This is a genomic window from Phytopseudomonas argentinensis, assembly GCF_900113905.1.
Lineage (GTDB): Bacteria > Pseudomonadota > Gammaproteobacteria > Pseudomonadales > Pseudomonadaceae > Aquipseudomonas > Aquipseudomonas argentinensis.
This window is the reverse complement of the sequence record NZ_FORC01000001.1, coordinates 1,751,791-1,809,461: the sequence shown is the minus strand read 5'-3', so window position 1 is coordinate 1,809,461 and position 57,671 is coordinate 1,751,791. Positions and strand designations below refer to the sequence as shown.

The window sequence follows — 57,671 nt, the reverse complement described above, 5'->3', positions numbered from 1 at the left end:
CGCCCCAACCACCTGGCCCAGGAAGTCATCGACAACAGTGTCGACGAGGCCCTGGCTGGCCACGCCAAGTCCATCCAGGTGATCCTCCACGAGGATAACTCCCTGGAGGTGACCGACGACGGCCGTGGTATGCCGGTGGATATTCACCCCGAAGAAGGTGTGCCCGGCGTCGAGCTGATCCTCACCAAACTTCACGCCGGCGGCAAGTTCAGCAACAAGAACTACCAGTTCTCCGGTGGTCTGCACGGTGTCGGCATCAGCGTGGTCAACGCCCTGTCGACCCGCGTGGAAGTGCGCGTCAAGCGCGACGGCAACGAGTACTCGATGGCGTTCGCCGATGGCTTCAAGGCCAGCGACCTGGAAGTGATCGGCACCGTTGGCAAGCGCAACACCGGTACCAGCGTGCATTTCTGGCCGGACGCCAAGTACTTCGACTCCCACAAGTTCTCGGTCAGCCGTCTCAAGCATGTGCTCAAGGCCAAGGCCGTGCTGTGCCCTGGGCTGGCGGTCAGCTTCCATGACAAGGCCAGCAACGAGAAGGTCGAGTGGCTGTACGAAGACGGCCTGCGCTCCTACCTGGTCGATGCGGTCAGCGAATTCGAACGCCTGCCAAACGAACCGTTCTGCGGCAGCCTGGCCGGCAACAAGGAAGCCGTGGACTGGGCGCTGCTGTGGTTGCCCGAAGGCGGCGACGCGGTACAGGAAAGCTATGTCAACCTGATTCCCACCGCCCAGGGCGGCACCCATGTCAACGGCCTGCGCCAGGGCCTGCTCGACGCGATGCGCGAGTTCTGCGAATTCCGCAACCTGCTGCCGCGTGGCGTCAAGCTGGCGCCCGAAGACGTCTGGGAGCGTATCGCCTTCGTGCTGTCGATGAAGATGCAGGATGCCCAGTTCTCCGGGCAGACCAAGGAACGTCTGTCCTCCCGTGAAGCGGCGGCGTTCGTCTCCGGCGTGGTCAAGGATGCCTTCAGCCTGTGGCTCAACGCTCACCCCGAGTTCGGCCAGCAGCTGGCTGAACTGGCGATCAGCAACGCCAGTCGCCGCCTCAAGGCCGGCAAGAAGGTCGAGCGCAAGAAGATTACCCAGGGCCCGGCGTTGCCTGGCAAGCTGGCTGACTGCGCGGGGCAGAACCCGCTGCGCTGCGAGCTGTTTCTGGTCGAGGGTGACTCCGCTGGCGGCTCGGCCAAGCAGGCGCGGGACAAGGAGTTTCAGGCGATCCTGCCGCTGCGCGGAAAGATTCTGAATACCTGGGAAGTGGACGGCGGCGAAGTGCTGGCCAGCCAGGAAGTGCACAACATTGCCGTAGCGGTCGGCCTCGACCCCGGCTCCAGCGATCTGGGCCAGCTGCGTTACGGCAAGATCTGCATCCTCGCCGACGCCGACTCCGACGGCCTGCACATCGCCACGCTGCTCTGCGCGCTGTTCGTACAGCACTTCCGCCCGCTGGTCGACGCCGGGCACGTGTACGTGGCGATGCCGCCGCTGTACCGCATCGACCTGGGCAAGGAAATCTACTACGCCCTGGACGAGGCCGAGCGCGACGGCATTCTCGACCGTCTGGTGGCCGAGAAGAAACGCGGCAAGCCCCAGGTCACCCGCTTCAAGGGCCTGGGCGAAATGAACCCGCCGCAGTTGCGCGAAACCACCATGGATCCCAATACCCGGCGCCTGGTGCAGCTGACCCTCGAAGACTTCGAGGGCACCCGTGAGGTGATGGACATGCTGCTGGCCAAGAAGCGCGCTGGCGACCGCAAATCCTGGCTGGAGTCCAAGGGCAACCTGGCCGAGGTGCTGCTCTGATGCGCCACCTGTTCGGCGCCGTGCTGTTTGCAGCCATGACGCCGGCACTGGCCGAGGTACCGCCGCCCGAGGAGCTCAAGCTGGTCAGCGAGCATCCGGTGGACGGCATGCCCGCGGGTAACCTGTCGGGCCTGGCCTGGTGCGGCGATGCGCTGTGGGCGGTGTCCGACCGCGAGGATGATCGCCTGTATCGTCTCGACTCCTCGGCGACCGTCTGGCAGGCCGAGGCCGAGCGGTTCGTGGCGCCGCCCGCGCCAGCAATGCCGCTGCCCTGGGGCCTGCGTATGCGTGGCTGGGTCTCGGGTCTGGTGCGCGGCGGTCATCTGGATTTCGAGGGCATCTCCTGTGACGCCAAGGGCAACCGCTATCTGGTCAGCGAGAGCCGCGCCGCGGTGCTGCAGGTGCCGCCGGCGGCCGATGCGCAGTGGCTGAACCTGCCCGAAGGCATGGTGCGCCAGGCACGGGCCAGCGGCATGCTGCTGCACTTCAATTCGTTGTTCGAAGGTATTGCCGTCGATCCGGCCGGCGAGCGCCTGTGGCTGGCCGCGGAGAAAGAGCGGCGCGGCCTGGTGGTGCTGCACAACCGGCGCGCCACCTGGCGCTGCGAGGGCGGCTGCGTGCTGCTCAACGAGGGTGGAGAAGAAGCCTCCCCCGAGGCGCTGGGTGGGCGTTCCGCCCCAGTGGACTTCTCCGGCCTGGCATTCTTCGAAGAGAAACTCTATACCCTGGAGCGTCAGGCCCATCGCATCTGCCGGCGCACGCCTGCCACCGGCGAGGCCGAGCGCTGCTGGTCGTTCGCTGCCGAAGCGCTGACCGACGAGCGCCGTTATCCACTGCATTACGGGGTTGCCGAAGCCCTGTCGATGGACGCCGAAGGCGCCTGGGTAGGCCTCGACAATGGTGGCCACGCCCGTGGCGATGGCGAGAAACGCCCGCTGGTCTGGCGCTTCGCCGCGCCGGCTGGCGGTTGGGGCGCAAACCCGTGAGCGAGCAGACCGCAGGCCGCCGGGCCGGCCGGGTGATGCTGGTGCTCGCCTGGGGCGCCGGGCTGCTGCTGGCCACGCACTTTTTCGGTAATTGGGAGGATGCCAAACAGCATCCCAATCGCCAGCCGGAGTCGGTACATGGCAGCGGCTATGTCGAAGTGCGCCTGGCCAGCAGCCCCGGTGGACATTACCTGGTCGATGGGCAGATCAACGGCGAGGCGGTGAGCTTTCTGCTCGACACCGGTGCCACCCAGGTCGCCATTCCCAGCCAGGTCGCCAGCAGCCTGGGCCTGCAGGCTGGCGCGCCGGTACAGATCAGAACCGCCAACGGCATCGCCACGGCGCATCGCACCCGCCTGGAACGCCTGCAGCTCGGCGATATCGTTTTGCATGACGTGTCCGCACTGATCGCCCCGGGCATGGATGGCGACGAGATCCTGCTGGGCATGAGCGCCTTGAAACACCTTGAATTCAGTCAGCGCGACGGCACCTTGATGCTGCGCCAATCAACCTTGCAATGAGACACGCATGAGCGAAACCCTCGATCTGAGCCTGGACGGCGTCGAACGCCGTTCCCTTGCCGACTTCACCGAGCAGGCTTATCTCAACTACTCCATGTACGTGATCATGGATCGTGCGCTGCCCCATATCGGCGACGGTCTGAAGCCCGTGCAGCGGCGTATCGTCTATGCCATGAGCGAACTGGGCCTGGACGCCGACGCCAAGCACAAGAAGTCGGCGCGTACCGTCGGTGACGTGCTCGGCAAGTTCCATCCCCATGGCGACAGTGCCTGCTACGAAGCCATGGTGCTGATGGCGCAGCCGTTCAGCTACCGCTACACGCTGGTCGACGGCCAGGGCAACTGGGGTGCGCCGGACGATCCCAAGTCGTTCGCCGCCATGCGTTACACCGAGGCGCGGCTGTCGCGCTATTCCGAGGTGCTGCTCAGCGAGCTTGGTCAGGGCACCGTGGACTGGGTGCCGAACTTCGATGGCACCTTGAACGAGCCGGCGACGTTGCCGGCACGTTTGCCCAACATCCTGCTCAACGGCACCACGGGTATCGCCGTGGGCATGGCCACCGACGTGCCGCCGCACAACCTGCGCGAAGTCGCCACCGCCTGTGTGCGTCTGCTCGATGAGCCAAAGGCCACGGTCGAGCAGCTCTGTGAGCATATCCAAGGGCCGGATTACCCAACCGAAGCGGAAATCATCACCCCGCGTGCCGACCTGCTGAAAATCTACCAGACCGGCCGTGGCTCGATACGCATGCGCGCCGTATACAGCGTCGAGGACGGTGACATCGTGGTCACCGCGTTGCCCCATCAGGTGTCTGGTGCCAAGGTGCTGGAGCAGATCGCCGCGATGATGCAGGCCAAGCCATCGAAGGCGCCGCAGATCGCTGACCTGCGTGACGAGTCCGATCACGAGAACCCCTGCCGCATCGTGATCATCCCGACCAGCAGCCGGGTCGATCACGATGCGTTGATGCAGCATCTGTTCGCCAGCACCGATCTCGAGTCCAGCTACCGGGTCAATACCAACGTCATCGGCCTCGACGGCAAGCCCCAGGTCAAGGACCTGCGCACCCTGCTGGTCGAGTGGCTGCAGTTCCGGGTCGGCACCGTGCGCCGCCGCCTGCAGTTCCGTCTGGATAAGGTCGAGCACCGCATGCATCTGTTGGAAGGCCGCTTGATCGCCTTTCTCAACCTCGATGAAGTGATCCACATCATCCGCACCGAGGACCAGCCCAAGCCGGTGCTCATGGAGCGCTTCGGCCTTACCGAGATCCAGGCCGAGTACATCCTGGAGACCCGCCTGCGGCAACTCGCCCGCCTGGAAGAGATGCAGATTCGCGGCGAGCAGGACGAGCTCAGCAAAGAGCGCGACAAGCTGCTGGCGCTGCTCGGCAGCGAAGCCAAGCTGAAGAAGCTGGTGCGCAAGGAAATCCTCGAAGACGCCGAGAAGTACGGCGATGACCGTCGTTCGCCAATCGTCGAGCGTGCCGAAGCCAAGGCGCTGTCCGAGCACGATCTGCTGCCGAACGAGAAGATCACCGTGGTGCTCTCGGAAAAAGGCTGGGTGCGCTCGGCCAAGGGCCACGAAATCGATGCCACCGGCCTGTCCTACAAGGCTGGCGATGGCTTCAAGACCGCTGCGCCGGGCCGCTCCAACCAATACGCGGTATTCATCGACTCCACCGGGCGCAGCTATTCGCTGGCCGCACACACCCTGCCGTCGGCCCGTGGTCAGGGCGAACCGCTGACCGGTCGCCTGACCCCGCCACCGGGTGCCTCCTTCGAGTGCGTGCTGCTGCCCGATGACGAGGCGCTGTACGTGATCGCCTCCGATGCCGGCTACGGTTTCGTGGTCAAGGGCGAAGACCTGCAGGCCAAGAACAAGGCCGGCAAGGCGCTGCTCAGCCTGCCCAATGGCGCGCGGGTGGTGGCGCCACGGCCGCTCAACAACCGTGAGGAAGACTGGCTGGCCGCGGTGACCACCGAAGGCCGCCTGCTGCTGTTCAAGGTTGCCGACCTGCCGCAACTGGGCAAGGGCAAGGGCAACAAGATCATCGGCATTCCTGGCGAACGCGTGGCCAGCCGCGAGGAGTACCTCACCGACCTGGCCGTGCTGCCGGCGGGCGCGACCCTTGTGTTGCAAGCTGGCAAGCGTACTCTGTCCCTGAAAGCCGAGGATCTCGAGCATTACAAGGGCGAGCGCGGCCGGCGCGGCAATAAATTGCCGCGGGGCTTCCAGCGCGTGGATGCTCTGCTCGTCGAGTAAAGCTGCCTGCCAGTGCCCCGGGGCTGGAGTTGAACGGCAGTTTGGCGGATGATAACGCCCCTCATGTGCCCGCCGAATGGTGGGCCATTTGCCATCGTTATGGTCGTGCGCCGGGTGGCAGGCGCATTGCATATGAACAAGGGTTTATCGGCACCCGTCGGCTGTCGCCGGTGCGGTGATTTATCTTTTTTGTTATTGGTTTTTTCACCTGTAGCCATGATCGCTGGCCTTGCTGCCAGCCGGAAGACATTGATGATTGTTAAACGGCTTCCTCTCACCTTGCTGCTCACCGGGCTGCTGTTGCTGACCGGTTGTTCGCATCTGATGCCTGTTTCCTACTACCAGCTCGATGGCGGCCCGGTCGCCAGCAAAACGGCTGACAAGGAGGGCATGAGTGTATTGCTGGGCCCGATCACCGTGGCCGATTACCTGCAGCGCGAGGCATTGCTGCAGCGCCAGGACGATGGCAGCCTGAGTACCGCCTTCACTGCTCGCTGGGCGGGCAGCCTGGCCACCGACCTGGATCGTCAGGTGCTGCGCCAGCTGGCCAGTCGGATCAACAGCCAACGCCTGGTACTGGCCTCTGATAATCCGAACTACAAGGCCCAGGTCCAGGTTCTATTGTCCATCACCCGCCTGGATTCGGGGCCGCGTCAGCCGGCGGTGCTCGAGGGCCAGTGGCGTCTGGTCGGGCGTGACGGACAGTTGCTCGACACCCGCCTGGTGCACCTCGAAGAGAAGCACAAGGGCTCCATCGCCGATCAGGTTCGTGCGCAGAGCGAAGTGGTTCAGCAACTGGTCGCGCAACTGGCCAGTGCCGTGAAGAACCACGGCAATACTCCGCTCGCCGCCGAAGAACCGAGGCGCAAGACGCCGGCGCCGGCCGCTCGGCAGGAGCCGCCGAAAATGCCGGTGGCCGAACCGATCCGCATCGACGCCGAAGTATTCCGCTTCTGATGCCAGGCCCGACCTGACCCGCTACCGCTCGCCGCGCTGATAGCCTTCGAGTACGCCGGCCGTGCGTATCGCCTCATCGAGGAAAACCGTGACGGCCGGATGTTTGCGCTCGCCCTTGCGGTAGGCGAGCAGGATCTTGCGCTCGATGGCTGGGGCCAGGCGCACCGCGGTGACGTTCTCAAGTGGCCTGAGCAGGCGCAGCCCCGATACCACCGAAATCGAATTTCCCGACGCGACCATGGCGGCGACCATTTCGAAGCCGGCGCAATGGGCGTTGATGCGTGGCGCGAAGCCCGAACGGCGGCACAGGTTGCCGATGAATTCTCCGAACGAGCTGTTGGTCGAGTCCAGCGCCCAGGCCTCTTCCTGCAGATCGGCTATGGTCAGTGCGCTGTGTGAGGCCAACGGGTGCCTGGTAGGCAGCAGAACGTGCAGGCGATCCTCGGTCAGCGGAACCAGTTCGTAGTGCTCCTGGCGTGCCTTGCTGGCGCCGGCCAGGTCGTCGACCACCGCCACATCGATCTGCCAGGCGCTTAGCGCGCTGAGACTTTCCTGGGGCTCCAGATCGGCGACCACCACCTCCAGGCGTGGGTAGGCCAGGCGTAGGTTGTGCACGATTGGCGCGACCAGTGCCACGGCAATCGACGGGAACGCCGCGACGCGCAGTTCACCGGCGATTTCGCTGCGCATCTGCGCCAGTTCCGAACGCGCCTCGTCGAGAATCACCAGGATACGCTCGACATGTGCCACCAGCCGGGTACCCGCTGGGGTGAGCACCACGCCGCGGCCACGTCGCTCGATCAAGGCCACATCGGCCTCGCGCTCCAGTTGTGCGACTTGCTGGGAAACGGCTGACGGCGTCAGGTGCAGGAACTCGGCGGTGGCTGCCATGGTGCCGCAGCGCGCCAGTTCGCGAAGGGTGCGCAGGCGAATCAGATCCATGATAGACGCTCTATAGGTAAGATTTGCTAATCAATATAGTAAGAATAAATCAGTATACATAATGGAATTGGGGTTTTAGATTTTTCCCATCGACGGTGCGTAACCGGGCATCCGTCCTCACCCCACAGAAGAAAAATAGCCATGGCCGTCAGCGTATTCGACCTGTTCAAAGTGGGCATCGGCCCATCGAGTTCACACACCGTTGGCCCGATGCGAGCAGCCGCCCTGTTCACCCACGCTCTGGAGAACCAGGGACACATGCCCAATGTGGTGCGCGTGGTCGCCGAGCTGTATGGCTCGCTGGGTGCCACCGGCAAGGGCCACGGCAGTGATAAGGCGGTGTTGCTGGGACTCAGCGGCCACGAGCCGGATACCGTGGATGTCGAGCAGGTGGCTGGCTATATCGAGGCCATTCGCACCGACAAGCGTATCGCGCTGCCGGGTGGTCATTCGGTCGCCTTCAACGAAAAGACCGACCTGAAGATGATCCGCAAGGCCCTGCCGCTGCACGCTAACGGCCTGCGTTTCGCGGCTTTTGACCAGGCCGGGCTGCAGGTGCACGAGGCCACCTACTATTCGGTGGGCGGCGGATTTGTGGTCAGTGAGGCGGTGCTCGCCGACGGCTCCAAGCACAAGGTCATCGCTCCGGATGCCACCACGCTGCCGCTGCCGTTTCGCAGTGGCATCGACCTGCTGCGCCTGACCCGCGAGTACGGTATCGGCATTGCCGAGGTGATGCGCCGTAACGAGCGTCACTGGCGCACCGATGAAGAAATCGACAATGGCCTGCTGGCCATCTGGAAGGTGATGCAGGGCTGTGTCGAGCGCGGCTGCCGTACCGAGGGCATCCTGCCGGGTGGTTTCAAGGTGCGTCGCCGGGCGGCCATCCTGGCGCGCAAGCTGGGCGGCTTCCAGCGCAGCTACACCGAAGATCCGCTGCGCATGCTCGACTGGGTCAACCTCTGGGCTCTGGCGGTGAACGAAGAGAATGCCGCCGGCGGCCGCGTGGTCACCGCGCCGACCAACGGGGCTGCGGGGATCATTCCGGCGGTGCTGCATTACTACGCCAATGCCATTTCCGGCGCCAATGAACGCGGCATCGTCGACTTCCTGCTCACTGCCGGGGCGATTGGCATTCTGTACAAGGAAAATGCCTCGATCAGCGGCGCCGAGGTGGGCTGCCAGGGCGAGGTTGGTGTGGCCTGCTCGATGGCCGCCGGCGCCTTGTGCGCGGTGCTCGGTGGTACGCCGGAGCAGGTCGAGAACGCCGCCGAGATCGGCATGGAACACCACCTGGGCCTGACCTGCGACCCGGTCGGCGGCCTTGTGCAGATCCCCTGCATCGAGCGCAATGCCATCGCCTCGGTCAAGGCCATCAACGCCGCGCGCATGGCGCTGTACGGCGACGGCGCGCACTACGTGAGCCTGGACAAGGTAATCAAGACAATGCGCGAAACCGGTGCCGACATGCTGACCAAATACAAGGAAACCGCCCGCGGCGGCTTGGCCGTGAACATCATCGAGTGCTGATTGCAGCGGCTCGCTAGTACCTGGCTGCGAGCCGTTGCGGGTTTGCAGCCGGCGTTGTTCACCGCACGGCGATAAGCCCTGGGCGGCCGTCCAGGCAATCGGGGTGGCGCCGATCCCGGCTGCGTCCTTTATAATCGCCGGATGTCTTGGGGTGACCTGCCCGGTTGGCGTGGTTCGTCCCTCTGCTGACCTGTCCCCCAAAGCCATCAAGCCTAGAATTCTGGACAGCGTCTACAACATGAATACTCTTAAACGCATTGCTTCCGCCTACTCGAACAGCAGCCTGGTGCTACGCATCTTCATCGGTCTGGTGCTCGGCATTCTGCTCGCCTATTTCGCCCCGGACGCCGCCATCAAGGTCGGCCTGCTCGGCGAACTGTTCGTCCTGGCCCTCAAGGCTGTCGCGCCGGTGCTGGTACTGGTGCTGGTGATTTCCTCCCTGGCCGCCCACCAGAGTGGTCAGCCCACCCATATTCGCCCGGTGCTGTTGATGTACCTGATCAGCACCTTCAGCGCCGCGGCCCTGGCGGTGTGCGCCAGCTTCCTGTTCCCCACCATGCTGTCGCTGGATATCAGCTCGGCAGAGGGCAATCCGCCGGGCAGCATCATCGACGTGTTGCACAACCTGCTGACCAGCATCTTCGTCGGGCCGGTTCAGGCGCTCAACACCTCCAACTACATCGCCATTCTGGCCTGGGCCGTGGCGCTGGGCATCTTCCTGCGCCATGCGGCTCCCAGCACGCGTACCATGCTGCATGACGTGTCCGGCGCGTTCACCCAGGTGGTACGCTTCGTGATCGCCCAGGCGCCGATTGGCATCTTCGGCCTGGTCGCCAGCACCCTGGCCGCGTCCGGTTTCGACGCCCTGTACGGATATGCACGCCTGCTGATGGTGATGGTTGGCTGCATGTTGGTCGTGACCCTGGTGGTGAATCCGTTGCTGGCCTATATCAAGATGCGCCGCAACCCCTATCCGCTGCTGTTCACCGTGCTGCGCGAAAGCGCCGTGACGGCGTTCTTCACCCGCAGCTCGGCGGCCAACATCCCGGTCAACCTGCGCCTGTGCGAAAAGCTCAAGCTGGACAAGGACACCTACTCGATCACCATTCCGCTGGGCGCGACCATCAACATGGCCGGCGCGGCGATCACCATTTCCGTGATGGCGCTGGCCACCACCCATACCCTGGGCATCCATGTCGACCTGCCGACCGCGCTGCTGCTCTGCGTGGTGTCGTCCTTGGCGGCAGCGGGGGTGTCCGGCGTGGCCGGTGGTTCGCTGCTGCTGATCCCGATGGCCACCAGCCTGTTCGGCATCGACACCGAGATTGCCATGCAGGTGGTGGCCATCGGCTTCGTCATCGGTGTGGTGCAGGACTCCTTCGAAACGGCGCTGAACTCCCACACCGATGTGGTGTTCACGGCAGCGGTCTCCTACGCGGGTGAAGCGCGCGCGGCCCAGGCCGAGCGGGTCGATGCCTGACCGCTCCGGCACACAAAAAACGCGCCTCAGGGCGCGTTTTTTATGGGCAGGCTCCTCTACACGTATTGCGCCGCGGCGTAGCCCGAAGCCCAGGCCCATTGGAAGTTGAAGCCGCCCAGATGGCCGGTCACGTCCAGCACTTCGCCGACGAAGTACAGCCCCGGTGATTTCAGCGACTCCATGGTCTTGGACGACACCTCGCGGGTATCGACGCCACCGAGGGTCACCTCTGCCGTGCGGTAACCCTCGGTACCGGCCGGCACCAGCTGCCAGTCCGACAGGCGCTCGGCAATCGCCTTGAGCTCGGCCGGGGTGTATTGCTTCATCGGTTTGGAGGCGAACCAGTGCTCGGCCAGCAGGCCGGCCATCTTCTTGGTGAAAATCTCGCCCATCAAGGTCTTCAGCTCGCTGTTGGGGCGCTCGCGCTGCTGCTCCAGCAGCCACTCGGGCAGGTCGACATGCGGCAGCAGGTCGATGCTGACCGTATCGCCAGGTTGCCAGTATGAAGAAATCTGCAGGATCGCCGGGCCGCTGAGGCCGCGGTGGGTAAAGAGGATGTTCTCCAAGAAACTCTGGCCGTTGCAGCTGACCCGGCAATCCTCCACCGAGGTGCCGGATAACTCCGTACACAGAGTTTTCAGCTGCGGGTCGGTCAGCGTGAAGGGCACCAGCCCGGCGCGGGTCGGCAGCAGCTCGTGGCCGAACTGGCGGGCGACCTGGTAACCGAAACCGCTGGCGCCCAGGGTCGGGATCGACAGCCCACCGGTGGCGATCACCAGGGATTCGCAGGCGATCGCGCCAAGGCTGGTGGTCAGGCGGTAGCCGCTGCCGGCGCGTTCGATGGCGCTCACCGAGGTGTCCAGGCGCAGGTCGACGCCGGCCTGCTGGCACTCGTCAAGCAGCATGCCGAGGATGTCGCTGGACTTGTTGTCGCAGAACAGCTGGCCGAGTTTCTTCTCGTGATAGGGCACGCCGTGCTTGGCGACCAGGGCGATGAAATCCCATTGGGTGAAGCGCGCCAGCGCCGACTTGCAGAAGTGCGGGTTGTGCGACAGAAAGTTGCCGGGCTCGCAGTACATATTGGTGAAGTTGCAGCGCCCGCCACCGGACATGAGGATTTTCTTGCCGGCCTTGTTGGCGTGGTCGAGCAGCAGCACGCGGCGCCCGCGGGCGGCGGCGGTCATCGCGCACATCAACCCGGCAGCGCCGGCGCCGATGATGACAACCTGGGGTGAAAGCACGGCCTGTTCCTCATACGCAGTGCGCCGGCATGACAGGCCGGCGCGAAACGGCGCAGTTTACCTGAAGGCGTGGCCAGGCTGTGGACGGCCGCGGCCCATGCGTCTGCCGGTGCCGCCAGGCCCTGGATCGGTCAGGGCTCCTCGAACCGCTGGCTGGCCAATTTCGTCTGGCAGATAGAGATCAATGGATGAACTGCACTGGCTATTTGCCGTTATCTTGTCTATCAGCTATTAGGGGCGCGCGTCGCCGCGACCGCTTTCTCGTCCATCTGCAGGGCTTACCACTATTGAAAACCTGGCGCCTCTGGTTGCTGTCGCTGATGCTGTTGCCGTGGCTCGCGTGCGCTGAACACCTGCGTCTGGTCGCCGATAGCTGGCCACCGTTCACCGATCAACGCCTGCCGGGCAATGGTGTGGCGACTGAACTGGTGAGCACCGCACTGAGCCGTGCCGGCTATACCAGCGACTACCGCGAAGTGCCCTGGCAGCGGGCGGTGCTGGGGGTGCAGCGTGGCGACTACGATGTACTGATCACTGCCTGGTATAGCCAGGAGCGCGAGGCCTTCGGGTATTTCTCGGCGCCCTATCTGGTCAATCGGATTCGGCTAGTGCAGCGCAAGGGCGCCGCCATCAGCTTCAGCAAGCTGTCCGACCTCTATGCCCATGAAATCGCCGTGCGTCGCGGCTATGCCTATTTCCCGGCATTCACGGCTGACCGCCAGCTGCAGACCGTCGAGGTCAGCAGTTTCGAGAACGCCGCGCGCATGGTCCACCGCGGGCGGGTGCGCCTGGCGCTGGAGGACGAGTACGTCGCCCGCTTCCTGTTCAACCATGCGCTCAAGGATATTGCCGACGATCTGGAGTTTTTGCCCGCGCCGCTGAGCGAAAACAATCTGCACATTCTTATCCGACTCAGCCATGCCGGCCACGCCGAGATCGCCCGCCGCTTCAATGCCGCCATCGCCGCCATGCAGGCAGACGGCAGCTATGCCGAGATCATGGCGCGCTATGGCCTCCAGGGGCCGCGCTGAGCGGTCATTGCCAGTTGGTTCGGCCGCGACCCTGACGCTTGGCCTGGTAGAGCTGTTGATCCGCCAGGTGCAGCAGGCTTTCCAGATCCTCGGGTACCCCCTGGTGGATGCCGGCGCTGAACGACAGCGGCGGCGCGCCCACCGCGTACTTGAGTTGCCGGCAGTGATTGCGCAGCTGGTCGAGTTCGCGGCTCAGTCGCTCGGCAGGCTGCGCGCTGATCATGGCGAACTCCTCGCCGCCCAGGCGCCCGAGCAGGGCATCCGGGAAGGCTGCAGCGAATGCCCGGCTGAAGGCGATCAGTGCGGCATCGCCGGCAGCGTGGCCGTACTCGTCGTTGATCTGCTTGAACAGGTCCATGTCGAGCATCGCCACGCTCAGTTGCTGACCATTGCGCTGTGCCTGCTGGAATTGCTGAATGCCCTGTTCGGAAAAGGCCCGGCGGTTGTTCAGGCCGGTGAGGGCGTCGAACTGTGCGGCTTTCTTCAGGGCGCGCAGCATGTCGCGGCGCTCCAGGGTGGAAATCACCCGGCAGTTGAGCTCCTCGGGGCAGAACGGCTTGCGCAGGAAGTCATCGGCGCCGTGCTTGATGAACATGGCGCTCAGCGAACCCTTGGTGTCGGCGGACAGGCCGAGAATCACCAGGTCGTTGCGTTTCATTTTCTGGCGCAGCAGCTTGACCAGTTCGAAACCGCTGATGCCCGGCATGCTGTGGTCGACCACCAGCATGTCGATATCCGGCTGCGCCTGGAGGATGCGCAGGGCTTCCTCGCCGTCCCTGGCGTCGACGATCTGGTAGCGATGCGGGGCCAGCACGTGGCGAATGAAGTTGCGGGTGGCGTCCGAGTCCTCGGCGACCAGGATCTTCACCTGGCTGTTGCTCTCCAGGCGGTGCAGCAGGCGGAAGGCGTATTCGTAGGAATGCTGGCTTTCCTTGAGCACGTAGTCGACCACGCCCTTGAGCAGCAGCTCGTCACGGCGCTTCTCGTTGTACGAGCCGCTGAGCACGATGCAGGGCAGGGCGTAGCGCATCACCAGGTCGACGCTTTCGCCATCCGGTGCATCGGGCAGGTGCAGGTCGACGACGGCGGCGAAGAACAGGTCCGCCGAGGTCTCCAGCATGACCTCGGCCTCGCCGAGCGACGCGCAGAATACCGGTTGCAGATCCGGCTCCTGGCGGAACAGGTGCTCGAGGATCTTGAGCACCAGCGGGCTGTCTTCGATGACCAGGATATTGCGCACGGAACCCCCTTCCCCTATGCCCGCACGGCCGTTGGCTTGAGTCTAGAGCGTACGCACGCGCAGCGAGCGACCTTTTATCTTGCCTTCGCTGAGGCGCTTGAGCGCTTGCACGGCCAGGCTGCGTTCAACGGCGACATAGGCCTGGAAATCGAAAATCGCGATCTTGCCGACCTGGGCGCCAGGGATGCCACCCTCGCCGGTCAGTGCACCGAGAATATCACCGGGGCGCAGTTTGTCTTTGCGCCCGGCGCCGATGCATAGCGTCATCATCAGCGGCTGCAGCGGCGCGCCGCCTTGATGCTTCAGGCTGCTCAGCGGGTGCCAGTTCAGCGGCGACTTCTGCAGGTTCTCGATGGCCTGGGCGCGATGACCTTCGGCTGGGGCGACCAGGCTCATGGCCAGGCCTTTTTCGCCGGCTCGTCCGGTGCGGCCCACGCGGTGGATGTGGATTTCCGAATCACGGGCCAGTTCGACGTTGATCACCATGTCCAGTGCATCGATATCCAGGCCGCGCGCTGCCACGTCGGTGGCGACCAGTACCGACAGGCTGCGGTTGGCGAACATCGCCAGCACCTGGTCACGGTCGCGCTGCTCCAGGTCGCCGTGCAGGGCGGCGGCGGAGATGCCTTTGGCGGTGAGGTGGTCGACCACTTCCTGGCACTGCTGCTTGGTGAAGCAGAAGGCCACGCAGGAGGTCGGGCGGTAGCAGTTGAGCAGCTTGACCACGGCGTCCATGCGCTCTTCGGGGGCGATCTCGTAGAAACGCTGTTCGATCTGGCTGTCGTCGTGCAGGGCTTCGACCTTGACCTGCTGCGGGTTGCGCATGAAGGTCGCCGACAGCTGCTTGATGCCGGCCGGGTAGGTGGCCGAGAACAGCAGGGTCTGGCGGCGCTCCGGGGTCTGGCCGATGATCTCGGCGATGCTGTCGTAGAAGCCCATGTCGAGCATGCGGTCGGCTTCGTCGAGCACCAGGGTGTTGAGGCCGTCGAGCTTCAGGGTGCCCTTGGCCAGGTGCTGCTGTACGCGCCCCGGGGTGCCGACGATGATCTGCGCACCGTGCTCCAGCGAGCCGATCTGCGGGCCCATGGGCACACCGCCGCACAGGGTGAGGATCTTGATGTTGTCCTCGCTGCGGGCCAGGCGACGCAGCTCCTTGGCAACCTGGTCGGCCAGCTCGCGGGCCGGGCACAGCACCAGGGCCTGGCAGCCGAAGTAGCGCGGGTTGAGCGGTGCCAGCAGGCCGATACCGAAGGCGGCGGTCTTGCCGCTGCCGGTCTTGGCCTGGGCAATCAGGTCCATGCCCTTGAGCATCACCGGCAGGCTCTGCGCCTGGATCGGCGTCATCTGCGCGTAACCGAGTGACTCGAGGTTCGCCAGCATGGCGGGCGACAGGGCAAGCGAGGAAAAGGCGGTGGCAGTCACGGTACGGGCCTGAAGAGCGTTCGAAAAGAGCGCTAGTGTAACAGGCGCCAGGCCATCGCCTGCCGACTGCTCGTCATTCGTCGACGTCGACCTTCACCCGCCTGGCGCTGCGCCCGTCCTCGGTCGACAGCTGCAGGAAGATGCCGGCCGCCAGGATGGTCAGCAGGCCGATGCACAGGTAGGTTGACTGGAAGGCGCTCAGCACGCCATCGGCGGCTTGCCGATTGTCCAGGCTGAAGCCGCTGAGCAGTGCGGCGCCGGTGGCGATGCCCATGCTGATCGACAGTTGCACCACCACCGACAGCAGGCCATTGCCACTGCTCGCTTCGCTGTCGGGCAGGTCGATCAGGGTCACGGTGTTCATGGCGGTGAACTGCAGCGAGTTGAAGGCGCCGATCAGGCTCAGTTGAATGGCCAGCTGCAGGTGCGAGGTCTGGCCGTCGACCAGCGCCATGCTGGTGATCAGCAGGCCCAGCAGGACGGTGTTGAAGGTCAGGATGCGGCGGTAGCCGAGGCGATCGATCAACGGCTTGGCCAGGGGTTTCATGGCCATGGCGGCGAGTGCCAGGGGAATCATGCTCATGCCGGCCTGGGCCGGCGAGTAACCCATGCCCAGTTGCAGCAGCAGCGGCGTGAGAAAGGGCAGGGCGCCAGTGCCCAGGCGGGCGAAGATATTGCCGAAAATACCAACCGCGAAGCTGCGGGTGTTGAACAGCCGTGGTGGAAACAGCGCGTTTGCCGTGCGCCCCGCGCGCAGCCAGTACGCCGCCAGGCAGGCCAGGCCGCCGAGTAGCAGGAGCACCACGCGCATGTGCGGCAGGTGCAACTCGCCCAGGCCTTCCAGCGCCATGGTGATCAGCAGCATGCTGGCGCCGAACAGCAGGAAACCGAGCAGATCGAAGCGGGTGCGCTCGCTGCCGCGCAGCTCCGGCATGAAACGGTAGGCGGCCCAGCAGCCGAGGGCGCCGACCGGCAGATTGAGCAGGAAGATCCAGTGCCAGCTGGCGTACTCCACCAGCCAACCGCCCAGGGTCGGGCCGATCAGCGGGCCGAGCAGGCCGGGCAGGGTGATGAAGCTCATGATCCTCACCAGCTCGCTGCGCGGGTAGGCGCGCAGCACCACCAGGCGCCCCACCGGCATCATCAGCGCGCCACCCAGGCCCTGGATGATGCGCGCGATCACCAGCATGTTCAGCGACTGCGAGACGGCGCACAGCAGTGAGCCGAAACTGAACAGGGCGATGGCGCCAAAGAAGATGTGCCGCGTGCCGAAGCGGTCCGCCAGCCAGCCGGATGCGGGTATCAGCAACGCCACGGTGAGCATGTAGGCGATCACCACCGACTGCATGCGCAGCGGGTCTTCGGACAGATCCGCCGCCATGCTGGGCAGGGCGGTGTTGAGGATGGTGCCATCGAGCGTCTGCATGAAGAACGCGATGGCGACGATCCAGGGCAGCAGGCGGGCAGTGCGGGCGTCGAGCAGGGTCATGGCGAGCGGCGTTCAGCAGGTGGTTGGAACAGTGTGACCCAGCTGGGCGGCGAATGTCCCAACAAAGCGACGCGCCCGGGCCTTGTGCGGACGCCGGTGCGCCCGCCTGGTCAGGATGCCGAGCGCATGTCTTCGATTACCCGCTGCGGCGTGGCGCGCACCGGCGCGCCGTTGGCCACGTGGTAGGGCGCGGTGCTGCGCGGCAACGCCTCGCGACCGCGGATACGGTCGGCGATCTTCTCGGCAATCATGATGGTGGTGGCGTTGAGGTTGCCGGTGATGATCTGCGGCATGATCGACGCATCCACCACGCGCAGCCCGTCAAGGCCATGCACGCGGCCCTGGCCGTCGACCACTGCCATGTCGTCGGTGCCCATCTTGCAGGAGCAGGAGGGGTGGAACGCGGTTTCCGCGTGCTCGCGGACAAAGGCGTCCAGCTCCTCGTCGGTCTGCACATGGGCGCCCGGGCTGATCTCGCGGCCGCGGTACGAGTCGAGGGCGGGCTGGTTCATGATCTCGCGGGTCAGGCGGATGGCGTCGCGGAACTCCTGCCAGTCCTGCTCGCTGCTCATGTAGTTGAACAGGATGCTCGGGTGCTGGCGCGGATCCCTAGACTTCAAGTGCACACGGCCGCGGCTCGGCGAGCGCATGGAGCCGACATGGGCCTGGAAGCCATGCTCCTTGACCGCGTTGCTACCGTTGTAATTGATCGCTACCGGCAGGAAGTGATACTGCAGGTTCGGCCACTCGAACTCCGGCCGCGAACGAATGAAACCGCCGGCCTCGAACTGGTTGCTGGCGCCAATGCCTTCGCCGGCCAGCAGCCACTTGGCACCGATACCGGGCTGGTTGAGCATTTTCAGCGCCGGGTACAGCGACACCGGCTGCGTGCAGGCGTACTGCACGTAAACCTCGAGGTGATCCTGCAGGTTGGCGCCGACGCCTGGCAGTTCGTGCACCATATCGATATCCAGGCCGCGCAGCAGGTCACCCGGGCCAACGCCAGAACGCTGCAGGATCTGCGGCGAGGCGATGGCGCCGGCGCACAGCAGCACTTCGCGGCGCGCATGGGCGATGGTCGCCTCGTTCGCGTTGCCGATCAGGTAGGCGACGCCATTTGCGCGCTTGCCGGTGAACAGGATGCGGTCGGTAGTGGCGTGGGTGACGATGGTCAGGTTCGGCCGTTCGCGGGCCTGGTCCAGATAGCCGCGGGCGGTGCTGGCGCGACGGCCCTCGGGCGTCACGGTGCGGTCCATCGGGCCGAAGCCTTCCTGCTGGTAACCGTTGAGGTCATCGGTGCGCGGGTAGCCGGCCTGCACGCCAGCCTCGACCATGGCGTGGAACAGCGGGTTGTTGCCGGTCTTGGGCGTGGTCACGCTGACCGGGCCGCTGTCGCCGTGGTAGTCGTTGGCGCCGATGTCACGGCTTTCCGCCTTGCGGAAATACGGCAGGCAATCGAGGTAGCTCCAGTCTTCCAGGCCGGGCTGCTTGGCCCAGTTGTCGAAGTCCATGGCGTTGCCGCGGATGTAGCACATGCCGTTGATCAGCGACGAGCCGCCCAGGCCCTTGCCGCGCCCGCACTCCATACGGCGATTGCCCATGTGCGGCTCCGGGTCGGTTTCATATGCCCAGTTGTAGCGGCGGCCTTGCAGGGGAAAGGCCAGGGCAGCCGGCATCTGGGTGCGGAAGTCGAGGCGGTAGTCGGGGCCACCGGCCTCCAGCAGCAGTACGCTGACATCCGCATCTTCGCTCAGGCGGGTCGCCAGCACGTTACCGGCCGAGCCGGCGCCAATGATGATGTAATCGAATTCCTGGGTCATGGAGGCCTCCTGGTAGGTGGCTGAGCCTTGGGCCAAGCGGATCGCAGGCCCGTGTCCGGCTCACGCAGAACGGGTTGTGCAGCGTTGCCGGGCGCGGGTGAAAGCGCCCGGCCTGCGGGTCAGAACACCGAGGCGTAATCGCCCATCTCGACCTGCACGGATTTGATGCGGGTGTAATGGGCCAGGGTGGTCAGGCCGTTCTCACGGCCGACACCGGATTGCTTGTAGCCACCGACCGGCATCTCGGCCGCCGACTCGCCCCAGGTGTTGATCCAGCAGATACCGGCTTCCAGCTTGTGGATAACCCGGTGCGCGCGGTTCAGGTCGCGGGTGACGATGCCGGCGGCCAGGCCGTAGGTGGTGTCGTTGGCGCGGCGGATCACTTCCTCTTCGCTGTCGTAGACGAGGATGCTCATCACCGGGCCGAAGATTTCTTCACGGGTGATGGTCATGTCGTCCCGGCAGTCGGTGAACACGGTTGGCGCCACGTACGCGCCATTGGCGTAGGCGCCATCAATGACGCGCTCACCACCGATCAACAGGCGCGCGCCTTGCTGGCGGCCCTGCTCGATATAACCGAGCACACGCTCCATATGGGCGAAGCTGACCAGCGGGCCGAAGTTGGTGGTGTCGTCCTGGGGGCTACCCAGGCGGATGCGTTTGACCCGCTCGACGATCTTGCTCTCGAAGCGCGCCTGCAGGGCTCGGGGCACGAACACCCGGGTGCCATTGGTGCACACCTGCCCGGAGCTGTAGAAGTTGGCCATCATGGCGATGTCCGCGGCACGATCCAGGTCGGCGTCTTCACAGACGATCAGCGGCGACTTGCCGCCCAGCTCCATGGTCACTTCCTTGAGCGACGAGCTGGAGGCGCTGGCCATGACCTTCTTGCCGGTCACGGTGCCACCGGTGAAGGAAACTTTCTCGATGCGTGGGTGCTCGGTCAGCCACTGGCCGACCTCGGCGCCCAGGCCGGTCAGTACGTTGAACACGCCGTCCGGCAGGCCGGCCTCGCTGTAGATCTCAGCCAGCTTCAGGGCAGTCAGCGAGGTGACTTCGCTGGGCTTGAAGATCATCGCGTTGCCGGCGGCCAGGGCCGGCGCGGATTTCCACAGGGCGATCTGGATCGGGTAGTTCCAGGCGCCGATACCGGCAACCACACCCAGCGGCTCGCGGCGGGTGTAGACGAAGCTGGTGTCGCGCAGCGGGATCTGCTCGCCTTCGATGGCCGGAATCAGGCCAGCGTAGTACTCCAGCACGTCGGCGCCGGTGACGATATCGACATAGCGGGTTTCCGACAGCGGCTTGCCGGTATCGAGGGTTTCCAGCTCGGCGAGCTCGTCGTTGCGTTCGCGCAGGATGTCCACCGCCTTACGCAAGATGCGCGAGCGCTGCATGGCGGTCATCGCCGTCCACACCTTCTGGCCTCGTTCGGCACTGGCCACGGCGCGTTCGACATCATCCTGGCTGGCGCGCTGCACGTTGGCGAGCACCTCGCCGGTGGCCGGGTTGATGCTTTGAAAGGTGGCGCCGCTGCTGGCGTCCACGTACTGGCCGCCAATGTAGAGCTGCTGATCTGCGAATCGGGCCATAGGGCGTCCTCCTGAGCGGGGCAAGACGCGCTTTGGGCGCCTTGGCGAATGGGTCGACTGAACGAGATGAAAAGGGATGTCAGCCGATTTGGTTAAAAAACAGCCTAGTTTATTTTTATTGATCGATCAATCAATAAAAATCCCAGGGACGACCAGAAGCGTGCCAGATGCGCCATGGGCGCTGGGCTCAAGGTGTTGTGCGGGGGCTCTCGGACGAATGATGACTGTGGGAGCCAGCGAAGACAGCAGGCTTACTCGGCTTTGGCCAACTGCAAATCGAGGTGGAGTCGTAGGATGGGTCGGGCCGCGTAGGTGAAACCCATCGGGGGCTGATGGGTTGCACCCATCCTACGGGCTGCGGCCGGGCTCAGCCCGCCTTCGCCAACTGCAGATCGAGGTAGTCGTAGGCGATCTGCGCGGCCTGCCGGGTGTCGAAGTTTTCCCCGGTCAGGGCGCCGCGCAACCACAGGCCGTCGATCAGCGCCGCCAGGCCGCGGGCCGCGGCACGAGCCTCTGCTAGCGGCAGAGCACGGCTGAACTGGCCGCACAGGTTGGAATACAGGCGCTGATCATTGACCCGTTGCAGGCGGCGCAGCGCCGGCTGGTGCATGCTGCTGGCCCAGAACGCCAGCCAGGTCTTCATCGCCGGGCCGCTGACCTGGGTTTCGTCGAAGTTGCCGTCGATGATGGCGCGCAGTCGCGCCCGCGGGGTGTCTTCGCGCAAGAGCCGGTAACGCGCGTGCACGGCCTCGCGCAGCGCCTGCATGAGATGGCGCATGGTGGCTTCGAGCAGGCCGTTCTTGTCCTGGAAGTAGTGGCTGATGATGCCGTTCGACACCCCGGCAATCCGCGCGATGTAGGCGATGCTGGCATCGCTCATGCCAACCTGGTCGACGGCTTCGAGGGTGGCCGCAATCAGTTGCGAGCGGCGGATCGGCTGCATTCCGACCTTGGGCATCGTGTTCTCCGGCGAGGGGTGTCGTCCGAGTCTAACAGAGCGCGCGGGGTTGTCGGCGCGTTCAGGTTTCTCAGCGCCTGTTCACGATCTTTATGCGCATGAAGCGGCAGCGACAAGGCAAGAGCAGCCGTTCGCCGCTTTGGCTCTTTGATGCTTCTCCTGCATAGCAATAACAGACGACACCAATCGCCCCCTCAGGAGGCCGAGTGGAATCGTTGTGTAGGGGGACGAGCCGCATGGATGCGGCGAGAGGCCTGATGGGCCAGGGATGGCTCTTCCAGGCCGGCCCCCGGAACGACGATGCAACGAGGGAACCCCAGCGCAGCTGGGGCCGGATGTCGGGGCTAGACCTTTTGGTTACTTTTGGGGCAATGCCAAAAGTAACCCGCTCGTCAGAGCGGAACCGAGCGCATAAACGAATCGATAATGCTGGCGAACCCATCGTGGGAATCGGCTTTTCGCGGACATGGCCCTCTCCCACAGATAGAGGTCTTACGGCCTTTTCCCGCCACTCAGCTGCGAAAATCGACGAATCTGGGCTGAAAGATCATGAACAGGCCTTCAGGCGATCAGCCGGTAGCCGACACCCGCTTCGGTGACGATCAACCGTGGCGCCGCCGGGTCGTCACCGAGCTTCTGGCGCAGGTGGGCGATGACTATGCGCAGGTAATGGCTGTGCTCGATATGGGTCGGGCCCCAGATGTCGCGCAGCAGTTGCTGCTGGGTGACGACCATGCCGGGATGGCGGGCCAGGGCCTCGAGCACCGCATACTCCTTGCGGGTCAGGCTGATCTCTTGATCGTCCAGAGTGACCCGGCGAAAGGCGAAGTCGACCCGTAGCGGGCCGCTGGCCAGGGCAGCCGCAGGCTTTTCGCTCGCCGGACGGTTGCGCAGCAGCGCACGTACCCGGGCAAGGAACTCCTGCACGCCGAAGGGCTTACTGACGTAGTCGTTGGCGCCGTTGTCCAGGGCCAGCACCTTGTCCTTTTCGCCGGCGCGCACCGACAGCACCAGCACCGGTACGCTCGACCACTCGCGCAGGCGTACAAGCACCTGCTGGCCGTCCAGGTCGGGCAGGCCGAGGTCGAGCACCACCAGGTCGGGTTGCTCCAGGGCGGCCAGGCGCAGCGCCGCTTCGCCGCCTTCGGCCTCCAGCACCTGATAGCCCTGGGCCTGCAGGCCGATGCGCAGGAACTTGCGGATCGCCGCTTCGTCGTCGACCAGCAGAATGCGTGCTTCAGTCATGGCCAGCGCTCGCCTCGGGATGTTGCAACGGCAGTTGCAGGATCACCCTGGTGCCCTGGCCGGGCGCGGACTCGACCCGCGCCGTGCCGCCGTGGGCGTTGAGCATGCCCAGGCAGATCGCCAGGCCCAGGCCGGTGCCCTGACCGCCGCGGTCGCCTCGGGCCGCGGTGTAGAACAGGTCGAATACCTGGCTCTGCTCGTCGGCGGGAATGCCGGGACCCTGGTCGCTGATGGCGAAGCTGAAGGTCTCCTCGTCGTGACTCAGGCGGATATCGATCAGCCCGCCGGGTGGCGAGAAGCGCGCTGCGTTGTCCAGCACGTTGATCAGCGCCTGTTCGATCAGCGCGCCCTGCACCCACAGCAGCGGCAGCTCGGCGGGCACTTGGGTGTTCACGTGCAGGCCCTGCAATACCGGCTGCAAGCGCTGCACGGCGGCGGCGAGCAGGTCGCCAGCGGCCACCCAGTCGCGCTCCAGGTGCAGGCCGCCGTGGCCCAGGCGGGTCATGTCCAGCAGGTTCTGGATGTAGCGATCCAGGCGCGAGGCTTCGCTGGCGGTACTGTGCAGCAGGTCGTCGCGGGTTGCCGTGTCCAGGCTGTCGATGAACAGCTGCAGGGTTTCGATATTGCCGCGCATGGCGGTCAGCGGCGTGCGCAGGTCATGGGACACCGAGGCGAGCAGGGCGCTGCGCAGGCGCTCGGTTTCATGTTGCAGGCGCGTCTGGCCGAGGGTTTCGACCAGCTGTACGCGGGCCAGGGCGTGGGCCAGCAGCGGCAGCAACACGTCGATCAGCTGGCGCTGCTCGCCCGCCGGCGGGTCGCCCTGGGCGGTGCGCATGCCGAGTAGGGCCAGCGGCTGGTCGTTGTCCATCAAGGGCCACCACCACCAGTGCGGGTGGGTCAGGCTGTGGCTGTCGTAGCCGCGCGGGTGGCGGCTCTGCCAGGCATGTTCGGCACTGATGCGTTCCAGCTCGCTGAGTGCCAGTGGGCTGCCGTCGGCCTGGTGCCAGTTGCCTTGGGCGTCGCGGCCGAGCAGGCACAGGCGCTCGGCCGGCAGGTCCAACTGGCTGAGCATGGCGGCCAGCAGGTCGCGTTGATCCTGGGCGCTGGACAGCCGCCCGGCAAAACCCAGCAGGCTTTCGGTCTGCCCCTGGGCCACCTGCAGGTCGCGGAACTGCTGGCGCTGACGCGCGGCGAGGTTGCCGGTGAGCAGGGCGATGAGCAAGAAGAACATCAGGGTCAGCACGTCCTGCTCGCGGTGCACCACCACCGACCAGGTCGGCGGCAGGAAGCAGAACCCGTAGGCGGCAAATGACAGCAGGGCGCACAGCAACGCCGGGCCGACGCTGCTGCGTACCGCCACCACCAGCACCACGGCGAGAAACACCAGGGAGATGTTCGGCAGATCCAGCCAGCGTGAGACGGCCAGCGCCAGCAGGCAACCGAGCCCGGCGGCGAGGGCGGCCAGCAGGTAATCGCGTGCCGGGGCTGGCGTGCGGTGGGTGAGGCGAGCGGCGGCGGTCGGCATGCGCAATTCCGGTACAGGTCGTGGGCAGATCATGGCGCTGTGCAAGGTTGGCGTAAAGAAGCGCGCCTGCGCGTAAAAAAGCCGTAAAACTGCGCGGGGTAAAGCTGCTGCACGCGCAAAGCCGGCGTATACCTAGAGGTAATTGAGTTCATCACGGATACCCGCAACGTGAGCACCCCCTCCCGTACCTCGCCCATCGCCCTGTTGGTCGGTGCCGTCGGCATCGTCTATGGCGACATCGGTACCAGCCCGCTGTACAGCCTCAAGGAAATCTTCTCGCCGCATTACGGCGTCGGCCTGTCCCAGGCCAGCGTGCTGGGCATCCTGTCGCTGATCTTCTGGTCGCTGACCCTGGTGGTAACGGTCAAGTACGTGATGTTCATCCTGCGCGCCGACAACGGCGGCGAGGGCGGCATCATGGCGCTCACCGCCCTGGCGCAACGGGCGGCCGCCGATTATCCGCGGCTGCGTACCGTGCTGATCATGCTCGGCCTGTTCGGCGCCGCGCTGTTCTACGGCGACAGCATGCTCACTCCGGCCGTTTCGGTGCTCTCCGCCGTGGAAGGCGTCGGCCTGGTGGTCGACGGCATCGACCATTGGGTGGTGCCGGTGGCACTGCTGATCCTCATTCCGCTGTTCCTGCTGCAGCGCCACGGTACCGCCCGCATCGGCTACCTGTTCGGCCCGGTGATGGTGGTCTGGTTCGTGGTGCTCGGCGCCCTGGGCGTGCATGGCATCGTGCAGCGCCCGGAGGTGCTGCTGGCGCTCAACCCCTATTGGGCGCTGCAGTTCTTCATTGCCAACCCGCTGCTCGGGCTGACGGTGATGGGCGCCGTGGTGCTGACCATCACTGGCGCCGAGGCGCTGTACGCCGACCTTGGCCACTTCGGTCGCAGGCCCATCGTGCAGGCCTGGCTGTTGCTGGCCTTTCCTGGTCTGATTCTCAACTACTTCGGCCAGGGCGCGCTGCTGCTGACCGATCCCGAGGCAGTGCGCAACCCGTTCTACCTGCTGGCGCCGGGCTGGGCGCTGATCCCGCTGATCGGCCTGTCGACGCTGGCCACCATCATCGCCTCCCAGGCGGTGATCACCGGCGCCTTCTCGGTGACCCGCCAGGCGATCCAGCTCGGCTACGTGCCGCGCATGCAGATCCTGCACACCTCCAGCGCCGAGCAGGGGCAGATCTACATTCCATTGATCAACAGCATGCTGCTGGTCGGTGTGGTGCTGCTGGTGCTCGGATTCCAGTCGTCCAGCGGCCTGGCTGGCGCCTACGGCGTGGCGGTGACCGGCACCATGCTGTGCACCACGCTGCTGGTGTCGTCGGTGATCCTGCTGCTGTGGCGCTGGCCGAAGGTGCTGGCCGTGCCGCTGCTGGCGGTGTTCCTGCTGGTCGATGGCATCTTCTTCGCCGCCAACGTGCCGAAGATCATCGGTGGCGGTGCGGTGCCGATGGTCGTCGGCCTGCTGCTGTTCGGCCTGATGACCACCTGGAAGCGCGGGCGCCAACTGGTGCTCGAACGGCTCGACGAACACTCCCTGGTGCTGCGCGACTTCATCGCCAGCATCGCCCTGCAGCCGCCCCATCGGGTGACCGGTACGGCAGTATTCCTCACCAGCCGGGTCGAGGTGGTGCCCCATGCGCTGTTGCACAACCTGCTGCACAACCAGGTGCTGCACGAACGGGTGATGCTGCTCACCGTGCTTTACGAGGACCGTCCGCGGGTACCCCTGGCCGAGCGCTTCGAACTCGATGCCTATGACCAGGGCTTCTACCGCGTGCGCCTGCGCTTCGGCTTCCTCGAGGCACCGGACATTCCCCAGGCACTGGCCCAGTTGAGCGAGCACGGCCTGGATTGCCCGCCGATGCGCACCACCTACTTCCTCAGCCGGGAAACGGTGATTCCCTCCGAACGCATCGGCATGGCCATGTGGCGCGAACGGCTGTTCGCGGTGCTGCAGAAGAATGCCGGCAGCTCGCTGGGCTTCTTTCGCCTGCCGGTGAACCGGGTGATCGAGTTGGGGACGCAGGTGGAGATCTAGAGGTAGGAGCGGTTGGCAGCAAGCTTTTGTGGGAGCGCGGCATGCGCGAAAATCGCGGGCATGGCCCGCTCCCACAGGGATATGGCAGTGGCCGCTACCGCTGCCGTCGCCCGTCGAATCAAACCTTCTCCCGCTTGCGCCAAACACTCGCCAGCCACGGCTGCTGCTCGCGGGGCAAACCGGTGGGGCGGTAGTAGTGTTCCAGTTCGTCGAAGCCGGCGGAGCCGAGCAGGTGGCGCCAGCTGTCCAGGTCGTGCCAGGCGCCGTAGCGTTCGCCGCTCCAGCCTTCCTGGTTGTCACCACGGGGGTTGGAGCTGAACAGCACGCCGCCGGGCTTCAGGCTGGCGCGCAGTTCCCTGAGCACCCGCGGCAGTTCCTGGCCCGGAATATGGAACAGCACGGCGTTGGCGAAGATGCCGTCGAAGCGCTCGGCCGGTAGATCCAGCGTGAGAAAGTCATGCTGCCACACCTCGCAGCCGCTGTCGGCGCGGGCCATGGCGACGAACTCCGGGCAGCCGTCGAGGCCCACGGGCTGGTGGCCCAGGGCCTTGAAGGCGCGCAGATCACGGCCGGGGCCACAGCCGAAGTCGAGAATGCTCAGGGGCGCCTTGCCGCGAATATGACGCAGCAGCGCATCGATGTTCTGGCTGACGTCATGGTCGCGGGTGCCTTCGCGAAAATCTTCGGCGCCGGCCTGGTAATGGGCCAGGGTGCGGGAGGTGATCTGTTGCAGTTGTTGGTGATCGAGGGGCATGGCGAGCCTCCGTACAAAATCTGGCGGTCATTTAACCCCATTCTGCAGGCGTTGCGCCGCCGGGTTACCATCGCACCCTGAACAGCATTCGAGGTGGCAGGGTGGATCTACAGCAGGGCTTCGTCCTGACCCGGCACTGGCGCGATACGCCGGCCGGCAGCCAGGTGGAATTCTGGCTGTCGACCGACGCCGGCCCGCGCCTGGTGCGCCTGCCGCTACAAACCTCGGTGGCCTTTATTCCTGCCGAGCAGCGTACCCGCGCCGAGGCGTTGATCGCCGGCGACCCACAGTTCGAACTGCGCCCGTTGCAGCTGCGTGACTTCCACCAGCGGCCGGTGCTCGGCCTGTACTGCCCTCAGCAGCGTCCGCTTATTCAGCTGGAACAGACCCTGCGCCAGGGCGGGGTGAATGTTTACGAAGCTGATATCCGCCCGCCCGAGCGTTACCTGATGGAGCGCTTTATCACCGCGCCGGTGCTGTTCAGCGGTACGCCGGCGGCGGACGGCGTGCTGGTCGATGCCCAACTCAAACCGGCGCCGGACTACCGCCCAACGCTCAAGCTGGTGTCCCTGGACATCGAGACCACTGCCCGTGGCGAGCTGTATTCCATCGCCCTGCAAGGCTGCGGCCAACGCCAGGTTTACATGCTCGGGCCGCCGAATCGTGAGGCCGAGGTGGACTTCGACCTCACCTATCTGGACAGCCGTGCCGCGCTGCTGGAGGCGCTGAACGACTGGCTGGAGCGCCATGACCCGGACGCCATCATCGGCTGGAATGTGGTGCAGTTCGACCTGCGCGTGCTGCACGAGCATGCCCAGCGCCTGCAGGTGCCACTGCGCTTGGGGCGTGGCGGCGAATTGCTGAGCTGGCGCGAGCACGGCGCCAAGCAGCATTTCTTCGCCAGTGCGCCGGGGCGGTTGATCATCGACGGCATCGAGGCGCTGCGCTCGGCGACCTGGAGCTTCCAGTCGTTCAGCCTGGAGAGCGTCTCACAGCAGTTGCTTGGCGAGGGCAAGGCGATCGACAACCCTTACCAGCGCATGGACGAGATCAACCGCATGTTCGCCGAGGACAAGCCGGCCCTGGCCCGCTACAACCTCAAGGACTGCGAGCTGGTCACGCGCATTTTCGCCAAGACCGAGCTGCTCACCTTTCTGCTCGAGCGGGCCACGGTCACCGGCCTGCCGGTGGATCGCAGCGGCGGCTCGGTGGCGGCGTTCAGCCACCTGTACATGCCGCTGATGCATCGCCAGGGTTTCGTGGCGCCCAACCAGGGCGAACGCCCGCCCGAAGCCAGCCCGGGTGGGTTCGTCATGGATTCGCGGCCGGGGCTGTACGAGTCGGTGCTGGTGCTCGATTACAAGAGCCTGTACCCGTCGCTGATCCGCACCTTTCTGATCGACCCGGTGGGGCTGATCGAGGGCCTGCGCCAGCCCGATGACGAACACTCGATTCCCGGCTTTCGTGGCGCGCGTTTCTCGCGCACCAGGCATTGCCTGCCGGCTATCGTCGAGCGTGTGTGGCAGGGCCGCGAGGCGGCCAAGCGTGCCGGCAACGCACCGCTGTCCCAGGCCCTGAAGATCATCATGAACGCCTTCTACGGCGTGCTCGGCTCCAGCGGCTGCCGCTTCTTCGATACCCGCCTGGCCTCGTCCATCACCCTGCGCGGCCATGAAGTGATGCGCCGTACCCGCGAGCTGATCGAGGCCGAGGGGCACGCGGTGATCTACGGCGATACCGACTCCACCTTCGTGTGGCTGCGCCGCGCTCACGGCGAGGAGGAGGCCGAGCGCATCGGCCGCGGCCTGGTGCAGCGGGTCAACGCCTGGTGGCGTGAGCACCTCGAGGCCGGGTTCGGTTTGCAGAGCGCCCTGGAACTGCAGTTCGAGACCCATTTCAGGCGCTTTCTGATGCCCACCATCCGCGGCATGGAGGAGGGTAGCAAGAAGCGCTACGCCGGTCTGATCCGCCGCGCCGACGGGAGCGAAGAGATGGTCTTCAAGGGCCTGGAAACGGTGCGCAGCGACTGGTCGCCGCTGGCCCAGCAATTCCAGCAGGAGCTGTATCTGCGCATCTTCAAGGGCCAGCCCTACCAGGACTACGTGCGTGACTACGTGCAGCGCACCCTGGCCGGTGAATTCGAAGAGCGCCTGGTGTACCGCAAGCGCCTGCGCCGCCGCCTCGACGACTACCAGCGCAACGTGCCGCCCCACGTGCGCGCGGCACGCCTGGCCGACGAACACAACGACGCCATGGGCCGCCCGCGCCAGTATCAGAGCGGCGGCTGGATCAGCTACGTGATCAGCGTCGCCGGCCCGGAGCCCCTGGAGCTGCGCCGCGCACCCATCGACTACGGCCATTACCTGAGCAAACAGCTGCAGCCGGTGGCCGACGCCATCCTGCCGTTCGTGGATGACGACTTCACGGCGCTGATCGGCGGGCAGCTGGAGCTATTCTGAGATCGCCTGGCCGCGAGCCTGGCCCTCTCGCCGTCGCTCTGGCATCGTCGTGATCGCATTCATCACCCGCTGGAGCCCCTGATGATCCATCCCCTGCATGCCAAACTCGGTTGCTTGCAGATCGAACATGTCGCCTTCGATAGCCAGGCGGCGCATATCCATCTGCGCAACGGCCAGCAGTTCGCCCTCAGGCTCGACGGTTACCTGCGCCTCGACCGTCTTTCTGCCGCGCAGCGTGACGACATGCGGCTGGAGGGCGGCGGCTTCGTCGCCAGCTGGCGGCATCATGACGCGGGGCTGTGCGACAGCATCGACCTGGCCTGGGATGAGCTGCAGGACCAGGCCCTGAAGCGCCTGCACGCAGCTGACTGGGACCTGGAGGCCATCAGCCTGCGTGATCGTCAGCTGGTTGTGTTGTGGCGGCTACAGGCCGATTACTACAACGGCGGTCTGATGCAGTTCTTCGCCAACTGGGGCATGCCGACCTTCGAACTGGCGCAACAGGCGCTGACGCTGATCGGTTTACCGGCGGCCTGCCAGGCGCTGCGTGATCTATATGCGGTGTTCGCCCGCCTGCAGGACGAACCCGAGGAAATCGCGCTGTGGGACATCTGCAGCTGGCTCAGCGAAGCGGAGAATGCGCGCATCGAAGCGCTGAACGAGGGCTTCGAGGCGCTGATCGATGACCTGCCGATCCTGGCCTTGCATCATTTCCTGATCGTCGACGCCGATCGACCTTCGACCGATTAGCCGGAACCTCGACCGCCGCCGGCGCTCTTTACTGGACATTCGTAAGGAGGCGACCCGCCATGGCGCTCAGTGAAAAACACAAGATGCTCACCGGCGAACTCTACCTGGCCAGTGACCCGGAGTTGCAGGCCGACAGCGCAGCGACCATCGCCTGGCTGGCGCGCTATAACGGCAATTTGGGATTGTCGCCGGCCGAGCGCACCCAGGTGCTGGGCGAGCGGCTGGCCGCCGTCGGCAAGGGCGTGGTGGTGCGCTCGCCGTTTCACTGCGATTACGGCTTCAATATCAGCCTGGGTGACGGCGTGTTCATCAACTTCAACTGCGTGATCCTCGACGTGGTGGCGGTGAGCATCGGCGACAAGACGCAGATCGGCCCGGGCGTGCAGATTCTCACTGCCGACCACCCGCGCGACCCGGCCGAGCGGGAGTCCGGCCTGGAGTTCGGGCGGCCGGTGACCATCGGCCGCAACGTGTGGATCGGCGCCGGGGCGTTGATCCTGCCGGGGGTGAGCATTGGCGACGATGCGCTGATCGGCGCCGGCAGCGTGGTGACCCGCGACGTGCCAGCCGGTGCCACGGTGGTCGGCAATCCGGCACGGATACGCGACTGAGCAGAGCGGAAAAGGCTCGCGTACCGCAAGGCAGGTCGTCGAGCCTTTGTCGTTCTGGTTATAAATAAATCATTATTTATTCTTTTTAATATTTTCTGATCCTCAGCATAGTGAGCGCCACGCAACGACTCACCTGAGGAGCACAGCCATGAGCATTCGCCTGGGCGACATAGCCCCCGACTTCGAACAGGACTCCAGTGAAGGCCCCATCCGCTTCCACGAGTGGCTGGGCAGCCAGTGGGGCATCCTGTTCTCCCACCCGGCCGACTTCACCCCGGTGTGCACCACCGAGCTGGGCTTCACCGCCAAGCTCAAGGACGAGTTCGCCAAGCGCAACGTCAAGGCCATCGCCCTGTCCGTCGACCCGGTCGATTCGCACCTCAAGTGGATCGGCGATATCAACGAGACCCAGAACACCGCCGTCAACTTCCCGATCCTTGCCGACGCCGACCGCAAGGTGTCCGAACTCTACGACCTGATCCACCCCAATGCCAACGACACCCTGACGGTGCGCTCGCTGTTCGTCATCGACCCGAACAAGAAGGTGCGTCTGACCATCACCTACCCGGCGAGCACCGGGCGCAACTTTCACGAAATTCTGCGGGTGATCGATTCGTTGCAGCTCACCGACAGCCACAAGGTGGCCACGCCCGCCAACTGGCAGGACGGTGACGAGGTGGTAATCGTGCCGTCGCTCAAGGACGAGGACGAGATCAAGCAGCGCTTCCCCAAAGGCTATCGCGCCGTGAAGCCTTACCTGCGTCTCACCCCGCAGCCGAACAAGTAAGGACGCGCCATGCTGGTGGTTTTTCTGGGCGGCAGCCCGAGCCTGAAATCGCGCTCCAATATCTTGTTGGATAAAGCGCGGCAGTGGCTGCAGGCCAGCGGCGTGGAGGTGGTGACCTACCAGGTGCGCGACTTCGACGCCGAGGACCTGTTGTTCGCCCGCTTCGACAGCCCGCGAATCCAGGGCTTGCAAGCCCATGTGGCCGCCGCCGATGGCCTTGTGGTGGCAACGCCGGTGTACAAGGCTTCGTTCTCCGGCGCCCTGAAAACCCTGCTCGACCTACTGCCCGAGCGCGCGTTGCAGCACAAGGTGGTGTTGCCGGTGGCTACCGGCGGCAGCAATGCGCACATGCTGGCGGTGGATTACGCCCTGAAGCCGGTGCTGTCCGCACTCAAGGCCCAGGAAGTGCTGCACGGCGTATTCGCCGATGACAGCCAGATCAGTTACACCGAGGCTGGCGGCGACCTAGCGCCGGCCCTGGAGCAGCGTCTGGACGATGCCTTGCAACAGCTGACTCAGGCACTCGATCGCCGGCCCCAGCCCATTGCGCCGGGCCTGCTCAACGAGCGACTGCTAAGCGGGCGCTGGAGCGCCTGAGGTAACCCGCACCTGAATTCCAGGCAGTTCGCTGCCGCCCCACCTTACTAGCCCGTCAACGAGGCAGCAGGTGGCCACACACTCAATGCAGAGGAGAGCGCCATGCGCACTGTCACCCTGCGTCGGAGTCTGGTCGCCTTCTTTGCCGCGACCATTTCCTTCGGCGCCATTACCCAAGCCCAAGCAGCTCCTGATAACAAGAGCGTCTTGCGAATCGGTTATCAGAAGTACGGCACCCTGGTGTTGCTCAAGGCCAACGGCGCGCTGGAAAAGCGCCTGGCCGCCAAGGGCATCGACGTGAAATGGACCGAGTTTCCCGGCGGGCCGCAACTGCTCGAAGGCCTGAACGTCGGCTCGGTGGACTTCGGCACCACCGGCGAAACGCCGCCGGTATTCGCCCAGGCCGCCGGTGCCGATCTGCTCTACGTGGCCTTCGAACCACCTGCACCGACCAGCGAAGCCATCCTGGTACCGAAGGATTCACCGATCAAGTCGGTCGCCGAGCTCAAGGGCAAGAAGGTCGCCCTCAACAAGGGCTCCAACGTGCACTACCTGTTGGTGCGCGCCCTGGAAGAGGCCGGCCTTAAGTACAGCGATATCCAGCCGGTTTACCTACCGCCTGCCGACGCCCGCGCCGCCTTCGAGCGTGGCAGCGTCGATGCCTGGGTGATCTGGGACCCCTTCCAGGCCGCCGCCGAACAGCAGCTGCAGGCGCGCACTCTGGTCGACGGCAAAGGCCTGGTCAGCAACCACCAGTTCTACCTGGCCACCCGCCCCTATGCCGAGCAGCACCCCGAGGTGATCGAGGCGCTGGTCGAGGAAATCCGCGCCATTGGCGAATGGGTCAAGGCCAATAACGAGCAGACCGTGGCCCAGGTCGCGCCGCTGCTCGGCCTGTCCGCGGACATCACTCGCCTGGCGGTACAGCGCCAGAGCTACGGCGCCCAGCTGATCACCCCGGAGGTGGTCGAGGCGCAGCAGAAGATCGCCGACACCTTTACCGCGCTCAAGCTGATTCCCAAGCAGCTGAACATCAGCGACGTGATCTGGCACGCGCCGGCCAGCAAGGTCGCCGGGCAATAAATTTCCGCCCCCGCCGGTTGGACGGGGTATCTGATTTCCAAGGAGACCACTCCATGAGCCTCAACATCTTCTGGTTCCTGCCCACCCACGGCGATGGCCACTACCTCGGTACCTCGCAAGGGGCCCGCGCCGTCGACCACGGCTACCTGCAGCAGATCGCCCAGGCCGCCGACCGCCTCGGTTTCGGCGGCGTACTGATCCCCACCGGGCGTTCCTGCGAGGATTCCTGGCTGGTCGCCGCCTCGCTGATTCCGGTGACCCAGCGCCTGAAATTTTTGGTCGCCCTGCGCCCGGGGATCATTTCCCCAACCGTGGCCGCGCGTCAGGCAGCGACCCTGGATCGTCTGTCAGGTGGCCGCGCGCTATTCAACCTGGTGACCGGCGGTGACCCGGACGAGCTGGCCGGTGATGGCCTCAACTTGTCCCATGCCGAGCGTTACGAGGCGTCCGTCGAATTCACCCGCATCTGGCGCCGCGTGCTGGAAGGCGAGGTGGTCGATTACGACGGCAAACACATTCAGGTCAAAGGCGCCAAGCTGCTCTATCCGCCTGTCCAGCGACCACGCCCGCCGCTGTACTTCGGCGGCTCCTCGGAAGCGGCGCAGGATCTGGCCGCCGAGCAGGTCGAGCTGTACCTGACCTGGGGCGAGCCGCCCGCCGCGGTAGCTGAGAAAATCGCCCAGGTGCGTGAGAAGGCCAAGGCTCAGGGTCGCGAAGTGCGCTTCGGCATTCGCCTGCACGTGATCGTGCGGGAAACCAATGAAGAGGCCTGGAAGGCCGCCGACAAGCTGATCGCCCATGTCGACGACGACACCATCGCCCGGGCCCAGGCCTCCCTGGCGCGCTTCGATTCGGTCGGCCAGCAGCGCATGGCCGCCCTGCACGGCGGCAGCAAGGACAACCTGGAAGTATCGCCGAACCTGTGGGCCGGCGTCGGCCTGGTGCGTGGTGGTGCCGGTACCGCGCTGGTCGGTGATGGCCCAACGGTCGCCGAACGGGTCAGGGAATACGCCGCGTTGGGCATCGATACCTTCATCTTCTCTGGTTATCCACACCTCGAAGAATCCTATCGCGTCGCCGAGCTGCTGTTCCCCCATCTGGAGGTGAACCGCCCGGCGCTGCCGGAAGGCGCCAACTACGTCAGTCCGTTCGGTGAAATGGTCGCCAACGACATTCTGCCCAAGGCGGCTTCGGCCAGCTGAACCACGGCCGGGCGTGGATGGTCCGGCCCGCGATGATTTCGAGGTACGCGATGAGCAAGATATCCTCCAACAGCCTGGCCCTGCGCCTGGCGCCCTGGGCCTTGCCTGTGGCGCTGCTGGTCGCCTGGCAGGGCTCGGTGGCGCTGGGGCTGCTGTCCACGCGCATCCTGCCGGCGCCCAGTGCGGTATTCGAGGCCGGCTGGCAACTGCTGTCCAGCGGCGAAATCTGGACGCACCTGGCAATCAGTGGCTGGCGCGCCGTTGTCGGTCTCGCCATCGGCGGTGGCATCGGCCTGGCGCTGGGCTTCATCACCGGTTTGTCGAAGTGGGGTGAGCGGCTGATTGACAGCTCGGTGCAGATGATCCGCAACGTGCCGCACCTGGCGCTGATCCCGCTGGTGATCCTGTGGTTCGGCATCGACGAGAGCGCGAAGATCTTTCTGGTCGCCCTCGGCACCCTGTTTCCGATCTACCTGAACACCTACCACGGCATCCGCAACGTTGACCCGGCACTGGTGGAAATGGCGCGCAGCTATGGCCTGTCCGGCTTTGCGCTGTTCCGTCAGGTAATTCTGCCCGGTGCGCTGCCATCGATTCTGGTCGGTGTGCGCTTCGCCCTTGGCCTGATGTGGCTGACCCTGATCGTCGCCGAGACCATTTCCGCCAGCAGCGGCATCGGTTACCTGGCGATGAACGCTCGCGAATTCCTGCAGACCGACGTGGTGGTGCTGGCCATTCTGCTCTACGCCGTGCTCGGCAAGCTGGCCGACGTCGCTGCGCGTGGCCTCGAACGTGCCTGGTTGCGCTGGCACCCGGCTTATCAGGGAGCGGCTGCGAAATGAATGCGCCATTGAATGTTTTGCATGACATCAAACGAGGCACCCCGCTGACCATTCGCGGCATCCGGAAATCCTTCGGTGAGCGTGAGGTGCTCAAGGGTATCGACCTGACCATTCCGGCCGGCCAGTTCGTCGCCGTGGTTGGCCGCAGTGGTTGCGGCAAGAGCACCTTGCTGCGCCTGCTTGCCGGCCTCGATCAGCCCACCGCTGGTGAACTGCTGGCCGGCGACGCGCCGTTGGCCGCCAGCCGCGACGATACCCGGCTGATGTTCCAGGAGGCGCGTCTGCTGCCCTGGAAGCGGGTGATCGACAACGTCGGCCTGGGCCTGACCGGTGATTGGCGGCCCAAGGCCCAGCAGGTGCTGGAAGCCGTGGGCCTGGCTGATCGCGCCAGCGAGTGGCCGGCTGCGCTGTCCGGCGGCCAGAAGCAACGCGTCGCCCTGGCCCGCGCGCTGATTCATGAACCACGCCTGTTGCTGCTCGACGAGCCCCTCGGCGCTCTCGACGCGCTGACCCGCATCGAGATGCAGCAACTGATCGAAGGCCTGTGGAAAAAACATGGTTTTACCGTGCTGCTGGTTACCCATGACGTCAGCGAAGCGGTGTCGACGGCGGACCGGGTGATCCTTATCGAAGACGGTGAGATCGGCCTCGACCTCGAAGTGGATCTGCCACGCCCACGTAATCGCGGCTCCGCGTACCTGGCAGAGCTGGAAGCCGACGTGCTCAACCGTGTGCTGCAAATCCCTGCGCTGCCGGCGCAACCCGACCCGGTTTCACCCCTGCCGACCCAGCTGCGCTGGGCGCTCTAACCCCTGACTTCATGCCCTGAACGGGCAATTTATAACTCCAGGAGATTTACCCATGACCATCAAAGCCATCAACGTTCGCAACCAGTTCAAAGGCACCATCAAGGAAATCGTCGAAGGCGACGTGCTGTCAGAAATCGACGTGCAGACCGCTGCCGGTATCGTCACCTCGGTGATCACCACCCGTTCCGTGCGCGAACTGGAGCTGGGCGTGGGCAGCGAGGTGATTGCCTTCGTGAAGTCCACCGAAGTATCGATTGCCAAGCTCTGATTGCTGCAGTTAACAGTTTGTGGGAGCGGGCCGTGTCCGCGAAAATTCGCGCGCATGGCGCGCTCCCACAGGCTGTTGCCTTGCCTTCACCTTCTTGCTTGATCACAAACTCGCTGTGAGAAAGGCTGAAATCGTACTCGTCGCCCACAGGAACATTGTGTGGGAACGGGCGGGGACGCCTAGTCCATGCCCGCGAAAATCGCGGGGGTGCCTTCCGCTCATGGGTGACCTGCAGTCGAACAAGCCCAAATAGAAAGGCCGGCATTTACGCCGGCCTTTCTCGTTCCTACTGCTGAATCGCTAGCGCTCTTCGCGCAGCTTGGCCATCTGCCGTTCGAGCAGCGCCGGGTACGGATCGAGCAGGCGCTCGACGCAGCTGGCGCCCTCGGGGCTGGCGATGGCGCGGATGCGCGCACGCTGGCGCAGGGTGGCATCTTCGCCAACGCGGCGCTCGACCAGCAGCAGGTTGCGGCTGTGTTGCGAGAGAGCCAGGGCATCCTGGGCGGTTTCGCTGAGCAGCAGATCACCCTGACTCAGCCCTTGCAGGCCTTCGCCCAGGGTCAGGCCCAGTTGCAGGTGCAGGGTGATGCCGCTGTCGGCGACCTCGATCTGCAGGGCATGGCCAAGGGCGCGCAGCAATTCACCACAGCAGATGGCGTGGGTCAGGTAGTCGTCGCCGCTGGTGTCGTGATGGAACAGCATCAGGCTGCTGCCATCGTTGAGCGTATGCAGCTCGGCCTTGTAGAGCGTGGCGGCCTTGTCCAGGCAGCCGCGATAGCTTTCCAGCAGCTCCATCAGACGGCTGCGGGGCAGGCGGCGCAGCTGCTCCTGGGCGCCCAGTTGAACGGCCAGCACCGCGCTCTTGCGTGGTTTCAGCGGGGCCGCTGGCGCGGGCTTGGCCGGGCTGTCTTCGTCGTCGTAGAGGTCGGCGAAGGCATCATCGTCGTGTTCGTCACGACGGCGGCTTGGCGGATCGTAGTCGTCCCCGCTGTCGAAGCGGGTGTCACGCAGATCACGCATCGCGAAGCTCGGCGCGGCGCGCTCGTCACGGCCATCGTGGTCGTCCTCGCGGTGGTCGTCGAGGAACTCGTCGCCCAGGTCATCGAGGTCGTCGAATTCCGGCTCGGGTTCGGGCTCGGGCTCCGGTTTCTCAGGGGCCAGGCGCGCCTGCAGCTGGCGCGCCAGGTCACCGATCTCGTCCTGGCGGTTGCCGCCCGGGGCGTAGTCGTCCGGATCGCGCAGCCAGACGCGCATCTGCATCAATGGCGTGGAGATCTGCCGGCCCAGACGCAGGCTCAGCGACAGGGTCAGGGCCAGCAGGATCAGGCTGAGAATGCCCATGCTCTGCAGGCTTATGGTCATCGGCTGTTCGAACTGCTGCATGTCCAGGCTGATACGCAGCTGCCCGGCCATCACCTCCTGGAAGGTGATGGGCGTCGAATACAGGCCTTCGGTTTCGCCGAGCATGCTCTTGCTTGGACGGGTGCCGGCTTCGGCGAGGATGCGGTTGTCGACGCTGTAGATGGCCGCGTGAGCCACCAGCGGGTTTTTCACCAGGTTGTTGAGCAATACGTTGAGGCTGAGGATGTCGTTGGACACCAGCAGTTCGGTGGCCGAGGCCGCGGTCTGGGTGATCAGGCTGCTGCCCAGCGCTTCGGCCTGCTGCTGCATGGCCTGCTTGAACTGCATGCCTATTACCCAGGCATAGATCACCAGCGCCATAGCCACCAGCAACAGGCTGTGGCTGACGATGCGCAATGCCACCGGCACCCGGCGTTGGCGCAGGGCACGGAAAAGCAGAAGGAAGAAATTGTCGGGCTTTACGGGGGCGGGCCGGTTCACAGAGCTCGGCTCTCGTTGACTGGAAGTGGCGCGCAGTATAGCGAGCGGCCCGCACAGGGCAAAGCGCCGCGCGTACCCGCAGGGGGCTGAAATGGTTAGAATGTGCGTTTTTTCACCGGCCCTGCTGCACATTGCCGTTCGGCAGACCGTTCATAGTCCTGCGAGCCCCGGAGTACGCCTTGCGCGAAATCGTCCTGATCAACGTTACCGGTGAAGAGCGGCCTGGCCTCACTGCCGCCATGACCGGCGTGCTGGCCCAGGCTGGCGTCAACATCCTCGACATCGCCCAGGCTGCCGTGCACGGCGCCGCCTCGTTGGGCATCCTGATCGAAGTAGCCGATGGCGCTTCGCTGCCGGTGCTATCCAAGGACGTGCTGGCTGCCGCCCAGGCGCTGGGGCAGCAGGCTCGTTTCACCCAGCTCGACGAAGCCGATTACCGGCGCTGGGTCGAAGGGCAGGGTAGTCAGCGTCACATCCTCACCCTGCTGAGCCGCCAACTCACCGCCGAGCAGGTGCAGCGTGTCAGTGCGCTGAGCGCCGAGCAGGGCCTGAGCATCGAGCGCATCGAGCGGCTGTCCCTGCCGGCGGCGCTGGACGGGCAGCCGGGCAACGCCTGCATCGAGTTCTCCCTGCGCGGGGCGCCGGGCGATACCGCCGCGCTGCGCGCCGCGTTCCTGCGCGCCGCCGACGAACTGAACATGGACATTGCCTTGCAGGCCGATTCGCTGCAGCGCCGCCACCGTCGCCTGGCGGTGTTCGACATGGACTCGACGCTGATCGAGGCCGAGGTGATCGACGAGCTGGCCAAGGCGGCCGGTATCGGCGACAAGGTGTCGGCGATCACCGAACGGGCCATGCGCGGCGAGCTGGATTTCCGCGCCAGCTTCAAGGAGCGCCTGGCGCTGCTCAAGGGCCTGGACGTCGGGGTGCTGGACGAGATCGGTGCGTCGCTACGCCTGACCGAAGGCGCCGAGCGGCTGTTCGCCGAGCTCAAGCGCCTGGGCTACAAGACCGCCATCCTGTCCGGTGGCTTCACCTACTTCGCCAAGCAGTTGCAAGCCAAGCTGGGCATCGACTACGTGTTCGCCAACGAGCTGGCAGTGGTAGATGGCAAGGTGACCGGCGTGGCCGTCGAGCCGATCGTCGACGCTCAGCGCAAGGCCGATCTGTTGCGCGAGCTGGCGCACAAGGAAGGCCTGCAACTGGAGCAGACCATCGCCGTGGGTGATGGCGCCAACGACCTGCCGATGCTGGCCATCGCCGGCCTGGGCGTGGCGTTCCGCGCCAAACCGCTGGTCAAGCAATCGGCCAGGCAGGCGATCTCCACCCTGGGCCTGGATGGCGTCCTGTATCTGCTGGGTGTGCACGAGCGCGACTTGCAGCGCTAAGAGCCTGTTCATGATCTTTTACAAGGCAGAAGCAGACATCCAGCGACTCGTGGGAGGGGCTTCAGCCCCGAGTTTTTATCAAGGCAAACAAAGAGCTCGGGGCTGAAGCCCCTCCTACAAAAGCCACGCATTCACCAGCCGCTCCGCCACCTAGCTGCCAAAATCGACGAACTTGGGCTGAAAGATTATGACCAGGTTCTAAGGTCTTTGAGGCGGGAGCGGGGCAGCCGGGCTGCCCCGCCGATCAATCGTCCGACGAGAAGTTGTAGTCCATCGACTGGCTCGGGCCCTGCAGGTAGTAACCCTGGATATAGTTGGTGCCCGCCTGCCACAGGGTGGCCAGCACGCTGGCCGACTCCACGAACGGCACGATGGTGAGCTTGGCCTGGCTGTGCAGGCTGGCCAGCATGGTTTTCAGGGTTTCCTGGTTGGCCGGATCGCTCAGCTCCTTGGTGAACGAGCCGTCCACCTTGACGAAGTCGACCGGCAGGTGGCGCAAGGTGTTGAACGGGTTCAGGGCGCAGCCGAACTGGCTGAGCGCGATGTGGCAGTGCAGGTCCTTGAGGCCCAGGGCCAGTGCCTTGGCCTGTTTCAGGTAGGTGATCGCATCCGGCTCGCTGAACTGGAATACCAGTGCATCGGACGGCAGTCGCGCGGCCTTGAGGGCCACGCTCAGCCACGGCAGCAAGGTCGGGTCCTGCAGGCTGGCGCTGGACAGGTGCACGAACAGGCGTGTGGCGTGACCTTTGGAGCGGTGGTCGGCAAGCAGCTTGATCGAACTGAGGATCACCCAGCGGTCGATCTTCTCGCCCATGCCGGAGTCCCTCGCCACGGCGAGGAATTCATCCGGTGGCACTTCCTGCCCAGACGGGCTGAGCAGGCGCAGCAGCACCTCATAGTGTTCGTGCTCGTCGCCGCGCAGGCTGATGACCGGCTGGAACAGCAGGCGGAAACTGTTCTGCTCGAGTGCCTGCTGAACCATGGCCACCACGCTGCCGCGGCTGGCGGCCGCCGCCAACTCCTCGGCAGGGTCGAACAGCTTCAGGGTGCCCGGCTCGTCGAGCTGGTCGGCACAACGCTGGGCGCGGTCGATCACCTCGCCCGCCTTCGGCGTGGTGTCATTGAGGCCCGCCACGCCGATGGACAGCGTGGTCTGCGCCGTACGCCCGTTGATGTCGAACAGGTGCCCTTCGGCTTTCTTCAGCAGGGCTTCGAGCAGCGGGCGCTGTTGCTGGGGCGACAGCCCGGTCTGCAGCACGGCGAACACGTCGTCGCCGAAGCGTGCCAATTGAGCGTCCTGGGGGAAGTGGGCGCGCAGCAGGCCGGCCAGGTCGGTGAGCAGTAGGTCGATGGCCCCCAGGCCCATGTCGGCGAGCAAGGCGGCGTAGCGGTCGACGCGGATGTAGGCGAGGCTTGCCTGCTGTTCCTCGTGCACGGCGCGGTGCGCGGCGTTGTCCATCAGCTCGAGGAAGTGGCTGCGGTTGTACAGGCCGGTGACCAGATCCAGGCTGCTGATCTCGCGCAGCTTCTCTTCCAGTTCGGCGTTGGCGGTTTCCGCGCGGATCACCACCTGAATGCATGGCTCGCCATCGTAGGCCGCCGGCGACAGGGTGATGCGCGAGGGAAAGCTGCTGTTGTCGGTGCGCACGCCGGCGCAGGCCAGCTCGTGGTTGTCCAGTTGCTGGTGGTTCTTCAGGAAGTCCTTGAAGGCGCCCTGATCACTGGCGCCGATCAGGTCGATCATCGGCAGGCCTTCGAGCTCCTCGGCGTCATCGAAACCGAAAAGCTCCAGGTAGGCGCGGTTGGCGTAGATGTGCATGCCGTCGTGTACATAGGCGATGGCGTCGACCGAACTGTCGAGCAGCAGCTGGCAGCGTTTCTCGGCTTCGCGCAGGGCCACTTCGGCGCTACGCCGGGCACGTCGCTCCTCGAGGTTGCCCAGTTCACGGCGGGCGACCAGTACCAGGCGCTCGTCTTCACCCTGGGGCAGAGCGTCCTGGGCACCGAGCATCAGGGCTTCGGTGACGCTGTCCGGCTCGTTGTCGGCCAGGAGCATGATGACCGGAATGTCCTTGCCCTGTTTGCGAAGGCTGGAGAGCGCTTCATGAGGATCGAGGCAGTCGCTGGTCGGCGAACAGATCAGCAGGTCCCAGCTGTGTTTGAGCGCTTCGAGCAGGTCTTCACTGGAAATCAGGCGGTGGACGCGGGTGGCGTTACCGGCGTTGCGGAACAGGCTGACAAGGCGCTCGGCCTCGTTCTGCGAGTCTTCGAGAATCAGCAGGCGGATGGTTTTCTTGTCGATGGCCATTAGCGAAGTCGAATCTGCGATAAGACAGCAGAAGAGAGCGGGGAATTAAGGGTTTCCGGCAATCTACAGCGACTTCCAGAGGGAGTCAAAGTCTTCCTCCCCGGCTGGGCGCTGGGTGCCGGAGGCTGTGACGGAGGTCGCGTGATCCGCGGTTTTCTGCTCCAGATCGTGGTACTCGAACTGGCTGAAACTGCCGGTGCTGACCTGCTTCTGGCTGAGCACCGCACGGCGCTCCTGGCCATTGATGTTGATCAGCACCTTGCTGCCTTCCTGAAACGGCAGGCGTGGGGTGATCAGCGTGGCCGGCCGGGAAATGGCGGCGATTTCCGGGAGCAGCAGGGCGCGCAGGTACTGGCTGTTCTGCTCGGATTTGCGCACCAGTTGTAAGCCACAGGACTGCGCATGGGGGGCGATCAGCTCGATGCCCATCTGCGTGCCGCCGCCACGTACCTGACGGATCCAGCGCACCACGGCGACGCTCCAGCCCTGCTGGGGGTTGTCGCGAATGCCGAGGATCTCGCCGGCTTGCAGTTGGCTGGGCACTTCCTTGGGCCATGACAGGCAGTAGCCGCCGGGGCTGTGGTTGACGATGGCCAGCGCGAAGGTCGGGAAGCTCTCCCCGGTGCCGTTCTGCGCTTCCTGCTCGCTGGCGGGTTTGGGGTATTCGATTTCCTCGAAGGGCAGGCCGTTGTCCCAATCGTTGACGCGGCGTGCGTCGTGGGCATTGGCCCACACGTCGGGCTCGCCGCTCAGCGGTTTGAACGAGGCGGCGGTGTTTACCGGCTGCTTGAGGATTTCGCTGAAGGCGCGGCCATTGGCCAGGTAGTAGTTGAGGGCGCTCATGCCGATGCACAGGGTCATGCTGCCGGTGCCCTGGGTGCGCTGGAAGGTGCGCTCGGAGATATCGCCCCAGGCCGCGGCGGCGTGCTGCAGCATGTCCAGGGTGAACCCATCGGGCACCGGCAGGCGCGAACGAGTGCGCTCTTCGGGCAGCAGCGCCAGGTGGTCCTTGATGGCGTCTACCAGCGGCGTCGGGTCGATGCCCAGGGCGCCCTGCAGCTCGCTCGGCTGGAACAGCGAGGTGTAGCGCGGCGGGCCATCCAGCTGCGGGGCCACGGCGAAGATGCTGTTCGGCTGGCCGCCGCTCTGCAGGTTGACCAGCGTGCTCCACGCCTCCAGCGCTTCGGCCAGGCGCGCGATGGCGCTCTGACGCATCTGGTTGCAGCGCGAGCAGCCGATCAACAGGGCGACGATGTAACCCTGCTCGACGCTCAGCCCCTGGGTATGGCGGGCCAGAGGGTCGCGGATCACCACCTGATGCAGCTCATGACGGCGGGCAATCAGATACAGCTGGTGCAGCTCCAGCCACAGCCCTTCGGGCACCGGACAGTACAGCTGGCTGGTGCGGATCAGCGGGCCGTTGAGGCTGTGCACCGCGCGTTGCAGAGCCGCCCCGAGCAAGGCGTTGCGCTCACGGTTCGGCTGGGCGGCCAGCCGTGAAATGATCAGTTTGTAACCGATGGCCAGGTGATTCTGCAGCGCCTGGCAGAGGTTGGCGACCTTGCGCGGACGCTCGTCGAGCACGATGGCCTGGTTGAGGAAGTGGCGCTCCAGGTGCTGGCAGACGAAATACACTTCGGGTCGCAGCAGTTCGAGCAACTGCAGGCGATTGTCCGACGGGGTTAGCACCTGGTTGAGCTCGATCAGCGCCTGGTAGAGCTGCCGGGCGGTTTCCCCGAGGTTGGCCTTGGGCAGGCCGGCGATCCAGCGTTTCAAGTCGCGTGGCGTGGCGTCGCAGAAAGTCAGGCCCTGCTTGGTCGGCGTTGGCACGCGGAGCAAAAGGTGGGGGCTCTGTTTATCCATCTAGCTTCGTTACTCCAGCGCCAGCTTTCGAGCGACTTGTTGGTCATGGTGCAGCGACTCTAGCAGCATCCGGCCATCATCGCAGCCTTTGCCGTGCCACGGGCCGGGGCTGCAGGACGGGTGAACAGTTCACTGGCCGAGCAGTTGGCCCATGCGTACCGGGCTGTTGGCGCCCAGTTCCTCGGCCCATTTCACCTGCTCGGGGCCGAACAGCACGATGGCCGTGGAACCCAGTTTGAAGCGGCCCAGTTCGGCGCCTTTTTCCAGGCTGATCGGGGCGCGCGCAGCTTCGTCGTAGCGCAGGGTTTTCAGTTCGCGCTTGGGCGGTGTGACCAGCCCAGCCCACACGGTTTCGATAGAGGCGACAATCATCGCGCCGACCAGTACCACGGCCATCGGCCCGCGCTCGGTATCGAACAGGCAGACCACACGCTCGTTGCGGGCGAACAGTTCAGGCACGTTTTCCGCCGTGGTCTGGTTCACCGAGAACAGCCGGCCCGGCACGTAGACCATCTCGCGCAGCGTGCCGGCCAGGGGCATATGCACGCGGTGGTAATCCTTGGGCGACAGGTAGACGGTGGCGAAGTCGCCACCCATGAACGGCGCGGCGCGCTGGCTGTCACCACCCAGCAGTTCGGTCACGCTGTAGCTGTGGCCCTTGGCCTGGAATACCCGGCCGTGCTCGATGCGGCCCAATTGGCTGATCGCACCATCGGCGGGGCACAGAACGGCGCCGGGCTGGTTGTCCAGGGGCCGCGCGCCTTCCTTGAGGGCGCGGGTGAAGAAGGCGTTGAAATGCTCGTAGGCGGTGAGGTCTTCGACCTGTGCCTCGCTCATGTCGACCTGATACTGCTTGGCGAACCAGCCGATCAGGCGGTTCTTGAACCAGGCAGCACGGCACTCCGCGGCGCAGCCAATCAGGCGCGACAGCAGGTGGTGTGGGGTCAGGTGCTGGCTGAGGATAAACAGGCGTTCTTTCATCGCTATTCCTTGGCTGCCCGGACGTGCATGCCGGGCATATGAAGATGGACAGTCAGGTCGAGCTCAACGTTCGACAGGTGTGTCGGGCAGGTTGCCCCATTCGCCCCAGGAGCCGGCATAGGCCTTGACCCGCGGGTAGCCCAGGGCCTTGGCGACCAGGTAGGTGAAGCCGGAGCGGCGATGGCTCTGGCAGTGGGTGATGATTTCCTTGTCGGCGCTCAGCCCGCGCTGGTTCAGCAGCTCGGCGATATCTTCGCGGATGCGCAGGCCGCGGGCGGGGTCCATGCCCGCGGTCCACTCGAAGTTGATCGCACCGGGGATGTGCCCACCCCGTGCGGCCTGCACCTTTTCGCCACGGTACTCCTCGGCCGAGCGTGCATCCCAGATAGCCAGGTCCACGGCGCCCAGGCGCGATTGAAGGTAGCTGGCGGTGGCCGTCGGCTCATCGCTGAGCGACAGCGACACCGCTGTGGGCTGTGGCGCCGGCGTGTCCTGGCTCAGCGCCCGGTCTTCGGCTTCCCAGGCCGTCAGGCCGCCATTGAGAAAGTGGTAGCGCGAGTGGCCGATCACGTCCAGCAGCCAGATGAACCGGCCAGCCCAGCCACCGCCCTCGTCGTCGTACACCACGTAGGTCGCTTGCGGATGGTGGCCCAGCTCGCTGAACAGCCCCTCGAGTTGCGCCTGGTCGGGCAGCAGACCAGGCGCCGGCGGCTTGCCGGCCTGGGTGCGTTTGCCGTCGACGAAGCGGGCGCCGGGAATGTGGCCGTCCAGATAACGCTGGTGTTTGCTCAGATCGACCAGGATCAGCTCGGGCGCTTGCAGTCGTGCGGCAAGGTCCGCCGGCTCGATGACCAGCGGCAGTTCGTCGAAGGCTGTCATGCAGACCTCGTTGGCAAGTTAAGAGGGCGATTGTAGCGCAGAAGAATGCTGGAAAGCGGCGGCGCTCAACGCTTACGTTTGCTGAAGGTGTCCAGCGCGCGCTCGATGCACTGGGTGGTCTTGGTAAAGGCCTGCACCGTGGTGTCGCTGATCGGCTGGCCGCCCTGATCGGCGAACAGCAGCATCACTACCCGTTCGTTGCTGGCCAGGGAACGAAGCAGCAGGTGTTCGCTGGGCAGCAGCGCTTTCAGGTCGCCGGGCAGCAGTGCGGAGAACTGCGCCACATTGGCCGGGGTCAGGCGTAACTGCGCAGGCTTCTGCAGCAGGCGGCGCAGGACCTGGCTTTGCGCTGGGTCGAGGGTCAGGCCGCTGGCGCTGGCTGCCACGCCGGCATGTTGCTGCACCTGCAGGCGGCTGTGGGTGCGATCGGCGAGCAGCATGACCAGGCGGGGCAGGCCGGCTGCCTGTACGGCCTGCCTGGCGCACATGGTGAGCTGCTGAACATTGCTGAATGCCGAGGGCTGGGCGAGCAACTGAGTACACAACTGTCGCCAGTCACTCACCGGCGCTGCCGCCACCGGTTTCGGCGTTTGGAAGTGCCGGGCACTCCACGGCCACAGCAGGGCTTCGGCAGGGTGCCAGAGGCCGCTGGTATCCACTTGCCGTGCGCTGTGCGCCGCGTTCTGGTGAATCTGCTGTTGCAGCTCGGCCGGCGGCAGTTGCAGGTACAGGCTGGTAAGGCCGTGCCAGCGCCGGGTGTGGATGCCGCTCCAGGCGTTATGGGCCGATACGGCAATCACGTTGGCCAGCAGGATGCTATTGGCGGGCTGGGTGAGCCAACGCTGCAGGGCCGGGTCGGCATCCAGCTCCTGCTGCTGGCGCAGCGGTTCGTCGTGCCGACGCGCCAGATACAGCGCCTTGCCCAGCAGTCGACGATCGTCGATCAGCAGGCGATAGCCCTGGGTGATCCAGGCCGGCAGCCGCCAGCGCTCGGCCAGCGCCAGGCACAACTCAAACAGTGACACGCCCAGCAGGTCGCGCTCGACCCGCACCGGGGGCTCGCCCTTTATCAGTACGCGCTGTTCCCAGGCGTCGAACAGGTGAGGATGGGCGGCCAGCAATACCCAGACCGGCGACAGGAACAGCAGGCTGCCCCAGTGGATTTCCTGCCACAGCCGGGCCAGGCGCGCGGCGAACAGGCCATTGGCCTGATAGGCGGCGTGCTGGCTGATCAGCTGGATCTGTCGAAGCGGCAGGGGAATGTCGGCCAGTGCCCGGGCGGGCAGGCGCGCCAGCAGCTCTTCGGCGCGCTTGAGGCCCAGGCGGGTGAGTGCGGTTTCCAGGCTTTCCGCCGCTTCACCCAGGGCACTGCCCTTGCTGTTGGCCTCGCGCAGCACGCTGAGCACCAGTGCCGGGCTGTCCTGCATCAGGTCGGCGATGTCGCGCAACGAACGGCGGCTGTCGCCCAGCGCGCGGCGGACCTGCTGGTGATGATCGGCCGCGATTGGCAATACCTGACCGTCCAGCTGCTTGAGCCAGGCATCGAGGGTGCGCGGTAAGGGCGTGCTTGCGGGCATGGGCCTATGCCAAAATGGCTTTTTTTCGACTTAACTGACTATAGTCTGGCGCATCTCTTCCGATAAGTAGAAGGGGATTCGCGCGTCGCCCTTCCTTTTCACCTGCTCAAGTTTCCTTCTATGGCCAAAATCATCGGCATCATCGTTGTATTCGCCTGCGTCTTCGGCGGTTTCGTGGCATCGGGCGGTCATCTCATGGCCCTGGTGCACCCTTTCGAAGTGCTGATCATCGGCGGTGCGGCGTTGGGTGCGTTCCTGCAGGCCAACCCAGGCAGCATGTTCATGACCGTCTTCAAGAAATCCCTGAAGATGTTCAAGTCGCGCTTCACCCACGATTACTACCTGGAAGTGCTGCGCCTGCTCTATGAGATTCTCAACAAGGCGCGCCGCGAGGGCATGATGGCCATCGAGGCCGACCTGGAAGACCCGGCGGCGAGCCCGATCTTTAGCAAGTACCCGGCGGTGCTGGGCGACGAACGGATGGTCGCGTTCATCTGCGATTACCTGCGCATCATGTCCTCGGGCAACATGGCGCCCCACGAGCTCGAAGGCCTGTTCGACATGGAACTGGTGGGCCTCAAGGAGGAACTCGAGCATCCGGCCCACGCTGTTGCGAAGATCGCCGACGGCATGCCGGCGATGGGTATCGTCGCCGCGGTACTGGGTATCGTGATCACCATGTCGATCCTCGCCGAGGCGGATAACGCGCAGATCGGCGAGAAGGTCGGTACCGCGCTGGTGGGTACCTTCCTCGGCATTCTCGCCTCCTATGGTTTCTTCGGCCCCCTGTCCTCGGCGCTCGAGCACGATGCCAAGGAAGAACTGAACGTCTACGAGGCCATCAAGGCAGGTCTGGTCGCCTCCGCCTCCGGCATGCCACCAACGCTGGCCGTGGAGTTCTCGCGCAAGACCCTGTACCCGGCGCACCGCCCGAGCTTCAGCGAGCTTGAGCAGGCGATGCGCGGAAGCTAAGCACCATGGAAAATAACCAGCCGATTATCGTCAAACGGGTCAAGAAGGTTGCCGGTGGCCACCACGGTGGCGCCTGGAAGATCGCCTTCGCCGACTTCGCCACGGCGATGATGGCCTTCTTTATGGTGATGTGGCTGATGTCCTCGGCCACTCCCGAGCAGAAGAAGCTGATCTCCGGTTACTTCAAGGATCCCATCGGCTTTTCCGAGAGTGCCAGCCCTTACGTGATCGATCTTGGCGGCTCGCCGACGCCGTCACCGGATCGCACCCTCAACGACCAGCCTCAGGAAGCGCCGGGGGAAGAGGCCGATAGCGATCCCAAGGACCCCGCCGAACTGGATGCCGAACAGGCCGAGGCCAAGGCCGAAGAGGTCGAGCGCGAGCGCCTGGAGTTGCTGCTGCAGGAGCTGCAGAACAAGGTCGAGCTGGACCCGCAGTTGCAGCACTTCAAGGATCAGATCCTTTTCGAGATCACTCAGGACGGCCTGCGCATCCAGATCGTCGATGCCGAGAACCGGCCGATGTTCGCCCTTGGCAGCGCGCAGTTGCAGCCATATTTCGAAGACATCCTGTTTGCCCTGACCGACACCATCAAGGCGGTGCCGAACAAGATCAGCATCAGCGGGCATACCGATGCCAAGCCGTTCGCCGGTGCGGGCGGCTTCGGCAACTGGGAGTTGTCGGCCAATCGCGCCAACGCGGCGCGCCGCGTGCTGATCGCCGCCGGCTACGACGATGCCCAGGTGGCGCGGGTGGTCGGTTATGCCTCATCGGCGCTGTTCGATCGCGACGATCCGCTCAACCCAGTGAACCGGCGTATTGATATCGTGGTGCTGAACAAGAAGGCGCAGCGCGATATCGAGGGCGAGCAGAGCGGTGGTGCGCTGGCGCCCGATCCCGCGCCGCCCGCAGGCGCAGGCGCAGCGCCAGCCGGCGAGCCGCTATCCAATGATCAGCTACGCGAGAAGCTGAACATCTTCGAGGACGGCACGCTGAAGGTGGACAAGCCGACCGAGTGATCGGCTGTCATGCCCGGATGTGCCGCATTGCTCAGTATTCCGGTTCCGGCAGGCTGGCCAGGATATGCCGGTAGCTGTTCATCCGCTGCGGTTGGATACGGCCTTCTTCCAGGGCCTTGAGCAAGGCACAGCCGGGCTCGCGGTCATGCTTGCAGTCGCGGAAGCGGCAATGACCCAGCAGGTCGGCGAATTCGATAAAGCCTGCTTCCACATCGTCACGGCTGACGTGACCAAGGCCGAATTCGCGGATGCCCGGTGAGTCGATCAGCTGGCCGCCGCCGGGGAAATGGAACAGTCGCGCGGTAGTGGTGGTATGCGTGCCCTTGCCGGTCAGTTCCGACAGCGCGCCAACGCGGGTGTCGACGCCCGGCAGCAGGCTGTTGACCAGTGACGACTTGCCGACCCCTGACTGGCCGACGAATACGCTGATGTTGCCGTCGAGCTGCTTCTTCAGCTGCTCCATGCCATCGCCTTCCAGCGCTGAGACTTCCAACAGTGGATAACCCAGCTGGCGATAGACGCCAAGCAACGCGTTAAGGGCCGTTTCGTTCTGCGCATCGATCAGGTCAGCCTTGTTGAGCAGCAGCAGCGGCCGAATGCCGGCGTGCTCGGCGGCGACCAGGTAGCGGTCGATCAGGTTGGCGTGGGGTTCGGGCAGCGGCGCGAAGACGATGACGATCAGGTCGACGTTGGCCGCCACCGGTTTCAACTGGCCGCGGGTGTCCGGGCGGCATAGCTCGGTATCGCGCGGCAACTGGGCGACGATCACGCCGATGCCCTGGTTACCGGGGCGCCATACCACGCGGTCGCCGGTTACCAGCGTCGGCAGGTTGGCGCGCAGGTGGCAGCGGAATACCTGGCCGCACAGCTCGCCGTCGGTGGCTTCGACTTCTACCTGCACGCCGAAGTGGGCGATTACCAGGCCGGTCTGCTCCGGGCCCAGGTCGCCGCCTTCCAGGGTCTCCACGACGCGTGATTCGCGCTTGGCGGCACGCGCGGCGCGTTCACCCTGGATCTTTTCGATGCGCCAGTTCTGCCGGCGGTTGAGTTGGCGTTTGGCCATGGGGCTTCCGAGTTGTGCTGCGCTTGAAATGGCAGCAATTCTAGCACGCCTGATAGGGCGGCAATTTGTCGGTGCCAAGGCTAGACTGGCTAACCATTTTCAACGAGCCCTGTCGGCATGGCAGCTTTTCAACGCACGTTGCACCGCCTGGGCGAGCGCTACCCCGCCCTATTGGCCTTGCTTATCCAGCTTGTGGTTACCCTCAGCATGGGCTTGGCGATCGTGGCGGCGGCCCATCTGTCGGCCTGGCGACCCAGCCCGCTGGCTGCCGGCCTTTTGCATGGTTTGCTGTGCGCCTGCCTGGCGCGCTGGCTGGGCCTGTCGCGTTGGTGGTGGTGGCTGAACCTGCTGTTCGTGCCGGGGCTGCTGCTGGCCAGTGGCGCGCCCTTGCCGTCCTGGTTGTTCCTGCTCGGGTTTGTGCTGTTGTTGCTGCTCAACTGGAACAGTTTCGGCGAGCGCGTGCCGCTGTACCTGACCGGCGCCGGTACACGAAATGAGCTGGCACGTCTGCTCGAGGCCCGTGGCGAGCACTTCAGCTTCGTCGACCTAGGATGCGGCCCGGCAGGCAGCTTGCTGTGGCTGGCGCGGCGTTTTCCAAGGGCGCAGTTCACCGGGGTGGAGACCGCGCCGCTGTCCTTTGCAATTGCCTGGCTACGCTGCATCGCTCAGCGCAATTGCCGGGTTCGTTACCAGAACCTGTGGCGCACTGACCTGAGCGCAATGGACGTGGCCTACTGCTTTCTGTCGCCGGCGCCCATGCTGGCGCTCTGGGACAAGGCCCGTGCCGAGCTGCCGGCCGGTGCCTGGCTGATCAGCAATACCTTCGAGATTCCCGGCGTGCCGCCGCAGCGCGTGGTAGAGCTGAAGGACTGGCGTGATTCACGCCTGCTGCTCTGGGAGATTGGCTAGAATGTCAGTCCTATTAGAGGAGCGCAGCATGCAGAACCCACAGAATCTGATCTGGATCGACCTGGAAATGACCGGGCTCGATCCTGAAACGGACGTCATCATCGAAATGGCGACCATCGTCACCGATACCGAGCTCAATGTGCTGGCCGAAGGCCCGGTGATCGCCGTGCACCAGAGCGACGAGCGCCTGGCGGCAATGGATGAGTGGAATACGCGCACCCATGGCGAGAGCGGGCTTACCCAGCGCGTACGCGACAGCCGGATCAGCCAGGCCGAAGCCGAGGCGCAGACCATCGCCTTCCTGGAAAAGTGGGTGCCGAAGGGCAAGTCGCCGATCTGCGGCAACAGCATCGGCCAGGATCGCCGTTTCCTCTATAAATACATGCCGGCGCTGGAAGCCTACTTCCATTACCGCTATCTGGACGTCTCGACCCTGAAGATTCTTGCCGAGCGTTGGGCGCCGGGAGTCAAGGAAGGCTTCGTGAAAACCGGTACCCACCAGGCGCTGGACGATATCCGCGAGTCGATCACCGAGCTCAAGTATTACCGTCAGCACCTGCTCAAGGTCTGAAGCGGCTTGGCCTGGCTAGCCAGGGGCTCGACCCGGGAGTTGGTGGTGGATGGCCAGCTATCGCTGCGCTCAACCCGGGCGGCGGGGTCGAGTTAACCCTGGCGCTGGGCGTGCTGAGCCAGCGCCCACTCCACGTGCTCGCGCACCAGCGCCGATGGGTACTCGCGGCGGGCCTGCAGCGCTTCCAGCACGGGGATGCTCGACGGCGCGTTGCCCAGGCCGACGGCTAGGTTGCGCAGCCAGCGCTCGTATCCGGCACGGCGCAGCGGCGAGCCTTCGGTGCGGCTGAGAAAATCCTCCTCGCTCCAGCGAAACAGCTCGGCCAGCTCGGCGTTGTCGAGGCCGTGGCGGGGCTGGAAGTCGCTTTGCTCGGTGGCCTTGGCGAAGCGGTTCCAGGGGCAGACCATCTGGCAGTCATCGCAGCCGAACACGCGGTTGCCGATCGGTGCGCGCAGCTCTTCCGGGATCGGCCCCTTGAGCTCGATGGTCAGGTAGGAAATGCAGCGCCGCGCATCCAGTACATAGGGACCGACGAAGGCGGTGGTCGGGCAGATGTCCAGGCAGGCACTGCAGCGCCCGCAATGTTCGCTGGCGTGGGGTGCATCCTCGGGCAACGGGATGTCGACGAACAGTTCGCCGAGAAAGAAATAACTGCCTGCCTTGCGGTTGAGCACCAGGGTGTTCTTGCCGATCCAGCCGAGGCCGGACTGCTCGGCAATGGCCTTCTCCAGCACCGGCGCGCTGTCGACGAAGGCGCGATAGCCGAATGGGCCGATGGCCTGCTGGATACGCTCGGCCAGTTGTTGCAGGCGTTTGCGGATCAGCTTGTGATAGTCGCGGCCCAGGGCATAACGCGACACATAGGCTTTTTCCGGTTCCTGCAGGCGCCGGGCCATCTGCGTTTCGCCGGGCAGGTAATCCATGCGCAGCGACACCACGCGCAGGGTGCCGGGCACCAGCTCGTCGGGATGTGAACGTTTGCGGCCATGCGCGGCCATATAGTCCATCTCGCCCTGATAGCCGGCATCCAGCCAGCGCTGCAGGTGCGCTTCGTGCTCGCCCAGTTCCAGGCCACTGATGCCCACCTGCTGGAAGCCCAACTCACGGCCCCAGTCCTTGATGGACTGGGCGAGGCTGGCGAGGTCTAGGGTGGCGTCGGTCATGCTCGGCGGGAATCTGCAGTAGGCGGCGTATAATTCTGCCAGACATCGGAGCTCAGGCATGCGGCATTCATCAGACGATCTTCCTCTTGCGCTATACAGCGCCACCCAGGTGCGGGCGCTGGATGCAGCGCTGATCGCTGTCGGCACGCCCGGTTTCGAGCTGATGCGCCGTGCTGCCCACGCCATCTGGCGCGCGCTGCGCCGTGAATGGCCGGACGCCGGTGCGCTGACCGTACTGGCCGGGCACGGCAACAACGCCGGTGATGGTTACCTGATAGCCGCATTGGCGCAGCGCGCCGGCTGGCAGGCCCGGGTGCTGGCCGTGGGCGAGCCGCAGCGCTTGCAGGGCGACGCCGCCCGGGCCTGCGACGAGGCGCGCGCGGCCGGTGTCGAGGTGCGGGCCTGGCAGGCTGACGCTCAGCCCCAGGGTGTGCTGGTCGATGCGCTGCTCGGTACCGGTCTGGCTGGCGAGGTGCGCGAGCCCCATGCAGCGGCCATCGAGTGGATCAATCGCAGTGGCTGCCCGGTGCTGGCGGTGGATATTCCCTCGGGAATTTGCGCCGATACCGGCCAGGTACTGGGTGCTGCGGTTAAGGCGCAGCTCACCGTCACCCTGATCGGCTTGAAACTCGGCCTGTACCTCGGCTCGGCGCTCGATCATGTTGGCCGCCTGGTGTTCGATTCATTGCAGGCCGACCCGCAGATCGTCTCGCATCAGCAAGCCGCCGCATGGCGCCTGGCGGGTGATCTTCTGCCGCTGGTGCCAGCCCGCCAGCCAACCACCCACAAGGGCCAGCTTGGCCATCTGCTGGTGGTCGGCGGCGACCAGGGTACCGGTGGCGCGGCCTTGCTGTCGGCGCAGAGTGCGCTGCGCGGTGGCGCCGGTATGGTGTCGCTGGCGACCCGCGCGGAACATGTCGGCGCCGCGCAGGCCCGGCTGCCCGAGGTAATGAGCCTGGCGGTCGCCTCGGCCAATCAGCTGCACGCGCTGGCCGACAAGGTCACGGTGTGGGTCGTCGGGCCCGGCCTTGGCCAGGCTGCCTGGGGGCGCAGCCTGTTGTCGGCGGCAGCGGCTTCCGGCGGCGCCCAGGTATGGGACGCCGATGCACTCAACCTGTTGGCGGCGGGCGCGGTGCGTATCGCCCCCGGCAGCGTCATTACCCCGCATCCCGGTGAGGCAGCACGCTTGCTGGGCATCTCGATAGCGGCGCTGCAGGCGGACCGACCGGCCGCGGCCAGGGCGCTGGCCCGGCGTTATGAGGTGGTCTGCGTACTCAAAGGTGCCGGCACCCTGGTTGCTGACCCTGTTGGCCGCTTGCTGGTGTGTGATCGCGGTGACCCGGTGATGGCCGGCGCCGGCCTGGGAGATGTACTGGCCGGCTTGATCGGCGCCTTGATCGCCCAGGGCTGCAGTGCGTGGCAGGCGGCCTGCCTGGGCGTATGGGTGCATGCCTGCGCGGGTGAGTCATTGGCACATAAAGGAAATGGTCTGGCGGCGGGCGATCTGTGCGACGCTATCCGCCATTTGTTAGAGGAGCGAGCCGCTTGTCGGAAATAGAACTGTTCGCCGCCGATGAAGACGCCATGCTGGCGCTCGGCGCGCGCATTGCTGCAGCCACCCAGGGGCGCGGCATGATTTACCTGGAAGGGGATCTGGGCGCCGGCAAGACCACGCTGTCACGCGGCATGCTGCAAGGCCTCGGGCACCGTGGCGCGGTGAAAAGCCCCACGTTTACCCTGGTCGAGCCCTACGAGATCGGCGAAGTCCGTGCCTTCCATTTCGACCTCTATCGCCTGGTCGATCCCGAGGAGCTGGAGTTCCTCGGCATTCGCGATTACTTCGACGCTGATGCCCTGTGCCTGATCGAGTGGCCGCAGCGCGGTGCCGGCGTTTTGCCAAAGGCCGACCTTGACATTACCATTAGCCCGCGAGCGGGTGGCCGGTCGCTGCTGCTTCGCAGTCATAGCGCGAAGGGTGAACACTGGTGTGCCGTTTTGGCACCCGGGGCATGAACGATAGAGTGGGGGCGGGTATGCGCATAGGCGCGCGAATGATCGCGGTCGGGCTGATGTTGGCGGTCATGGCAGCCGACGTATGGGCCGCGTCGGATGTGCGCAGCGTTCGCCTGTGGCGCGCGCCGGACAACACGCGCCTGGTCTTCGACCTGTCCGGGCCGGTGCAGCACAGCGTGTTCACGCTGAGCGCGCCGGATCGTATCGTCATCGATATCAGCGGCGCCAAACTGGTGACCTCGCTGGACAAGCTTGCTCTGAGCAATACGCCGATCACGGCCGTGCGCTCGGCGCAGCGTACCCCCGACGATCTGCGCGTGGTCATCGACCTGTCTGCCCAGGTCACGCCGAAGAGCTTTACCCTGGCGCCCAATCAGCAGTACGGCAACCGGTTGGTGGTCGACCTGTTCGATCAGGCCTCGGACGCGGCGCCCAGCCTGCCATCGACTACCACTGCCAGCGCGCCGCCGGTGCCCGTCACCCCGACCCAGGCGCCGCCCAAGCTGGCGCCGGTGCCCGGCGGCAAGCGCGATATCGTGATCGCCATCGATGCCGGTCACGGTGGCGAGGACCCGGGCGCACTGGGCCCCACCAAGGGCCAGTTCGAGAAGAACGTGACCCTGTCCATTGCCAAGGAGCTGCAGCGCCAGATCAACGCCCAGAAAGGCTTCCGTGGCGAGTTGGTGCGCACCGGCGACTACTTCATTCCACTGCGCAAACGCACCGAGATCGCCCGCAAGAAGGGCGCCGATCTGTTCGTATCCATTCACGCCGATGCCGCGCCACGGGCAGCGGCCTTTGGCGCCTCGGTGTATGCGCTGTCGGATCGCGGTGCCACCTCGGAAACCGCACGCTGGTTGGCTGATGCCGAGAACCAGTCCGACCTGATCGGCGGGGCCGGCAACGTCAGCCTCGAAGACAAGGACCGTATGCTCGCCGGCGTGCTGCTCGACCTGTCGATGACCGCCTCGCTGTCCTCCAGCCTGAATGTCGGGCAGAAGGTGCTCGGCCAGATGGGCCAGGTCACTCCGCTGCACAAGCGCCGCGTCGAACAGGCCGGCTTCATGGTGCTGAAGTCGCCGGACATTCCGTCGATCCTGGTGGAGACCGGCTTCATCTCCAACCCCAGCGAGGCCCGCAAGCTGCACTCGGCCAGCCACCAGCAAAGCCTGTCGCGCTCCATCGTCACCGGGGTGAAGCAGTTCTTCGAGCAGAATCCGCCGCCCGGTACCTACATCGCCTGGCTGCGCGACAACGGCAAGATCGCCCAGGGGCCCCGTGAGCACGTGGTCGCCTCCGGCGAGAGCCTGGCGCTGATCGCTCAGCGTTACCAGGTCAGCCTGGCCAGCCTGCGTACTGCCAACTCACTGAAGTCCGATATGATCAAGGTCGGCCAGACGCTGCACATTCCGGCGACCTCGCTGGCTGCCCAGCCATGAGTGAGGCGCTGCGCATCCAGCTGCTCAGCCCGCGGCTGGCAAACCAGATTGCTGCCGGTGAGGTGGTCGAGCGCCCGGCATCGGTGGCCAAGGAGCTGCTGGAGAACAGCCTGGACTCCGGCGCCAGGCGCATCGAAGTGGATGTCGAGCAGGGCGGCGTGAAGCTGTTGCGGGTGCGTGACGACGGCCGCGGCATCGCCGCCGATGACCTGCCGCTGGCCCTGGCCCGTCACGCCACCAGCAAGATTCGTGATCTCGAGGATCTCGAACAGGTCATGAGCATGGGCTTTCGTGGCGAGGCCCTGGCTTCGATCAGCTCGGTCGCGCGGCTGACCCTGACCTCGCGCACCGCCGATGCCGACCAGGCCTGGCAGGTGGAAACCGAGGGCCGCGACATGCAGCCGCGGGTGCAGCCAGCGGCGCATCCGGTGGGCACTTCGGTGGAAGTGCGCGACCTGTTCTTCAATACCCCGGCGCGGCGCAAGTTCCTCAAGGCCGAGAAGACCGAGTTCGATCACCTGCAGGAAGTCATCAAGCGCCTGGCCCTGGCGCGCTTCGATGTGGCCTTCCACCTGCGCCATAACGGCAAGAGCGTGTTGTCGCTGCACGAGGCCAACGACGACGCCAGCCGCGCGCGGCGTGTCGCCTCCGTGTGCAGTGCCGGCTTTCTCGAGCAGGCGCTGCCCATCGATATCGAGCGCAACGGTTTGCACCTGTGGGGCTGGGTGGGCTTGCCGACCTTCTCGCGCAGCCAGGCGGATCTGCAGTATTTCTACGTCAATGGCCGCATGGTGCGCGACAAGCTGGTTGCCCACGCAGTGCGCCAGGCCTATCGCGACGTGCTGTTCAACGGTCGCCATCCGACCTTCGTGTTGTTTCTGGAAATCGACCCGACTGCCGTCGACGTCAACGTGCACCCCACCAAGCACGAAGTGCGTTTCCGCGAGGGGCGCATGGTCCATGACTTCCTGTATGGTACCCTGCACCGCGCGCTTGGTGAGGTGCGCCCGGAAAGTCAGCTGGCAACCCCGGCTGTCGTGGAAAGCGTATTGCGGCCAACCGGCCAGGCGGCGGGCGAGTTCGGCCCGCAAGGTGAAATGGGCCTGTCCGCCAGCGTGCTCGAGCGCCCCGTGGAGTCGCTCTGGCGGTCATCGGGGGCTGGCTACCAGGGGCAGCGCAGCGAAGCATCGCTTCCCGCGGCAGAGGCTCAGGGTGTTTACCGTGAGTTCTTCGCGCCGCTGCCGGCGGGTGCGGCTCCCGTCACGCTGCCGGAGCAACAGGGCGATATTCCGCCGCTCGGCTACGCCATCGCCCAGCTCAAGGGCATCTACATTCTGGCGGAAAGCGCTCACGGCCTGGTGGTGGTCGATATGCACGCGGCCCATGAGCGGATCATGTACGAGCGCCTCAAGGTGGCGATGGCCAGCGAGGGGC

General features: G+C 65.2%; 46 protein-coding genes and 2 pseudogenes (2 of these 48 only partly in view). 28 read left to right on the top strand and 20 right to left on the bottom strand.

Features of this window, described 5'->3' with window-relative positions; all coding sequences use genetic code 11:
* From parE to BM154_RS08170, 5 genes are all read left to right on the top strand, one after another.
* Nucleotides 1-1,803, top strand: partial view of a DNA topoisomerase IV subunit B gene (gene parE, locus BM154_RS08190; RefSeq protein WP_074882146.1) — the 3' portion only. The gene continues 96 nt to the left of window position 1, outside the view; the window shows 1,803 of its 1,899 coding nt (coding positions 97-1,899); its start codon lies off the left edge, out of view; it ends in the stop codon at nucleotides 1,801-1,803.
* The gene (locus tag BM154_RS08185) at nucleotides 1,803-2,789 is read left to right on the top strand and encodes an esterase-like activity of phytase family protein (protein WP_074882144.1); all 987 of its coding nucleotides are present in this window, start codon (nucleotides 1,803-1,805) and stop codon (nucleotides 2,787-2,789) included. Before parE ends, BM154_RS08185 begins: the two co-directional genes overlap by 1 nt.
* The gene (locus BM154_RS08180; protein ID WP_074882142.1) at nucleotides 2,786-3,310 is read left to right on the top strand and encodes a retropepsin-like aspartic protease family protein; all 525 of its coding nucleotides are present in this window, start codon (nucleotides 2,786-2,788) and stop codon (nucleotides 3,308-3,310) included. The genes BM154_RS08185 and BM154_RS08180 overlap by 4 nt, the downstream gene beginning before the upstream one ends.
* A gap of 7 nt (nucleotides 3,311-3,317) precedes the next feature.
* Nucleotides 3,318-5,573 (top strand): DNA topoisomerase IV subunit A, encoded by a 2,256-nt coding sequence (gene parC / locus BM154_RS08175; RefSeq protein WP_074882140.1) that lies wholly within the window; start codon nucleotides 3,318-3,320, stop codon nucleotides 5,571-5,573.
* Between the two features lie 252 nt (nucleotides 5,574-5,825).
* Nucleotides 5,826-6,530, top strand: coding sequence for a PqiC family protein (locus tag BM154_RS08170; protein WP_083414480.1), 705 nt, complete (start codon nucleotides 5,826-5,828; stop codon nucleotides 6,528-6,530).
* Between the two features lie 21 nt (nucleotides 6,531-6,551).
* Here the strand turns inward: BM154_RS08170 and BM154_RS08165 are convergent, their stop codons facing one another.
* Entirely contained in the window at nucleotides 6,552-7,472 is a 921-nt protein-coding gene (locus tag BM154_RS08165; protein WP_074882135.1) for a LysR family transcriptional regulator, read from the bottom strand.
* Nucleotides 7,473-7,613: 141 nt separating this feature from the next.
* On the opposite strand from BM154_RS08165, the gene BM154_RS08160 reads away from it, so the two are divergent.
* Together BM154_RS08160 and sstT are read left to right on the top strand one after the other, a co-directional pair.
* Nucleotides 7,614-9,002 carry an L-serine ammonia-lyase gene (locus BM154_RS08160; RefSeq protein WP_074882134.1) on the top strand — a complete coding sequence of 463 codons (1,389 nt, stop codon included), beginning with the start codon at nucleotides 7,614-7,616 and terminating at the stop codon, nucleotides 9,000-9,002.
* 238 nt (nucleotides 9,003-9,240) lie between these two features.
* Nucleotides 9,241-10,482 (top strand): serine/threonine transporter SstT, encoded by a 1,242-nt coding sequence (gene sstT / locus BM154_RS08155; protein ID WP_074882132.1) that lies wholly within the window; start codon nucleotides 9,241-9,243, stop codon nucleotides 10,480-10,482.
* A 56-nt stretch (nucleotides 10,483-10,538) separates the two neighbouring features.
* Here sstT and BM154_RS08150 read toward each other — a convergent pair whose 3' ends face one another.
* A complete protein-coding gene (locus BM154_RS08150) occupies nucleotides 10,539-11,723 on the bottom strand; it encodes a BaiN/RdsA family NAD(P)/FAD-dependent oxidoreductase (RefSeq protein WP_074882129.1) in 1,185 nt (394 codons plus the stop codon).
* Nucleotides 11,724-12,043: 320 nt separating this feature from the next.
* On the opposite strand from BM154_RS08150, the gene BM154_RS08145 reads away from it, so the two are divergent.
* Nucleotides 12,044-12,754 (top strand): substrate-binding periplasmic protein, encoded by a 711-nt coding sequence (locus tag BM154_RS08145; RefSeq protein ID WP_074882445.1) that lies wholly within the window; start codon nucleotides 12,044-12,046, stop codon nucleotides 12,752-12,754.
* A gap of 4 nt (nucleotides 12,755-12,758) precedes the next feature.
* Here BM154_RS08145 and BM154_RS08140 read toward each other — a convergent pair whose 3' ends face one another.
* The 9 genes and pseudogenes from BM154_RS08140 to BM154_RS24700 all read right to left on the bottom strand — a co-directional run.
* Complete coding sequence (locus tag BM154_RS08140; RefSeq protein ID WP_074882127.1) at nucleotides 12,759-13,994, bottom strand: diguanylate cyclase domain-containing protein; 1,236 nt, start codon at nucleotides 13,992-13,994, stop codon at nucleotides 12,759-12,761.
* A 42-nt stretch (nucleotides 13,995-14,036) separates the two neighbouring features.
* The gene (gene dbpA, locus BM154_RS08135; RefSeq protein ID WP_425272831.1) at nucleotides 14,037-15,374 is read right to left on the bottom strand and encodes an ATP-dependent RNA helicase DbpA; all 1,338 of its coding nucleotides are present in this window, start codon (nucleotides 15,372-15,374) and stop codon (nucleotides 14,037-14,039) included.
* A gap of 115 nt (nucleotides 15,375-15,489) precedes the next feature.
* Nucleotides 15,490-16,905 carry a multidrug transporter subunit MdtD gene (gene mdtD, locus BM154_RS08130; protein WP_074882123.1) on the bottom strand — a complete coding sequence of 472 codons (1,416 nt, stop codon included), beginning with the start codon at nucleotides 16,903-16,905 and terminating at the stop codon, nucleotides 15,490-15,492.
* Between the two features lie 110 nt (nucleotides 16,906-17,015).
* Nucleotides 17,016-18,725: a choline dehydrogenase gene (gene betA, locus BM154_RS08125; protein ID WP_074882121.1), complete on the bottom strand. Its 1,710-nt coding sequence runs from the start codon at nucleotides 18,723-18,725 to the stop codon at nucleotides 17,016-17,018.
* A 119-nt stretch (nucleotides 18,726-18,844) separates the two neighbouring features.
* Complete coding sequence (gene betB, locus BM154_RS08120; protein WP_074882119.1) at nucleotides 18,845-20,317, bottom strand: betaine-aldehyde dehydrogenase; 1,473 nt, start codon at nucleotides 20,315-20,317, stop codon at nucleotides 18,845-18,847.
* Nucleotides 20,318-20,684: 367 nt separating this feature from the next.
* Complete coding sequence (gene betI / locus BM154_RS08115; RefSeq protein WP_074882117.1) at nucleotides 20,685-21,275, bottom strand: transcriptional regulator BetI; 591 nt, start codon at nucleotides 21,273-21,275, stop codon at nucleotides 20,685-20,687.
* Between the two features lie 561 nt (nucleotides 21,276-21,836).
* Nucleotides 21,837-22,520, bottom strand: coding sequence for a response regulator (locus BM154_RS08110; protein WP_074882115.1), 684 nt, complete (start codon nucleotides 22,518-22,520; stop codon nucleotides 21,837-21,839).
* A pseudogene (locus BM154_RS24705) lies at nucleotides 22,513-23,286 on the bottom strand (sensor histidine kinase); the annotation flags it as partial. The gene BM154_RS08110 and the pseudogene BM154_RS24705, both read right to left, overlap by 8 nt.
* Nucleotides 23,287-23,691: 405 nt before the next feature.
* Nucleotides 23,692-24,045, bottom strand: a pseudogene (locus BM154_RS24700) (DUF4118 domain-containing protein); the annotation flags it as partial.
* A 168-nt stretch (nucleotides 24,046-24,213) separates the two neighbouring features.
* On the opposite strand from BM154_RS24700, the gene BM154_RS08100 reads away from it, so the two are divergent.
* Nucleotides 24,214-26,088, top strand: a complete 1,875-nt coding sequence (locus BM154_RS08100; RefSeq protein ID WP_139225400.1) for a potassium transporter Kup — start codon at nucleotides 24,214-24,216, stop codon at nucleotides 26,086-26,088.
* Between the two features lie 118 nt (nucleotides 26,089-26,206).
* Here the strand turns inward: BM154_RS08100 and BM154_RS08095 are convergent, their stop codons facing one another.
* The gene (locus tag BM154_RS08095; RefSeq protein ID WP_074882109.1) at nucleotides 26,207-26,842 is read right to left on the bottom strand and encodes a class I SAM-dependent methyltransferase; all 636 of its coding nucleotides are present in this window, start codon (nucleotides 26,840-26,842) and stop codon (nucleotides 26,207-26,209) included.
* A 101-nt stretch (nucleotides 26,843-26,943) separates the two neighbouring features.
* On the opposite strand from BM154_RS08095, the gene BM154_RS08090 reads away from it, so the two are divergent.
* From BM154_RS08090 to BM154_RS08045, 10 genes are all read left to right on the top strand, one after another.
* Complete coding sequence (locus tag BM154_RS08090) at nucleotides 26,944-29,301, top strand: DNA polymerase II (RefSeq protein WP_074882108.1); 2,358 nt, start codon at nucleotides 26,944-26,946, stop codon at nucleotides 29,299-29,301.
* An 81-nt stretch (nucleotides 29,302-29,382) separates the two neighbouring features.
* Nucleotides 29,383-30,051, top strand: a complete 669-nt coding sequence (locus BM154_RS08085; RefSeq protein WP_074882106.1) for a DMP19 family protein — start codon at nucleotides 29,383-29,385, stop codon at nucleotides 30,049-30,051.
* Nucleotides 30,052-30,110: 59 nt separating this feature from the next.
* On the top strand, nucleotides 30,111-30,662 hold the full coding sequence (locus tag BM154_RS08080; RefSeq protein ID WP_074882104.1) for a sugar O-acetyltransferase: 552 nt from the start codon (nucleotides 30,111-30,113) through the stop codon (nucleotides 30,660-30,662).
* Nucleotides 30,663-30,810: 148 nt separating this feature from the next.
* The gene (locus BM154_RS08075; RefSeq protein WP_074882102.1) at nucleotides 30,811-31,449 is read left to right on the top strand and encodes a peroxiredoxin; all 639 of its coding nucleotides are present in this window, start codon (nucleotides 30,811-30,813) and stop codon (nucleotides 31,447-31,449) included.
* A 9-nt stretch (nucleotides 31,450-31,458) separates the two neighbouring features.
* On the top strand, nucleotides 31,459-32,046 hold the full coding sequence (gene ssuE / locus BM154_RS08070; RefSeq protein ID WP_074882100.1) for an NADPH-dependent FMN reductase: 588 nt from the start codon (nucleotides 31,459-31,461) through the stop codon (nucleotides 32,044-32,046).
* 102 nt (nucleotides 32,047-32,148) lie between these two features.
* Nucleotides 32,149-33,129 (top strand): sulfonate ABC transporter substrate-binding protein, encoded by a 981-nt coding sequence (locus BM154_RS08065; RefSeq protein WP_074882099.1) that lies wholly within the window; start codon nucleotides 32,149-32,151, stop codon nucleotides 33,127-33,129.
* A 53-nt stretch (nucleotides 33,130-33,182) separates the two neighbouring features.
* Entirely contained in the window at nucleotides 33,183-34,331 is a 1,149-nt protein-coding gene (gene ssuD / locus BM154_RS08060) for an FMNH2-dependent alkanesulfonate monooxygenase (protein WP_074882097.1), read from the top strand.
* 50 nt (nucleotides 34,332-34,381) lie between these two features.
* On the top strand, nucleotides 34,382-35,173 hold the full coding sequence (gene ssuC, locus BM154_RS08055) for an aliphatic sulfonate ABC transporter permease SsuC (protein ID WP_074882095.1): 792 nt from the start codon (nucleotides 34,382-34,384) through the stop codon (nucleotides 35,171-35,173).
* Nucleotides 35,170-35,982, top strand: coding sequence for an aliphatic sulfonates ABC transporter ATP-binding protein (gene ssuB, locus BM154_RS08050; RefSeq protein WP_074882092.1), 813 nt, complete (start codon nucleotides 35,170-35,172; stop codon nucleotides 35,980-35,982). The genes ssuC and ssuB overlap by 4 nt, the downstream gene beginning before the upstream one ends.
* Before the next feature lie 52 nt (nucleotides 35,983-36,034).
* Nucleotides 36,035-36,250, top strand: coding sequence for a TOBE domain-containing protein (locus BM154_RS08045; RefSeq protein ID WP_013793202.1), 216 nt, complete (start codon nucleotides 36,035-36,037; stop codon nucleotides 36,248-36,250).
* A gap of 300 nt (nucleotides 36,251-36,550) precedes the next feature.
* Here the strand turns inward: BM154_RS08045 and BM154_RS08040 are convergent, their stop codons facing one another.
* Nucleotides 36,551-38,092, bottom strand: a complete 1,542-nt coding sequence (locus tag BM154_RS08040) for an AhpA/YtjB family protein (RefSeq protein ID WP_074882090.1) — start codon at nucleotides 38,090-38,092, stop codon at nucleotides 36,551-36,553.
* A gap of 179 nt (nucleotides 38,093-38,271) precedes the next feature.
* Between BM154_RS08040 and serB the strand changes: the two genes are divergently transcribed.
* Entirely contained in the window at nucleotides 38,272-39,480 is a 1,209-nt protein-coding gene (serB, locus tag BM154_RS08035) for a phosphoserine phosphatase SerB (RefSeq protein ID WP_074882088.1), read from the top strand.
* Nucleotides 39,481-39,724: 244 nt separating this feature from the next.
* Here serB and BM154_RS08030 read toward each other — a convergent pair whose 3' ends face one another.
* The 5 genes from BM154_RS08030 to BM154_RS08010 form a co-directional block, all read right to left on the bottom strand.
* On the bottom strand, nucleotides 39,725-41,788 hold the full coding sequence (locus BM154_RS08030; protein WP_074882086.1) for a GGDEF/EAL domain-containing response regulator: 2,064 nt from the start codon (nucleotides 41,786-41,788) through the stop codon (nucleotides 39,725-39,727).
* A 63-nt stretch (nucleotides 41,789-41,851) separates the two neighbouring features.
* Nucleotides 41,852-43,651, bottom strand: coding sequence for a molecular chaperone (locus BM154_RS08025; RefSeq protein WP_074882084.1), 1,800 nt, complete (start codon nucleotides 43,649-43,651; stop codon nucleotides 41,852-41,854).
* Nucleotides 43,652-43,780: 129 nt separating this feature from the next.
* On the bottom strand, nucleotides 43,781-44,632 hold the full coding sequence (asd, locus tag BM154_RS08020) for an archaetidylserine decarboxylase (protein ID WP_074882082.1): 852 nt from the start codon (nucleotides 44,630-44,632) through the stop codon (nucleotides 43,781-43,783).
* A gap of 63 nt (nucleotides 44,633-44,695) precedes the next feature.
* A complete protein-coding gene (locus BM154_RS08015; RefSeq protein WP_074882080.1) occupies nucleotides 44,696-45,511 on the bottom strand; it encodes a rhodanese-like domain-containing protein in 816 nt (271 codons plus the stop codon).
* A gap of 65 nt (nucleotides 45,512-45,576) precedes the next feature.
* A complete protein-coding gene (locus BM154_RS08010) occupies nucleotides 45,577-47,088 on the bottom strand; it encodes an HDOD domain-containing protein (RefSeq protein WP_074882078.1) in 1,512 nt (503 codons plus the stop codon).
* A 120-nt stretch (nucleotides 47,089-47,208) separates the two neighbouring features.
* Here BM154_RS08010 and motA point away from each other — a divergent pair, with 120 nt between their 5' ends.
* Nucleotides 47,209-48,060: a flagellar motor stator protein MotA gene (gene motA, locus BM154_RS08005; RefSeq protein WP_074882076.1), complete on the top strand. Its 852-nt coding sequence runs from the start codon at nucleotides 47,209-47,211 to the stop codon at nucleotides 48,058-48,060.
* Between the two features lie 5 nt (nucleotides 48,061-48,065).
* Nucleotides 48,066-49,079, top strand: a complete 1,014-nt coding sequence (gene motB, locus BM154_RS08000; RefSeq protein WP_074882074.1) for a flagellar motor protein MotB — start codon at nucleotides 48,066-48,068, stop codon at nucleotides 49,077-49,079.
* Nucleotides 49,080-49,110: 31 nt separating this feature from the next.
* On the opposite strand, the gene rsgA is transcribed toward motB, so the two are convergent.
* The gene (rsgA, locus tag BM154_RS07995; RefSeq protein WP_074882072.1) at nucleotides 49,111-50,142 is read right to left on the bottom strand and encodes a small ribosomal subunit biogenesis GTPase RsgA; all 1,032 of its coding nucleotides are present in this window, start codon (nucleotides 50,140-50,142) and stop codon (nucleotides 49,111-49,113) included.
* Between the two features lie 117 nt (nucleotides 50,143-50,259).
* On the opposite strand from rsgA, the gene BM154_RS07990 reads away from it, so the two are divergent.
* Nucleotides 50,260-51,051, top strand: a complete 792-nt coding sequence (locus BM154_RS07990) for a class I SAM-dependent methyltransferase (RefSeq protein ID WP_074882070.1) — start codon at nucleotides 50,260-50,262, stop codon at nucleotides 51,049-51,051.
* Nucleotides 51,052-51,079: 28 nt separating this feature from the next.
* Nucleotides 51,080-51,622, top strand: a complete 543-nt coding sequence (orn, locus tag BM154_RS07985) for an oligoribonuclease (RefSeq protein ID WP_074882069.1) — start codon at nucleotides 51,080-51,082, stop codon at nucleotides 51,620-51,622.
* Between the two features lie 92 nt (nucleotides 51,623-51,714).
* On the opposite strand, the gene queG is transcribed toward orn, so the two are convergent.
* Nucleotides 51,715-52,785: a tRNA epoxyqueuosine(34) reductase QueG gene (gene queG, locus BM154_RS07980; RefSeq protein ID WP_074882067.1), complete on the bottom strand. Its 1,071-nt coding sequence runs from the start codon at nucleotides 52,783-52,785 to the stop codon at nucleotides 51,715-51,717.
* A 58-nt stretch (nucleotides 52,786-52,843) separates the two neighbouring features.
* Between queG and BM154_RS07975 the strand changes: the two genes are divergently transcribed.
* The 4 genes in view from BM154_RS07975 to mutL are tightly spaced (at most 8 nt apart) and all read left to right on the top strand, a layout consistent with a single transcriptional unit that may run on beyond the window.
* Nucleotides 52,844-54,343, top strand: coding sequence for a bifunctional ADP-dependent NAD(P)H-hydrate dehydratase/NAD(P)H-hydrate epimerase (locus BM154_RS07975; RefSeq protein WP_074882065.1), 1,500 nt, complete (start codon nucleotides 52,844-52,846; stop codon nucleotides 54,341-54,343).
* Nucleotides 54,331-54,798, top strand: a complete 468-nt coding sequence (gene tsaE, locus BM154_RS07970) for a tRNA (adenosine(37)-N6)-threonylcarbamoyltransferase complex ATPase subunit type 1 TsaE (RefSeq protein ID WP_074882063.1) — start codon at nucleotides 54,331-54,333, stop codon at nucleotides 54,796-54,798. The genes BM154_RS07975 and tsaE overlap by 13 nt, the downstream gene beginning before the upstream one ends.
* Nucleotides 54,799-54,806: 8 nt before the next feature.
* Nucleotides 54,807-56,237 carry an N-acetylmuramoyl-L-alanine amidase gene (locus BM154_RS07965; RefSeq protein ID WP_208609428.1) on the top strand — a complete coding sequence of 477 codons (1,431 nt, stop codon included), beginning with the start codon at nucleotides 54,807-54,809 and terminating at the stop codon, nucleotides 56,235-56,237.
* A protein-coding gene (gene mutL / locus BM154_RS07960) for a DNA mismatch repair endonuclease MutL (protein WP_074882058.1) crosses the window boundary here: on the top strand, nucleotides 56,234-57,671 show its 5' portion. The gene runs 437 nt beyond the window's last position; the window shows 1,438 of its 1,875 coding nt (coding positions 1-1,438); it begins with the start codon at nucleotides 56,234-56,236; its stop codon lies beyond the right edge, outside the window. Before BM154_RS07965 ends, mutL begins: the two co-directional genes overlap by 4 nt.

Coding starts and splice junctions, on each gene's coding strand:
- dbpA (WP_425272831.1), bottom strand. CDS start 15,374: ATGCTGGCGAACCTCGAGTCACTCGGTTACGCGCAGATGACGCCGATC.
- betA (WP_074882121.1), bottom strand. CDS start 18,725: ATGACCCAGGAATTCGATTACATCATCATTGGCGCCGGCTCGGCCGGT.
- orn (WP_074882069.1), top strand. CDS start 51,080: ATGCAGAACCCACAGAATCTGATCTGGATCGACCTGGAAATGACCGGG.
- BM154_RS08075 (WP_074882102.1), top strand. CDS start 30,811: ATGAGCATTCGCCTGGGCGACATAGCCCCCGACTTCGAACAGGACTCC.
- BM154_RS08085 (WP_074882106.1), top strand. CDS start 29,383: ATGATCCATCCCCTGCATGCCAAACTCGGTTGCTTGCAGATCGAACAT.
- ssuD (WP_074882097.1), top strand. CDS start 33,183: ATGAGCCTCAACATCTTCTGGTTCCTGCCCACCCACGGCGATGGCCAC.
- BM154_RS08165 (WP_074882135.1), bottom strand. CDS start 7,472: ATGGATCTGATTCGCCTGCGCACCCTTCGCGAACTGGCGCGCTGCGGC.
- rsgA (WP_074882072.1), bottom strand. CDS start 50,142: ATGGCCAAACGCCAACTCAACCGCCGGCAGAACTGGCGCATCGAAAAG.
- ssuE (WP_074882100.1), top strand. CDS start 31,459: ATGCTGGTGGTTTTTCTGGGCGGCAGCCCGAGCCTGAAATCGCGCTCC.
- betI (WP_074882117.1), bottom strand. CDS start 21,275: ATGCCCAAGGTCGGAATGCAGCCGATCCGCCGCTCGCAACTGATTGCG.
- mdtD (WP_074882123.1), bottom strand. CDS start 16,905: ATGACCCTGCTCGACGCCCGCACTGCCCGCCTGCTGCCCTGGATCGTC.
- betB (WP_074882119.1), bottom strand. CDS start 20,317: ATGGCCCGATTCGCAGATCAGCAGCTCTACATTGGCGGCCAGTACGTG.
- BM154_RS08065 (WP_074882099.1), top strand. CDS start 32,149: ATGCGCACTGTCACCCTGCGTCGGAGTCTGGTCGCCTTCTTTGCCGCG.
- BM154_RS08110 (WP_074882115.1), bottom strand. CDS start 22,520: ATGACTGAAGCACGCATTCTGCTGGTCGACGACGAAGCGGCGATCCGC.
- sstT (WP_074882132.1), top strand. CDS start 9,241: ATGAATACTCTTAAACGCATTGCTTCCGCCTACTCGAACAGCAGCCTG.
- parC (WP_074882140.1), top strand. CDS start 3,318: ATGAGCGAAACCCTCGATCTGAGCCTGGACGGCGTCGAACGCCGTTCC.
- motB (WP_074882074.1), top strand. CDS start 48,066: ATGGAAAATAACCAGCCGATTATCGTCAAACGGGTCAAGAAGGTTGCC.
- queG (WP_074882067.1), bottom strand. CDS start 52,785: ATGACCGACGCCACCCTAGACCTCGCCAGCCTCGCCCAGTCCATCAAG.
- BM154_RS08045 (WP_013793202.1), top strand. CDS start 36,035: ATGACCATCAAAGCCATCAACGTTCGCAACCAGTTCAAAGGCACCATC.
- BM154_RS08145 (WP_074882445.1), top strand. CDS start 12,044: ATGCTGTTGCCGTGGCTCGCGTGCGCTGAACACCTGCGTCTGGTCGCC.
- BM154_RS08095 (WP_074882109.1), bottom strand. CDS start 26,842: ATGCCCCTCGATCACCAACAACTGCAACAGATCACCTCCCGCACCCTG.
- BM154_RS08025 (WP_074882084.1), bottom strand. CDS start 43,651: ATGGATAAACAGAGCCCCCACCTTTTGCTCCGCGTGCCAACGCCGACC.
- BM154_RS08160 (WP_074882134.1), top strand. CDS start 7,614: ATGGCCGTCAGCGTATTCGACCTGTTCAAAGTGGGCATCGGCCCATCG.
- BM154_RS07990 (WP_074882070.1), top strand. CDS start 50,260: ATGGCAGCTTTTCAACGCACGTTGCACCGCCTGGGCGAGCGCTACCCC.
- asd (WP_074882082.1), bottom strand. CDS start 44,632: ATGAAAGAACGCCTGTTTATCCTCAGCCAGCACCTGACCCCACACCAC.
- BM154_RS08185 (WP_074882144.1), top strand. CDS start 1,803: ATGCGCCACCTGTTCGGCGCCGTGCTGTTTGCAGCCATGACGCCGGCA.
- BM154_RS08170 (WP_083414480.1), top strand. CDS start 5,826: ATGATTGTTAAACGGCTTCCTCTCACCTTGCTGCTCACCGGGCTGCTG.
- BM154_RS08080 (WP_074882104.1), top strand. CDS start 30,111: ATGGCGCTCAGTGAAAAACACAAGATGCTCACCGGCGAACTCTACCTG.
- BM154_RS07975 (WP_074882065.1), top strand. CDS start 52,844: ATGCGGCATTCATCAGACGATCTTCCTCTTGCGCTATACAGCGCCACC.
- motA (WP_074882076.1), top strand. CDS start 47,209: ATGGCCAAAATCATCGGCATCATCGTTGTATTCGCCTGCGTCTTCGGC.
- ssuB (WP_074882092.1), top strand. CDS start 35,170: ATGAATGCGCCATTGAATGTTTTGCATGACATCAAACGAGGCACCCCG.
- ssuC (WP_074882095.1), top strand. CDS start 34,382: ATGAGCAAGATATCCTCCAACAGCCTGGCCCTGCGCCTGGCGCCCTGG.
- BM154_RS08030 (WP_074882086.1), bottom strand. CDS start 41,788: ATGGCCATCGACAAGAAAACCATCCGCCTGCTGATTCTCGAAGACTCG.
- BM154_RS08015 (WP_074882080.1), bottom strand. CDS start 45,511: ATGACAGCCTTCGACGAACTGCCGCTGGTCATCGAGCCGGCGGACCTT.
- BM154_RS08010 (WP_074882078.1), bottom strand. CDS start 47,088: ATGCCCGCAAGCACGCCCTTACCGCGCACCCTCGATGCCTGGCTCAAG.